Origin of the sequence: Agaribacterium sp. ZY112, from assembly GCF_041346925.1 — a bacterium.
In the GTDB taxonomy this organism is placed as follows: Bacteria; Pseudomonadota; Gammaproteobacteria; order Pseudomonadales; family Cellvibrionaceae; genus Agaribacterium.
The window spans coordinates 3,145,418-3,203,088 of record NZ_CP166840.1 but is presented as its reverse complement, the minus strand read 5'-3'; the positions used below and the strand labels follow the sequence as shown (position 1 = coordinate 3,203,088).

Here is a 57,671-nt window from a genome sequence, read left to right as displayed (position 1 = left end):
CGTATTGAGGCTGCAGGCATAAACCTGAGTTCTATTCAGGCCGAATTTGTTCACTTTGTGGACACCAATGAAGCCTTAAGCAGTGAAGAGCAGGGTATTCTCGGCAAGCTTCTTCAGTACGGCCCCAAAAGTGAAGCCGTTAGCCACGAAGGCCAAAGCCTGACGGTTATTCCTCGTTTTGGCACGATCAGCCCTTGGTCTTCTAAGGCAAGTGATATTGCCCATAACGCCGGCTTAAGCAAGGTGAAGCGTATTGAACGTGGTGTAACCTATTATGTTGATGCCGCTGCCGACATCGAGGCCTTGAGTGCCTTATTACACGACCGCATGGTTGAAACTGTATTAAGCAGTGAGGCGCAAGCCGAGTCTATTTTTAAGGTTGAGCAGCCAAAACCTCATGCCAGCGTTGGTGTTATCGAAGAGGGCCGAGAAGCGCTTGAGCTTGCTAATGTCAATTTAGGCTTAGCACTGGCCGATGATGAAATCGATTATTTGACCGAAAGCTTCAGTGATCTTGGTCGCAACCCGACCGATGTTGAGTTGATGATGTTTGCTCAAGCGAACTCGGAGCACTGTCGTCACAAGATCTTTAATGCCACATGGACTTTAGACGGTGTTGATCAGCCTCGTTCATTGTTCAAAATGATCAAAAATACCTATGAGCAAGGCGGCGAGAACGTACTCTCTGCTTATGCAGATAACGCATCGGTTGTTAGTGGGCCAGTAGCGGGGCGTTTTTATCCTGACCCTGCCACCCAGGGTTATGGCTATGTACAAGAGCCTGTCCACCTATTAATGAAGGTGGAAACACATAATCACCCAACGGCAATTGCGCCATTCCCAGGTGCCGGTACCGGTTCTGGTGGTGAGATTCGCGATGAAGGTGCTGTGGGTAAAGGTTCAAAGCCTAAAGTCGGTATGAATGGTTTTACCGTTAGTAACCTGCAAATTCCTGGCTACCGCCTGCCTTGGGAAAAAGACTACGGCAAACCTGGCCGTATTGTCACTGCCCTAGACATCATGTTGGAAGGCCCGATTGGTGGTGCTGCCTTTAATAATGAATTTGGTCGCCCGAATATTTGCGGTTATTTCCGTACCTTCGAACAAGATTTTAGCGGTGAGCGTCGTGGATACCACAAGCCAATTATGTTGGCCGGTGGTTACGGTAACGTTAAAGAAGAGCATATCGAGCAAAACGAATTTGATGCTGGCCATAAATTGATTGTGCTTGGTGGCCCTGCCATGTTGATTGGCTTGGGTGGAGGCGCTGCCTCATCAATGACTTCTGGCTCATCGTCTGAAGATTTAGATTTTGCCTCTGTGCAACGCCAAAACCCTGAAATGGAGCGTCGCTGTCAAGAGGTTATCGATCAATGCTGGCAGCGTGGTGAAGCGAATCCAATTGCTTTTATCCACGATGTGGGAGCGGGTGGTTTGAGCAATGCCTTCCCTGAGCTTGCTAAAGATGGTGGTTGTGGTGCTCATTTTGAGCTTCGCAATGTGCCCAACGATGAGCCGGGTATGAGCCCGCTTGAAATTTGGTGTAATGAAAGCCAAGAGCGTTATGTGATGGCGGTAGCGCCAGAGATGTTGGCCGAGTTTGAAGCGATCTGTCAGCGTGAACGTTGTCCTTATGCGGTGGTGGGTGAAGCACTTGATGAAGAAGTGCTGGTATTAAACGATACCGAGCTCAATGCCAAGCCGGTTGATTTGCCTATGAGCATTTTGTTTGGCAAACCACCTAAGATGCATCGCACGGCAGAGACGGGTAAGCAAAGCACGGAAGCTTTTGATTACAGCGATATCCCATTGGCCGAAGCGGCAGAGCGTGTGATTCAGCACCCATCGGTTGCCAGTAAAATGTTTTTGATCACCATTGGTGATCGCTCTGTAACGGGCATGGTGGCTCGAGATCAATTGGTGGGTCCGTGGCAGGTGCCGGTGGCTGATAATGCGGTCACCACCGTAGCCTATGACACTTATGCCGGTGAGGCCATGAGTGTTGGTGAACGCACCCCGCTTGCTTTGTTGGATGCCCCAGCTTCTGGTCGTATGGCCATTGGTGAGGCCTTAACAAACATCGCCAGCACCGCTATTGCCGATATAAAAGACATCAAGCTCAGCGCTAACTGGATGTGTGCAGCTGGCCACCCTGGTGAAGATGAAAAGCTTTATCGCACTGTCGAAACCGTAGGTATGGAGCTGTGTCCTGCTCTTGGTTTAACGATTCCTGTTGGTAAAGACTCGATGAGCATGCGTACAGCGTGGCAACAAGATGGTGAGTCAAAAGCGGTAACCGCGCCACTTTCATTGATTATTTCAGCCTTTACCCCAGTAAGTGATGTGCGCCTAAATGTAACGCCAGAGCTGAAAACAAACAAAGGCGATACTCGTCTTGTATTGATTGACATTGCTCGCGGTAAGCAGCGCTTGGGTGCCTCTATCTTTGCACAGTGTTATGAGCAAATGGCCGAGCAGGGCCCAGATCTAGATAGCGCTGAAGAGTTTAAAGGCTTCTTTAATGCAGTTCAGGAGTGCTTACAGAATCAGTTGCTACTTGCCTACCATGATCGATCAGATGGTGGTTTGTTTGCGTCTTTAGTCGAAATGGCCTTTACCGCACGCTGTGGTTTGGATATTGATATTGCCGCTTTAGGTGGTGATGCCCACTCAGCCTTATTAAATGAAGAGTTAGGCGCTGTTGTTCAGGTTAAAGAAAGTGATCTTGCTGCACTTAAAGCAACATTTGAAAAACATGGCTTGGCTGATTTGTTGTTGGATCTTGGTGCTATTACAAGTGATGAAAGCATTAGGTTCCACCATGGTGACGAGGTCGTTTATGTCAGTACTCGTGCAAGTTTGCAGGAGCTGTGGGCGAAAAACAGCTTCCACCTTCAGTCTTTGCGAGACAACCCACTGTGTGCAGAACAAGAATACGATCGTATTCGCCACAATGACCCGGGTTTGAGCGTCTCACTGAGCTTTGATGTTAACGATGATATCAGTGCGCCTTATATACAGAAGTCTGAACGACCTAAGGTTGCGGTATTGAGAGAGCAGGGTGTAAACGGTCATGTAGAAATGGCTGCCGCTTTTGATAAAGCTGGATTTGAAGCTATTGACGTGCATATGAGTGATGTCATTAGTGGTCGTCGCAGCTTAGAGGGCTTCAAAGGGCTCGCAGCTGCAGGTGGTTTCTCTTACGGCGATGTATTGGGCGCTGGTGAAGGTTGGGCTAAGAGTATTCTCTTTAATGGTCGTGCTCGTGATGAGTTTGAAGCCTTTTTCCATCGCACGGATACCTTTAGCTTGGGTGTCTGTAATGGCTGCCAGATGATGAGTAACTTAAAGTCACTTATCCCTGGTGCTGATCACTGGCCTCGCTTTGTACGTAATATCAGTGAACAGTTTGAAGCGCGCTTCTCACTTGTGCGTGTTGATGAAAGCCCATCCGTGCTGTTTAAAGATATGGCTGGTTCTTATATGCCAGTGGCCGTCGCTCATGGTGAAGGCCGTGCGGAATTCCGTGATCAAGCTCACCTAGATGCTTGTGAGGCAAGTGGCACCATTGCTATGCGCTATTTAAATAACGATTTGAGCATTGCTGAAAGCTACCCGGCTAACCCTAATGGTTCGCCTTCAGGTATCACGAGTTTAAGTAGCTTGGATGGCCGTGCGACGATTATGATGCCTCATCCGGAGCGTGTTTTCCGCGCCGTGACCAATTCTTGGCACCCTGAACAGTGGCAAGAAGACTCGGCGTGGATGCGCTTATTCCGTAATGCTCGTGTCTTTACGGATTAATAATGGCTAATTGCCTTCGCTTTCTTGGTGTTGGTGATGCTAGTCAGCAGGGGCTAGGTCATGCCTCTGCCTGTGTCGAGCTGGGCGATCAAAAATTACTGATTGACCTCGGCCCCGGGGTCTTGCAGCAATATTTTGATTTTTATGGCGCCTTGCCAGAGGCGCTGTTTATTACTCATTGCCATCTTGACCATATCGCTGATTTTGAAAAGCTGTTTATTAAAGCATGGTTTTCAAATAAGCGGCCTTTGGTGTTTGTGCCTGCCTCTATTGTGGCCTTGCTGCACAAGCGTATTGGCTCCTACCCAGGTGCTTTGGCTGAAGGCGGCGTTAACTTTTGGCAGGCGTTTCAGCTTATTCCCGTTGCCGACAGCTTTGAATTTGCAGGTGTTGAGTTTCAGGTATTGCCTGTGCGCCATCACCAACCGCAAACGGCTTACGGCTTATATCTTCCTAATAAGTTCTTTTATACAGGCGATACACGCCCAATTCCTGAGGTCTTGCAGCACCAGGTAGATGGCAGTTGTTGTATTTTTCATGATTGCAGTGTGATCGGAAACCCATCGCATACCGGCATTGATGACCTTCGTCGCGAATACAGCGAAGCGCTTATTCAGCGTATGTATTTATATCACTACAATCATGCCGAGCAACGCGCTTTGTTTGAGGCTCAACAATTATGTTGCGTGAGCCCCGGTCAAGCCTTCTCTTTTTAGTTTTATTTTTAAAAACAGCTGCTTAAGAGGCTTTCTTAAAGCTGTTTGTTGAGCTTTTCAAAATGCTCAAATAGATCCATTGGTAGATCAAGTTCATGCAATACCGCTTGCGCTTTTTTGGGTTTTTTGGGGTAGACGCAGACATAGAGTTCGGAAGCTAGGTCAGCCTGATAAAGGGTGTGGCCAAAGGCGCTAACCTCTTCATCTTTTTTGATTTTGCACTGATCCGCCAGTGCGTGAATTAATGCCTCATCCAGTTCCCAGTCTTTGGCGATCCAATAACTTAAGGCGGCACTCATTTTCCGAAGTGGTGGTACAAAGGCGTTATACCCTGGGCCTACTTCTTCTTTATTTAATTTAAATTGCTTGCTGAGTTCACTAAAGAGAGTGATTTTGCCAATGTCGTGGACCAGCCCAAGTAAATAGACTTTATACGGGTCGAGTTTGCGGTGAATGGCTATGCGTTCACAAGCTACTGCGCAGGTTAAGGAATGTTGCCAGATACGCTGACCGCTTTGAGAAAAATAAGCTGATTCTTTTTGTAGAATTGGCTGCATAACCGCAGCGGAAAGCACGCTGCGCAAGCCGCTAATGCCTAGTTTTACAACAGCTTGCTCTATCTCGTTAATGCGGCGGCCAATAGGGTTGAAGTAAGCGCTGTTGGCGAGCTTGAGTACAGAGCTTGCCATCACGGGGTCCTTATCGATGATATCTACATAGTCACGTGCTGAGCTATCGGGGTCTCTTAAGCTTTTCAGTAAGCGAGGAATGACATTGGGGAGGCGGGGTACGGCTTTATTGCGCACCTCTTTCTTTTGCATGTTTTGCAGGCATACATCGACAACCAGCTTTTGGGGGATGCTTAGTTCTTGTTTGTCTTTGGCAAATAAGTAGCGGTAAAACGCCTCGTGACTGAGCTCAATGCTGACATGCATGCTGTCGCTAACATGCAGTTGTGTTTTGTGAGAACCGTGAAATACCTTGGCAAGACTAAAACCCATGTGCCGAAGTCCTTTGTGACTCTTAAGCGGTGTGACTTTAAGTGATTCCTTTTAGTGTAGTTGTTTTTAGCTTGTCTGCTTGTGCGGTTGGGCTTTTGAGGTGGGGGTTTTAGGAGGCTTGAGCTTCAAGTTTGGCGCGGATAAATTGGCTGTGGCCCATATGTATTAAGTCGGCTACGCGTCGAATAATATGCTCTTCGTACTTGTCTAGCTCGCCATCGGCATAGGCGATGCGCCACATATCAACGAGTAAAGAAAACTTTTCGTTGTTATTGAATTGCTCGTTTATATCGCGAGTGAATTGATGCAGGGAGGTCGCGTCGTTGCGCTGTTCTTCGGCTCGTTCACTTAGGCGCTTGCATTCATCATCGCTGAGTTTGAATTGGGCTTGAAGGGCCGTGAGCAGAGCTTGTTGTTCACGCTGGTCAAAGTCGCGATCGATACACGCGACTTCAGCCATTAGAGCGGCGCAGGCGAGATGCTTGGCATGCTCGTCGCTGGGCTCTTCTGCAGCCTCTGGGGCAAATAGTGCTTTTAAGGCTGCTAACATCTTAAGCCTTTTGAGCTTTTAGATAGTTTTCAAGGTTGATCTGGTCTTTCACAAAACCACGAATACCTTCGGCTAGCTTTTCAGTGGCCATTTGGTCTTCGTTGCTAGAGAAGCGGAACTGAGCTTCGGTTTCGATCAGCTTGTCGGTCTTGATAGTGATGTTCTCTGGAGAAAGTACACGCTCAAGGCTGCCGGTGTCAGCTTCTAGCTCGCCAAGAAGCTGAGGGCTGATGGTTAAGCGATCACAACCAGCAAGGGCTTCTAGTTCACCTGTGTTACGGAAGCTTGCGCCCATAACAACGGTGTTGTAGCTGTGTTGCTTGTAGTAGTTGTAGATCTTGGTCACGCTTTGTACGCCTGGATCTTCAAACTTGCTGTACTCTTTGACGTCTGTATTGGCTTTATACCAGTCTAGGATGCGGCCAACAAAAGGCGAGATCAGGTAGGCACCGGCGTCCGCACAGGCAGCAGCTTGGCTAAAAGAGAACAGTAGGGTTAGGTTACAGTTGATGCCTTCTTTCTCAAGAACTTCGGCGGCTTTAATACCTTCCCAAGTAGAAGCAAGCTTGATGAGTACACGCTCTTTGCTGATGCCGGCTTTGTCGTATAGCTCAATCAACTTGTGCGCTTTAGCGATACTGGCTTGAGTGTCAAACGATAAACGCGCATCCACTTCGGTTGAGATGCGGCCTGGTACAACGCTCAGGATTTCAGTACCAATGGCAACGCCAAGTTTGTCTGAAGCGTCTTCAACTGTGTCAGACGTTTTTAGAGCGTCTTGTACTAGAGGGGCGTACTGCTCCATCTGGGCTGCTTTATAAAGCAAAGATGGGTTGGTGGTTGCGTCCATTGGCTTGTAGCGTTTGATAGCTTCGATATCGCCGGTGTCCGCTACGACGCTTGAGATTTGCTTCAGTTGTTCTAGCTTGTTGCTCATGTAAGTCCCCAAGGTGGTGGTGCAGTTAGTGCTGCAAAAGGCGGCTGCGCGAGGCACATCCTAGTTGCCGCCGTAAAAATCGCGCGCATTATAGCAAGTTGTCTTGCATATTTGTTACGCATCAAAAGCTTAATCACGTATTCCTGTTTAGTCTTTGCTCACATAGGCGAGTGCATCGAGCAGTATTTGAGCGGTGGCATCTTTTCTTGGGGCGTTTTCACTTATGTGGCGACGAAACAGTCGGCCGCCGGGCTGCCCAGAAAAAAGCCCAAGTATGTGGCGACTCATATGATGTAAGCGTGTGCCTGAAGCGATCATCTCTTTGCAATATTCTGCGTATTGCTCGGCTATTTCTATACGTGTGGCGACATCTTTATCACTAGCAAACAGCTTTTGGTCAACATGCGCGAGTATATAAGGGTTGCTATAGGCTTCGCGACCAACCATGACACCATCGAGGTCTTTTAGTAGCGTTTGGCTCTGTTCTAGGGTGGTGATGCCGCCATTAATTGCAATGTTGAGCTCGGGGTTACGCTGTTTTAGCTTTACCACCGCTGCGTAATCTAAAGGAGGCACTTCACGGTTTTCTTTAGGGCTTAAGCCTTTTAGCCATGCTTTGCGCGCATGTACGATAAAGGTGCTGCAACCGGCGCTGGCGATGGTTCTTACAAAGTGCTCCATGCTTTCGTAATCTTCCATATCATCGACACCAATGCGGTGTTTGATGGTAACGGGAATAGAGCAGCGGGCTTGCATTTCTTGGTAGCATTGGGCAACAAGCTCGGGCTCTTTCATTAAGATTGCGCCGATCTTGCCTTTTTGTACTCGATCACTAGGGCAGCCACAGTTTAGGTTAACCTCGCTGTAACCCCATTCTTCAGCAATTGCTGAGCATTGCGCCAACTCTTTAGGATCTGAGCCGCCAAGTTGTAAAGCAAGAGGCTGCTCTTGGGCATTAAAACCTAAAAAACGCTGCTTATCGCCGTGTAGTATTGCGCCGGTAACGACCATTTCACTGTATAAGCGAGCATGCTGGCTAAGTAAGCGCCATAAATAACGGCAGTGTCGGTCTGACCAATCCATCATAGGGGCAAGGCAAAAGCGCCACTTTTGGTCAGTAAGATGTTGCTTGGTGTTTAATGCTGGCATGGTAAAAGGCTGATAAAAGGGGCGCCTATGCTATCAGTCTGCCATTAAAAGGCCAATAATTAGCCTGTGGTTACTTCACGCGCCAAGGTTGTTTCCAAACTTTGTCACATTGTTACATTAATTCGCACTTTTTTTCAGATATCAGAACCTTGTCGCAAAGTTGGTCTTATTTGCTTTGTGGGCAGGGTAGTGCTGTGTATAGTCGAACAATAATTATAAAAAAGGCATTTAAATGTCGTTTAGCTATAAGCCAAAAGCGGCTTTTAGCTTCAACTGTGCGACTGTTTTTGCTGTTAAGGCTGTTGTTAATACTTAAGCTTTAAAGCAAAGGTGAGTTGCGAAACATGCTTTGCATGTTTCATCGGAATGTATATCACAAGGCGTGTGAGGCAGTTGCTTAATGTAAAGCTTAAGCAAGCTCGTACTTGCTTGGTTGTTAATAGATTGATTCTTATGCGCGATTTTGGCCTTTGAGGCTAAATGCTAAAGCCCGCGTTAAGCGTGCTTGAAAACGTTTGTTTTTGCGTTTTATTCGATGGATCGTGTCGGTATTAATAAAAATAATGTTCAGGGTTTAGTTATGAAAAAATCACCTCTTTTATTGGCCATGTTAGCCAGCGGTGCGTTTGCGGCCGACTGGGATGGTATTGAAATACCTGCAGATGCTGGTAACGGCAAAGTGTGGGAACTGCATCCTTTATCGGATGATTTTAACTATGAGGCGCCTGCTGTAGGTAAGAGTAACGAGTTCTATAGCCGCTGGCGTGAAGGTTTTATTAATGCATGGCTCGGACCTGGTTACACTGAATTCTACGCACCAAACTCCTCAGTGAGTGGCGGTGAGCTTGTACTTCGAGCTAATCGTAAGCCTGGCACCAGCAATATGGTGCAAACAGGTATTATTCATTCTCCTGAAACCATTCAATATCCTATTTACATGGAGGCTCGTGTAAAAGGCAGTAATGCTACATTAGCAAATGCCTTCTGGATGTTAAGTGCCGATTCAACTCAAGAAATTGACGTGATGGAAGCATATGGTAGTGATCGCCCAGACCAAACTTGGTTTGATCAGCGTATGCACGTAAGCCATCACGTATTCATCCGTAATCCTTTCCAAGATTATCAGCCGAAGGATAGTGGTAGCTGGATTCCAACTGGCGACGGCTCAAGTTGGCGTGACGATTACCATGTCTATGGTACTTATTGGGAAGATCCTTGGACTTTGCATTACTACATCGATGGTGAGCACGTTCGTACAACCTCTGGCGTTGATATGATCGATCCTCTTGGCTATACCGGTGGTCAAGGCCTTAACAAGCCTATGCACGTGATTATCGATATGGAAGATCAAGATTGGCGTTCACATAACGGTGTTGCTGCTACCGATGCCGAATTAGCTGATCCAAACAAAAACAGCTTTAACATCGACTGGGTTCGTTTCTATAAGCCTGTTGCTGGTGGATCCGAGCCTTCTCCAAGCCCAACACCGAGTGTTGCGCCATCTCCTGAGGTAAGCCCTAATCCTGATTCAACGACGGTTGAGTTTGCCCACTTTATTGAAACAGGTAAAAACGGCGCCGCAGTTGCTGGTGATACCGTACTTGGTTTTAACATCAATGGCGATAACATCAACTACAACACTGTTGGTGATTGGGCCGATTACGATGTAAACCTAGTTGAAGCAGGTGAGTACCGCATTGAGCTTGATACAGCTTCGCCAACCTCAGGTTCACTGGGGGCAGACATAAGCATTGATGGTGTTTTTGTTGGTTCTGCGAGCTTAAGCAATACCGGTGCTTGGGAAAGCTATGAGACTCACACTTTAGCTGGCACCGTTAATATTGGCGCCGGTTCACACACTGTACGTATAGAAAGTACAGGTAGTGCCACTTGGCAGTGGAATGGTGATGAAATCCGCTTTGTTAAAGTAGGTGATTTTGAGCCACAGCCTGAGCCTTCTGTAGAACCATCGGTTGAGCCTTCAGTAGAGCCTAGCCCTTCAGTATCACCTGCTCCTGGTGGCGGTGAATTGGTTATGGTTGAAGGTGAAGACTTCAGCAATACTGGCGGTACGCAAGACGGTTTCACCACTCGTACGTTCTGGGGAACCACTACTTTTGCTGACCACATCCTTACCGGTGGTTGGGCTGACTATGAAGTTAACTTTGCAGAAGCTGGTGTATACGACCTAAGTTTTGTTGCTTCTACTAAAGAAAGTGCTGATAGCGCCGCGAGAATTTATATCGACGGTGTTGAAGTAGCTGAAACAGCGATTACTGGCAATAACCTTAATGTGTTCTCTGAGCACGATATTGCAAGCGGTTTAGCTATTAGTGCAGGCCAACACACCGTTCGTGTAGAAGCTGTTGGCTCTTCACTTAAGTGGCACTGGTTCTTCGATAAGATGAGCTTTACTCCTCAGCAGTAAGCTTATTTAGCAAGTACTTTTTGAAGTATCAAAATCCCAGCTTATGCTGGGATTTTTTTTGCCTGTTGTTCTTGGCTTGGACGTAATATCGAGGCATGACTAGATATAGACAGTTAGGTATAGTTCTAGGAAGAAAGGTCTATATCTATACGTGTGTCTAGATGTGACTATTACAGAGAATAATATTGTTAGCTCTCAGGAATTATCGTGGAATTTACCCATAAACTGAACGCAGTAGAAAAAGAGTTTAGCTTAGAGGCTAGAGCATTAAGTGGTGTAAAGTCTTGGGTCAAACACGAAGAATTTGGTGTTAATAAAACAGTATCTGATAAATTTAATTACCACTTTAAGTCTCATAAGTTTTGTTTTAAACATTCAGATTTATCATATGAATATATTGAAACAACGTACGATATTGAGCACATGGGGGAGATTATTGGATACTACTCATTGTTTACTGATCTCAACGGCGAATCCGTAGATGATATACTGGTTATTACCGATGAAGAGTTTAGAAAGAGCTAACAAAACGTTTAAATACGCTCCGGCGCAAGCGCCTGCGCCGGACACAAATTACTGTGGTTCGCTTCGCTCACAATACCACAGCAATTTGTGCCGTTTAACTTGGCGTTAGCACCCTACTTGCGCTCTATCCTGACGAACTTAAAGTAGTGTTTTCTAGCCTATAGCTATTCGGTTTAAGGAGAAGAGAAGTAAGTCGAAAAATGGAGGAGGTATGTTAGAACTTGCTGGATATACTTTGATAGCTCTACTGTGCTTCCCAGTAGTTTTATACTTATCAATGCTTTTCTTTGGAGCGATTTTTCATCCAATCGGTAAGGCTATGGATTACCTTCATCGGCATAAGCTCGGGCGTGTTATTTTGTCTCCAATAATATTTGTTTGTGCTGGCGCTCAAATTATGTGGATATTTCCCAGCCTCATTGCTGGTGCCATATTTGGAGTATTTGCAGTATACGTACTTTTATGGAGTCGTGAGGACAAAAATGATCCCGAATGCTAACAAGGTTGTCAACCACCGCCAGCAAGCTGGCTCGACCTCCGCTGCGTTGCTCGTTTTGTGGTTTCACGCTACGCTACCACAAAACAATCAACCCAGCTCCGGCGGGTTACAACGGCGTTACAAGGCAAGAGAGTAATGAGAATAATCCTACTTCTTTTATGTGTTATTTCTCCATCGGCTATTAGCGGTGTCGATCTTGATCCTTATATAAGCAATGTCGTAACTTTTGGGAAATGGGAAGAAAAAGATAAGTCTGGCCAAATTAGATTTATAACAAAGACCTATGGTTCAGAGCACGTATATAGCAAGCTTTTTATTCAATGGCTTACCTATCACGAAGACGGTGTAGTCGATAGTAAAGTGGTTTCGGAAACTTCGGTAAAGGAGTTAAACGAAAAGTACTATTCATTTGGTAGCCCGGTCTGTGTCGGCGACTGGAAATGCCAATCATTTGAGCTTAGAGCAACAGATGCATTTTCTTATACGAACCACAAATTTATAATTACTTTACAAGGTATTGGGCTATATACCATTGTCGAAAAAGCCTTGTAACAAAGCAATCAAAAATCGCCCGTACCGGGCTGGACCTCCGTTGCGTCGCTTGTTTTGTGCTTTAGTAGCACAAAACAACCAACACAACTCCGGCCTTTTATTGCGGCGTTAGGTGCTAGGGATAGTTATGAATAATATCGAAGAAAGAATGAATCAAGAATGGATTGCATTAAATGCAATACGTGGAATGGTTAAAATTGCTTCTAAAGGTAGTATGACAAAATCTACATATGATAACTCTCTTGATTTAGGTGGAGCATTATACCCAGAGTTATTAGGCCCTGAAGTGAGCGTCCTGAAAAGGGAACGAGAAAGTGACACCACAAAAGAATATCGCCAAAAAGCTGAACTGCAATCAATAAAAAATAACGTCGAAATAAAAGCATTAGATCTTGTTTTAAATGATATCGAAGAATATGAGTCATTAATCTCGATAGCTAAAATTAATAAAGATGATAAAAAGCGCACAGATCAATTAAAAAGAAAATTAGGTCAACTGCAAAAAGCTAAAACAGAATTAGAAGTTAAACCTCACTCTGAAAATCAATTGATTTTTCGTGATGCATATAATGTAGAACGTAATATGCCTGAATTATCTAAAGGTCACGCTCATAAAGACTTTCAACTTCCTGATGGTAATAATTTAAGGTTGCGAGTATTACATCCAGATACGCCTGAGCATATCACCGGTGCAGACATAATATACGAACGACATAATAAGATTACCGATAAAGTAAGTATTGTGGTGGTTCAATACAAAATTTGGGACGAGAAAAAATTATACCTATCAGACTCAAGAATGATGGGGCAAATTGATAAAATGAAAAACTTTACCTGCTCTCAAAATATTTGTTCACAAAATGCGTCTGATAATACTTATCGGTTTCCTTGTTGCTCTGGCTTTTTGAGGCCAACAGACAAATTACAAAATGCAGATCAAAAGTTTATATCCAGTGGTGAACATTTACCTATTTGCAAAATTGAAGAATGCAAATCTATCGGGAAAAAAGGCGGTGAACTTCTAGAGTATGAAAATATGAAAGAAGTCTCACTATCAACAGAGCTTTTTGAAGAATTATTCAACAGAGGCAAAATAGGCTCTAAAGAGCTAACTTTTGATGAATTACAAGAGTTATATGAAGATGCATCTGTTATAGACTCCAATGATACTGTTGTCATTTATGCTCAGGAATTTAGCACCTAACAAGTCACTCAAGCAGGACAAATAACAGTTGGTTTTTGCTCCTTCGTCGCTTATTTTAACCAACTGTTATTTGCCTCTTAGTGAGGCATTAACTTCTTCGAGGCACTATGGATCACCTAGTTGAAATAATTAAAGCTTTAGCTTGGCCTGTAGCTGTTATCTGGATGAGCTTTATTTTTCGGGCTGAAGTTAGAGCGCTACTCGGTCGGGTGTCTAGCTTCAAGTACAAAGGTGTTGAGGCTAGTTTTGGAAAGAGTTTAGAGAAAGCGGAGAGTGACGCCAAAAGTATAGAGTCTCCCGCTCAAAGCCAAATAGAGGAATCAGAAAATTCCCAGGTTGAACAACTACTTAGAATATCGGAAGTATCCCCTAGAGCAGCGGTTGTGGAGGCTTGGACATTAATCGAAACCGCCGCAATGAAACATGGGCTGGTCGCGGGAGCCACGATACAGAGAACGAATCCTAGGATGATTCTAAGTCACCTAGAGGCATCTGGTAAATTTTCTCCTGAAAGCATCCATCTAATTAATGAGCTTCGTCAAATCAGAAATAAAGCATCTCATCTGCCGGATTTCGCGGTTACACAATCAGATGCCGAGCGTTATTTAGAACTCGCAGTAAAAGGTGCAGCGGTAATTTCAGCTACCAAAAGTTAACAAGGCCATCAACCGGAGCTCCACTGCGTCGATTAATATGTGCTTTAATAGCACATATTAATCAACTTCGTTCCGCCCGGTTATGGCAGCGTTAAGTTTCAGGTCAGCTCATGAGCGACGATTACGAACAATATACCAAAGAATCTAGTCAACTCTTATGTGAGCTAGAGGGTACAACTTTAATTTCAGTACTTATCAACGTAATTGATCCAGAATTTAACGTGGTTTATCTTGAAACTGATAAAGGTATATATTCGTTGCAAGGTGAAGTTGGTGGCGAATACCTCGGCGTTCATAAACTTGAAGAGCTACCTGAAATAACTAGTCAAGATGGCTACATTATATGTAAATATCCGCCATTCGAAATTTTCGTTGGTAGGAATATTGTTCAAGCAAGGCAAACCGGCACTGCCTGGAATGGTCACGGATATGAACTTAGCTTTGGCGGTATGTTTACGCAAACAATGATAGTGCAATCGATCTATAGCGGGAGTAAGCCAGGTGACCTGGACGATTGCCTTCGTTTGGGTATTGGTAATTACGAAAACGTGTGGAAAACTTAACAAGCATAGCCAGGTCGACATTTATTCCGGCGCTTGATTTTTATGCCGGTCGCTACGCTGGCATAAAAACAACCACCTGATCTGTTACCACTTTAGTAGACAGTAATTTTACTAGACACTAAAGGGGGTATTTATGGGGAAAACTCATAAAAGAAACTACATTCAGTACACCAGAGAGTTCAAGGCAGCCTTAGTTAGGTTGGCCAGCCATCAGAGCATCCAGGCAGTCGATATTGCCGAGGCATTGGATATCCATCCTGTGTTGATTTATCGTTGGCGAAAAGAAGTTAACGATGGACGATGGCGAGAAGCTCCAGTGACAAAATCAAATAAGCCGGTAGGCCCAACCAAGAACGACCTTCAGAAGAAAGAAGCTGAATTAAAGAAAGCTCAAACCCGCATTAAGAAACTTGAGAAACAGCTTAAAGAACGCGAAGAGGATATCGACATTCTAAAAAAGGCGGAAAGGTTCTTCGAGAAGCACCGAAAGTAATCTTTCAATATATCGCGGAGAACCTACATAAATTCAAAATAAACCGCCTCTGTAATCTGATGGGTGTATCAAGAAGCGGGTTTTATGCGTGGCTCGATAGGCCTGCTTCAAATAAAGCCCTCTATGATGAAGAGTTGAAGCGTGCAATTAAAGAGCTTCATCAGGGGTATAAGCGTTGTTACGGGGCGAGGCGTATATACCATTCGCTCAAGAAGATCGGCTATAGCTGCAGTATTCGTCGAGTTTCACGATTGATGAAAGAGCTTGGTATAAAGGCTTCAACAAGAGGTCTGTACACCTGGAGTCCGGGACTTAATGAGTTTTATGCGGCGACACCTAATCGGCGTCCAGGTCTTCATCCTGCGAGCTCATTCGGTGAGCAGTGGGCAGGTGATTTCACTTATATAAAAACAAAGACCGGTAGCCTTTATCATGCGGTAATTATTGATTTATTTAGTCGTCGGGTTGTTGGTGCGTCGTTTTCAGTTCGTCGTGGCTTAGCTTTAACTTCTTCTGCGCTTAGAAATGCACTCGCTAGACATAAGCCTGAGAAGGGCTGTCTATTCCACTCAGACCAAGGCTCTGAATACGCCGCGTTTGAGTATAGGGAGATGCTCGAATCAAATGGGTTTAATCGCAGTATGAGTAGAAAAGGAACTCCGTTGGATAATGCTGAAGTTGAATCCTACTTCCACACGATGAAAGCTGAGCTTGCTCATCAGGTTGAGTTCGAGAATATTATCGATGCAGTGGCTCAAATTTCTGAGTACATCGCTTTCTACAATAAAGAACGAATTCACTCGTCACTGGGCTACCATTCACCGCAAGAGTATGAAAAACTCTATGCTTAAATGTGTCCACGAAAGTGGTAGCAGATCAACAAGCCAAGAAGGTTATGATTGGATCAACGCTTTTGTAAGCAGGTACTAAAACTAACAAGGCGGTCAATGTTCAGCAGCTAAAGCTGCTAGGACCTCCACTGCGTCGCTTAATTTGTGCTTTAATAGCACAAATTAATCAACTCCGTTGCGGCCCATTACCGCGGCGTTAGCATGTTAAGATTATCGTCAGATTAAAGGAATATTATGGCTGACTTATTACAATTGAAATGCCTATCGGATGTACAGAAATTAATCTCTGAAATAGAGGTTTATCTTGCTAGGCCAGCGATACAGGGCAAACACCCGACGATCTATCCAGACAGGGAGGAAGGAAAATATCGTACTGTAAAGGGTGTTCGAATATGTGACTATCAATTCAGCCCAGATGAGCAGTGGGTTTTACCAAACCCCAGGATGGGCTTGTCTTTTTCTGCCTCTTGGGAAAATCTTAAATTTGTCTATGGCATGTTTAAGAAGCGGTCGAAAAAGAAGCCTGTAGATATATACTGGGTTCTATCTGAGGCTGATATCCCCTCAGGCTTGGCTTTTTCAAAAGATGAAGATAACTCAGGTCATTACTTTCTTTCAGTTGCAGAGCGCATGACAGTTGATCAACTTGTTGAAAAACTAAAATTTGTAGCTTTCAGAATGTCTGTGATGAAAGATGGCGGTACAGTTTTATGATTAAATTTCTACGCTACGATCATGTCAACGATCTAATAAGCTATTACGCGGAACATTTAGATCGTCACGATATTGAAAATATTATTAAAAGTGGTCTTTTATCTCCAGAAAATGCCGAGAATTTCTCAAAATTCATTTGGGATATGGTTGAACAAATTCATCAGGATGAAGAAGATGAGGTAGCAGTATTAGGAAGCACTGATAATACTGAAATGTTGCCAGATATAAGCTATGAAATCACGAGATTGATGAAAGACTCTGGTTACTATTCTATCTGGCAAAAAGTTTCCGATGAAGAAATGGGATAATGCTAACAAAGCTGTGCACTGGAACAGCAGTCCTTCGTTGTTGGTCCTGGCAAGGAGTTCTTCCAAGAACTTAAACAGGGCAACGGTCAGGAGTTCTCAGATAACGATCTATATCTGAGTGTGGGCGAAGGATTTTCAGCTCCAGAAATAACGAATGTAATGGTCACGATTGGTGTAGGTGTTATTACCGGAGTTTCCACGTACTGTATAACCAAGCTAATCGACTCTGTATTTAGTGCTAAGAAAAAGGCAAAAGAAAGTGGCGTAGAAATGAATATAAACATCACTATTAACCAAGGTGACCAATATATTCAAGTTGGCTCTGACCAAGAGCAAGCCAAAAAAATCATTTTAAACAAGTGCGCCGAACTAAATGAGCAGTAAAGTGCTAACAAGCAAAGTCAGCATCGCCCTGCGGGCTGGACTCGCTAACGCTCGCCGCTGCTTTGGGCGTTAGAGGTCCGAGTTACCCACGAAAAGTAGACACCTCATTCCCACCTAATGAGGTTTAACTATGACCAAGAAAACGAAGAACAAATCTGCTGCTTTCGTTTTAGGTATCTTTTATCCTTAGATGCAATGGCTTGCAGCTGCTTGGTCGACTTGAGTGATTCTATAGAAGCTGTCAAAGAATCATAAGCAACTCCGTTCCGACCGGTAATTGTGGTGTTATGCCTCTTTTAAGGAATCGCTCGCTTTTTTCTGAATCATATTAACCAGTGGTTGATATCCTTTTTGGGCAATTAAAGCTCCTACTTGTTGAATGTGGTCGTCAGATCCCATAATCCCGAACCCATCAATAATGCGATTCAGGAAAGCAAAAGTAGAAACGACACAGATCGTTTCCTCTATTCCTTGATCTGACCAACCTGCTGAGCGCATAGCGTCTATATCGATCTCGCTAATTGTTTTGGGTTTTAGTGTGAGCTTATTTGCAAATTTAAACGCGGCACGTAATTTGTCATCTAGGAGATCAGTTGAATTGTTTGCCAGTGAGCGTACAAGTTCATCTTCAGTTTTTAGGTTTGTAAGGACAGAGGAGTGTGAGCGCACACAGTAGTGACACCCATTTAGGCGAGAAGAATAGAGGGCCATCATTTCCTTTTGCGTTTTCGATAGCTCTGACTCTCTGGACATTACACTATCGAGAAGTTGAACAAATGGGAGATATCGTACGGGGTCTCGCAGAAATATATCACCAATACCCTGAAAATCTTTGGAATAACTTAAAAATGACATGAGTTTTTCTCCTTTGGTTTCAATGTGAGCTATCTTAACTTGTGCTAATATGCATGAATATTAGGCGTAAAAGAAAATGGATATTGCATGAACGCACAACCCATGGAATGGAATGACTTACAATTTGTGTTGGCTGTTTGCCGTGAAGGCACGCTGTCTGGGGCTGCCCGCACATTAGGAGTCAATCATTCAACGGTTTTTCGCCGCATCAGCGCGATTGAGAACAAGCTCGGTGTTCGATTATTTGAACGACTTGCTTCAGGTTATGTGATGACTGATGTTGGTGAGGCAATGCTTATGTCGGGGGAGCGCATAGAAAACGAGGTGCTAGGGCTATCGCGTAAGATTATTGGCCGTGATTTACAACTAAGTGGCGCTTTGCGTGTCGCAGTTCCTGACGCATTGCTAGTAAAAGTAATAATGCCGCATCTAGCTGTTTTTTCTCAGCTGTACCCGAAAATACAACTTGAACTCATTATTTCAAATAATTTTCTGAATCTAACCAGAAGAGAGGCAGATATTGCGATTCGGGCAACTCAAACTCCCCCGGAAACAGTTGTGGGTCGTCGTATTTGCACTATGGCATCCACTATTTATGGTTCAATTGAGTATCTTACACATCAAATCGATAATTCTGTGGAGGCTCATACTTGGTTGATGCCCGATGAAAGTCTAGAGCAATTACCAATCACTAAATGGCTAAGCAGGAAATATCCAAAAGCGGTAATAGGACTTCGTTGTAACACGCTACTCGGGCTGTATGAGGCGGCCACTCAAAATATTGGTATTACTGCACTTCCATGTTTTCTTGGTGACTCGGATAATAGGCTCAAACGTATATTTCCTCCTGTTGAAGAATTGTCTACTGAATTATGGTTGCTGACGCACCCTGATTTACGGCGTACAGCTCGTGTCCGGGTATTAATGGACTTTATAGAGGAAGTACTAGGTAAAGAAAAACGTTTAGTTCAAGGTCACTTGCCTGTGTAGTATTGTGTTTATGTTGATTTTTATACTAATCCATAACAAATGGTTCGAGGAAGGCTAGCTACTATGCTAGTCGTTATGCGTAATAAGGGATCTGAGTAATGAAAGTAAGAATAGCAATTGAAAAAGATATCCCTGATATTCTGGCACTAATTCGTGATAAGGCAGAATTTGACGGATGCTTAGAGCAGCTGTGTTCAGGTGAGGAAGATATAAAAAATGCATTTTTTGTGGAGAACCCAAAAGCGAAAGCATTGGTAGTAGAAACGAATGGCAAGGTAATAGGTATTGCCACCTATTATGATATTTATTCAACCTTCATCGCAAAGCCAGGAATCTGGCTAGACGACTTATTTGTTTACGCAGGCTCTCGTCAATCTGGCGCTGGCAAAGCGCTTATCAAGGCGCTTTGCCGGATTGCAAAGGAGCAAGGTTGTGGGCGTATCGATTGGATTGTTGCAAGGGATAATTCTAGTGGTCGCCAGTTCTACGAATCAATCGGTGCTCACATATTCGAAGAAGTCAGGCACTCGAGATTAGACGAAAATGCAATTGATCAACTACTACGAGCATAACTAAAAGTTCAACTTGACCTGGGAACCTAACCGGCAGCCCGGTTTTTGGGGTGAAAGGACACGACCCTCAATCTTTTTAAACTGAGACAAAACAGGCTACATCGATCGTCACATTTCTAACTAAAAACTCTCCTTCAGTATATTTAGTACATCATCGACCGATAATTTAGCGGCTTGTTCATTACCAGAAAGCAGTTTGTCGGCCAAATCTCGCTTGCGCTGGTGTAGCTCAACAATACGCTGTTCGATGGTGTTTTTGGCAATAAGCCGGTAGATGGTTACTGGACGTTTTTGGCCCATGCGATGGGCGCGATCTGAGGCTTGATCCTCTACTGCTGGGTTCCACCACGGATCCATGTGTATAACGTAGTCTGCGGCAGTTAAATTTAGGCCTGAGCCACCGGCTTTTAAGCTGATTAAAAATACCTCACCTTCGCCGCGTTGAAATGCGTTAACTCGGTTTTGACGGGTTTTTTGTGGGGTTGAGCCGTCTAAGTATTGATAGCTAATGCCTCGCTGTTCAAGTTGTTCTTTGATTAACGCTAAGTGGCCAACAAACTGACTAAAGATCAGCGCTTTGTGATGGTTTTGCTGTAACTCATCTAGTAGTGAAATAAGGGCTGTGAGTTTTGAACTTGGTAAGTTTACCTCTGGCGCCACGAGGGCGGGGTGGCAACATGCTTGGCGTAACTTAACCAGCTCGGCAAGCATCTGAATCTGCTGTTCACCTTGGTTGGTGCTTGTGCTTAATTTACTGATGTTCTCAACTGCATTTTGTCGAAGTGCTTCATAAAATGCCTGCTCTGTATCACTGAGCTCTATGGGCATATTAATTTCAGTGCGCGGGGGTAACTCTGTGAGCACTTGAGTTTTTAGACGGCGCAAGATAAAAGGCTGAATCAATGCTTTTAAAGCTAAGTTTGCTAAGCGCGCTGCATGTTTATTTTCTTTTGCGTTTTCGATTGGTTGGGCATAGCGTGTGCCAAAACCTTTAAGGCTGCCAAGTAGGCCTGGTGTAATAAAGCGAAATAGGCTCCACAACTCCGTTAAATTATTTTCTATTGGTGTACCTGTGGTGATAATTTTAAACCTGCCCCTTAAAGCGAATGCAGCCTGGCTGCGTTTAGCGAGTGGGTTTTTAAGTGCTTGAGCTTCATCGGCAACAATAGTGTGCCATTCTACTTGGCTTAGTAGCTTGCTCTCTCGTTGCAATAAACCATAACTGATAACCACGCAGTCAAAAGCAGCCAACTCTGTTAATAGCTGCTGCCGTTGTTCGCTTGTGCTGTAATCGGCAAAGTGACGTATGTTTAAGGTAGGCGCAAATTTGGTGGCTTCTTGTTGCCAATTTAAACACACCGATGTAGGAGCGATAACCAAACCTGGGCCGTCGGCAGCGCGGGATAAAAGCAGCGCTAAGGCCTGCAAGGTTTTACCTAGGCCCATATCATCAGCTAAGCAGGCGCCCGCTTTCCAATGCGCCAAACGAGACATCCAGTCAAAACCTTGTAGCTGATAATCACGTAGTTCCGCTTGCAGGGTAGGGGGTACGGTGGGTGTTATTTTATTGGCCTCGTGCATGAGCTGCGCTTGGTCTTCCCACGCGTGATTTGTTTTCATTCGCATGCCACTGCTTGCTTCGGCAACGTGCACACTGGCCAGTGGGTGAAATTTACCTTTATCGCAGACTTGATTAATGTTATCTAAGCGTTGCCTAAGGTCATTAGACAGGTTTAATATTTTTCCTTGGTCTAGTTCTATAAAGCGTCCACCAGAGCTGCTGACAAGTTCAAGTAAACTGCGAAGATTAATAACTTCGCCTTCATCAACAGTGAGTTCTCCCGACAACTCAAACCACTCGTTTTTTTTGTGTACGGCTAAGCTTAAATGTTCTGATCGAAGGCTTTTTCCCAGCGTTAATTTTTTGCCTTTGGGCCAGCGTAAACTCAGTGCTAGTGGCGGTTTATCACTTGTGATTAGTGTTTCTAATTGCTCTAGGACTTCAAGTGACGTTTGAGTATCATCCACACTTAATACATTGTCGTGCATGGATAAAAATGCGGGGCAATGTTCATCGAGAAGATCTAGTAATACTTGTTCTTTAAGTAAATCTCGTTCGGTAGCGACACGTTTTCCATTAACTTCAGCCGTGAGTTTGGTGTTACCTGTCATAGGTTTGTAAGCAGGGCCTTCGTCGCCAAAGGGCATGATCATGCAAGTAAATTGCAAGCCTTGTCCAGTAGGTTGAATATTAATGACCAGTTGATCGATGCTGTTTATGCTTTCTAACCCTGTATCGAGTTCACTGAGATCAGATTGAATATTTAGCAGTGGTGCAATAGCAGAAACACTTTCGAGAACCTTAGCTTTGGCGGATTTAGGAATAACTAAACCGCCTTCGCCAATAATATCAGCTACTTTAATGTGTGATTCGTTGAATATGATAAAGCTATAGCGACTATCGGATAGCTGCCTCAGGCTGAAGTTTTCTTCGTCCTGAAAATATGGGGGCAGGTCGGAAATACTTAATAAAAGTACGTCTTTTTGTTCACTAATAAGCAGCTCTGGTTCTTGTTGAATAAGTTCGATGCATTGCTCTAAATTATGCTCTAAATATAAATTATCGAGATCTTTAGCTGCGATTAGCGCCTCAATACCACTTAGCTGATAATCTAATGAGCGATAATAATCCCAGCTCTGTTGTATGGTAATTGCAGCACACATAGCTTTGTCTGTCTCAGACAAAAAACCAATGGATTCATGCTCTTTAGCTAGGCGCTTTAAGGCCACCGGCCGGCCTTTACTCCAGCCCGTTTTAGTTTGTTTTTGCTCGCGAGCCTTGAAGTGTACATCACCATACTCCGGCCACATTTCCCATATAAGCCTGCTTGCTTTTGTGTTTTCTTGTATTGGCTTTGCTTTATTTGGGCCTTGGGCTTTAAGTGCAATGAGTTTTTCAAGAGCTAGGTCCCATTCTTCCTTGACGGTTACTAAACTAGGGAAATAAGCCATGCTAGAAGTTACGTTTATGCTCTTTGAAGCATTGGGCTCACTGGATCGACTGTTTTTAGTCTTTTTATGAGCGTCGAGGAGCTGCTCAGCCAGCTCGGAAAATACAATAAGGCCGGTGCCTGAGAAAAACGCTATGCTTTGTTTAAACTGTTTCTTTAATGCTGTGTTTGGCTTTGAGCCTGTCCACGTTAAACCGAGGCCGTGAATCAGAGTTTTTAATTTGAAGAAGTAAGGGGTTTCATCTAGGAGTTCATCGGCCAAGTCATTAGAGTAGCTGTAGTTTTGTCCATCAGCTAGCGTCAAATAAAGGTATTGCAAGCGGTCAAGTATCTGACGAAACTTCGGTTCGGTATTTTTGCTGCGAAGTTCTGCATCAATTTGTTCGTCAAGTTCTGTGTAGTAGTGGCTAGAATCAGAAGCTAAAACAAATAAACACAGTTTATAAAATAGACCTAGACGCCCACCAATAAATTGCCTTTTCCTACGTGAAAATTTGTTTTTTGCTGTTAGAGCTTGCTTGAATAAGGATTCAGATACTTTAAACTCACCTTGTAATAATTGGGCTGAAGCTTGTAGTTGTAAGCTGTAGCACGATTTATCATGCTTGTTAATAACTTGCTGGGCATCGTCAAAACGAAGGGCAAATAAGTACAGCTCGGCGAGCAGAAACTGTAAATTACTGTTATTGGGGCAGAGGGGGCACACTTGCTCGAGTAATGCCTGTAAATACTCGTTGCTGTGGCCTTGCTGGCAATTTAAGCTAAACCAAGTTGCAAAGCTGTGGTACTGAATGCCTTCTGGTAGGGCTAGAAAGTTGTCGAGTTTAAAGGGGTAAAAAAACAGTTCGACCAACACTTGGTTTTTTTCTAGATCTATAATTTGTGGGTTCTTATCAAAGCCCATTATCTGCTCAAGCTGCCTTGGGCCTTCACAGAAATAGATGTCACGAATAAAACAGCGCTCTGCGTCTTTTGGTCTTTGCCATTCGTAGGCAGTACGCATAGGTAGCACAGCTTCAATATGCTTGATAAAACGCAGGTAGTTGTTATCTTCTATACACAGTTGGGTTAGCTTGTTTGAAAGCAGAGGCTGAAGGCGTAAGCCTGATTTATTGTGTTCTAGAAAGCCTTTTTCAACTAATTCATTTTTGTTGGTGCTGCTCAACGCTTTTATTCGTTTACCCGATGGTAGCTGTATTTCTCTACCAAGGCTTGTCAGCACTTTGCCAAGCTTGCTTAAGCCGATAGGGTGGTAGATCACCGCGAGCAGCTTGAGTAGCCACTGCTCGTATTCGTCAAGCCTGAGATAAGCTTGATAAAGTGTTTCAATGGCGTGTTCTGTTTTACAAGAAGGGGGCATTAGTTAGTGAGTCATTTGAATTTAGAGGTTGAGTATTACGTTGAAGCTTACCCCATATGCCAAGCTAAACCTATGGCCATAGGTTGAAAAGCCGATAGGTTTGAATCGTAAGAAAAGAGCCTTTATTGTTGGTTTTGTATTTGTTGCTGGCTGCTTTGCATGGGGGGATCACAGCGTGACACATCGACAGAGACGCTCATAATTGGGTCGTCGCCACCGCCATAAATGACGCCACGCAGTGGCGTCACATCGCTATAGTCTCGCCCCCATGCGGTAATGATATGCTGATCACCCACTAAGCAATTATTGGTCGGGTCAAATTCTACCCAACCAAAACCTGGGCAAAAAACCGATAACCAAGCATGAGTCGCATCAGTGCCTACCAGTTTCTCTTGGCCCGGTAGAGGCAGTGTTTCGATATAACCAGAAATATATTTCGCCGGGATGCCTAAAGATCGCAAGCAGGCAATTTGCAGGTGGGCGAAATCTTGGCAAACGCCTTTTTTAAGTTGCAGAACCTCAGACAAAGGCGTAGCCAGCGTGGTGGCTTCAGGGCAGTAAGTAAATTCTTTATAGATCTTTTGGGTAAGCTCTAACACAGCAAGTAACAGTGGCTTATCTGCTGAGAATAAAATATGGCTAAATTCATTAATTGCCGTGATTGATCCGATCATCGGAGAATCAAGTAAAAACTCTCGTGCTAAGAGGGTATAAGGATCGCGGTTACTGTTAATTAACGCTTGCGATTCGCTTACGCTGGGGCTCTGCTCGATGGGCTTGAGCAGGGTTTGTTTTTGTGTTTCAACGATGCTGGTCGCGGTGAGAGAGAGTTCGTTATGATCGTTTTGAATTTCGAAATGCAGGGCTTTATTACCAAAGTAATCTTCGCGAATCGATTGACTTTGCGCGATGGGAAGTATGTCTACTTGGCTGCTGATGCATGCTTGCCGATTGCTGGTGCGCGGAATGATATGGGCCAAGTTATAGCAGTTGGACACAGGCGCGCTGTATTGATAGCTGGTCGTATGGGTGATTTTATAACGCACAAGTCGTCTCCATTAATTGCGAACTAACTGTTGCGATGTCTTTTTGTGATCGAAATATTTTGCTGATATTTGTGTGCTCACTTCATCCATTGAGTTTGCGATATCTTGGCAAAATACGCTTAAGGCTGCGCGCTGGCCATCAGTACTCTTACTGATTTCGACTAACTGTAATAACTGTGTCTGGGTTTGTGCACGAAGTGCTGTTCGCGCCTCTAGAGGTAATTCATTACGCGGTTTGCGTTGGCCTGGTAACGTAGCGATTTGTTCATTAATAGCTTGCAGCTGAAATAACAGTGAGCGCGGATTGTTGGTGTCTAACAATACAAGGTTGAGACAGGCCGGAATCGCCATGCGATTACGGTAGCGGCGTCGGTAACTGATGAGGTTTTCGACACTTAATAAGAGTGCCTGCACTAAGATGCTTTCTTCGCCTCCTTCGAGCTCTTGGCTGAGTAGTTGTTCAACCAATACGCTGGTCTGGTAGCTTCGTTCTATACGTTTACCAAGCTCCATAAAACGCCAGCCTTCACCACGGATCATGCTTTCTTGGGCAAAACCGGCGAGTGCCATTAGTGCCGTGACAAGTGGCCCCATAGCTTCTTCAGGCGAAGACAGTGGCATGTCGTTGTCGCGTACTTGCTCAAGCATATCGTCGAGCGAGCTCATGGTGTCTGCAATGTCGTTAATCACTCTCAACATATCGGTTGAAAGTAACTCTTTAGATTCGTTGGCGCAGTAGAACAACGCGTTTAAATTGGCGCGCACGCTGCCGGAACGATTACCATCGGCAATCATTTCTATCAGCTCTTGTTCGGGGTTTTCTAGCAGGTTGGCATCGGCATCTTTAAAGCCTGGGAACATGCTTGATACTTCAGATAGGGCCCAAAGTAGGCGCTCGCGGCAGGCGATGGGAATCACTTCTTCATTATTAAACAGAACAAAAATAGTGCGTAATATGCGCAATAAAGATTCAGCACGCTCTGAATAGCGACCAAACCAAAATAAGTTTTCAACCACTCGGCTTGGCAGGCTAATTTGGTTAGCTTCGTCGAGGGCATCTTGAGTTTGAGCATTTAGCAGGTTACTGACAATACGCTGTGGTTCGCTAGCTACCACCCAAGTATCTTTGCTATAAGCCCCTTGCTGATTGCTAATAATGATGGCTTGCTCTTGTGTGCCAACCCGAGTTAATGCACCTGGCATGCATATATAAGCATTGTCACTGGCAAGTGAGAAGGTGCGTAATATAGCGGGGCGAGCTTGCAGTTTGTTATTGACCAATGCGGGTACATGGGAGGGAATCATCAGCGGTTGGGCGACATAGTGTTCGGGCCGCTCTAATACCTGTTTAAGCAATTTCGCTTTGTTGTTTTCATCTTGGCCCTTAGTGGCCACACTGTTTGCAAGGCCTCCACGATAAATGGGTTTGATCACCCAGTTGTCGATGTCTTCGCGTACTCTAGCTAAATCATTCGGTTCGGCTAGCCAGCGGGTTTCGACGGTTTTTAGTCTGAGTTCGCGGCCAAGTAAGGCTTGGCTAATAGCAGGCAGGTATTTTAAGAAAATAGGGTTTTCGAGTACTCCAGAACCCAGCGGGTTGGCAATGATGACACGGCCTGAACGAGCCACTTCAAGTAAGTTCGGCACACCAAGAGTAGAGTCGCCGCGCAGTTCGACGGGGTCACAAAAGCTATCGTCCACTCGGCGGTAAATCACATCCACTCGACTAAGGCCATCGAGAGACTTCATCCAAACATAGCCATCTCGAACCGTTAAATCGCCGCTTTGAACTAAGTGTAGGCCTAGGTAGTTGGCTAAATAGGCGTGTTCAAAATACGCTTCGTTAAGAGGTCCCGGGGTGAGGATAACAACACGTGGGTTATCTTGGTTTGTACATAGGGAAAAAAGTTGACCGCGAAGCTTTTGGAAATACAAAGCCAAGCGGTGTACATGGCTGTCTCTATATAAACTTGGCAGCACACGGGACATAACGGTTCGATTTTCTAACGCGTAACCGGCACCACTTGGGTTTTGGGTACGGTCAGTAAATACGCAGATTTCGCCATCGGCATTACGCACCATATCGGTCGAATGAAAAATAAGCTGATGATCGCCAGGCAGCGAGGTGCCTTGGCAGGGGCGTAAAAAGCCCTGATGTAGAAAAAGTGCTTCGGGTGGGATGACGCCAGTACGAATCAGGTCTTTGGGGCCATAGATATCTTTTAATAAAAGATTAAACAGTTCGGCTCTTTCCAACAGGCCCATCTCAATTTGGCCCCACTCTTCGCTGGAAATAATGCTTGGTACAATGTCTAATTTCCAGCTTTGGTTGGCGCCACCTTTCATGTTATAGACATTGTAAGTGGCACCCGCATCGCGCAGGATACGCTCGGCTTTACGTTGCCTAGATGCAATGGCATCAGTGCCCAAGTGGCTTAGGCTTTTAACAAGGTATTGCCAGTGGGGCTGAACAGAGCCATCTGCTTTAAAGGCTTCTTCATGGAGGCCGTGGGTTGGCAAATAGAGCGGGGTCTGCAATTCAGTCTCCCAAAGTGTATGTACTAAATTTTAGTGAACGTTAAATAGCTGCGCAGTATGCCATAGGCTGCCGCTGAGTGTTGCTTTCAGCGGCGTCTATCAGGCTTTTAAATAAAGCGTGCTGCGCGTCGAAGATCTAGGGTGAATGGATATTCACCGCTGGATTCTTCAGCGGGTGGGCTAAGTGGGCCTTTCATGCCTTCGTATTCTTCGAGTTGGCGTTCCGCCTTGTTGCTGGGTTTAGGAATATAAGCAGGCTGAGGCTGATAAGGGCCTTGGCTATGCTCTTCACGTGAAAAACGATTAACGCGTCGTGACTCAGCTTCAAAGGCGTTAATGGGGTAAGTTTCGTAACTGAGGCCGCCTGGGTGAGAGACATGGTAGGTACAGCCGCCAACGGAGCGTCCATTCCACGTGTCTATTAAGTCAAAGACCAGTGGTACATGGGTGCCAATAGTTGGGTGTAAGGCCGAAGGAGGGGCCCAAGCTCGATAGCGAATACCGGCGATAAATTCATCACCACGCCCTGTCGCATGTAGTGGGACTCGGCGCCCGTTACACGCTAATACATAACGCTCGGGGGTTAGCCCTGTTAGGCGAACTTGCAAGCGCTCGACGGACGAATCCACATAACGGGCAGTGCCAAAACTACCAACTTCTTCGCCGAGCACGTGCCAAGGCTCGATGGCCCAACGCAATTCGATGTCGATATCGTCAAGTTTGACACGGCCATAGTGAGGAAAGCGAAACTCTTCAAAAGGGCGCAACCATTCGGGATCGAATTGAATGCCGTGCTGTTGCAATTGCTCGACCACATCTAATACATCTCGCCAAATAAAGTGGGGTAGCATAAATTTGTCGTGCAAAGCCGTGCCCCAACGAACCAAATTATGCTTATAAGGTTTTTGCCAAAACAGGCTCACTAAAGCTCGAATCAATAAAGCTTGCACTAAGCTCATTTGTGGGTGCGGTGGCATTTCAAAACCACGAAACTCAAGTAGACCTTGACGCCCACTGGTCGTACCAGGTGCATACAGTTTGTCGATGCAGAACTCGGCCCTATGGGTGTTACCGGTAATGTCAATTAATAGGTTGCGCAAGATGCGGTCAATTAGCCAAGGCTGCTGGCTTTCCCCATCTGGTAGTTGTTGAAACGCGATTTCGAGCTCATAAAGCATCTCATCACGGCCTTCATCCATTCGTGGTGCTTGGCTAGTGGGGCCAATAAAGGTGCCTGAAAAAAGATAACTTAAACTTGGGTGGTGCTGCCAGAAAGTGATTAAGCTGCGCAATAAATCGGGGCGTCGTAGAAAGGGGCTGTCGGCGGGTGTTTTACCGCCAAGGGTCATATGGTTACCGCCACCGGTACCCGTATGGCGGCCATCAAGCATAAATTTCTCAGCGCATAAGCGACTTTCACGTGCTGCATGGTAGAGCTCAGTGGTGGTACTGACTAATTCATCCCAGTTACTCGCTGGATGCACGTTAACTTCAATCACGCCGGGGTCGGGTGTCACTAGTAATTGCGTCAAGCGGGCATCTTTAGGTGGTGTATAGCCTTCAAGAACCACAGGGCAGGACAAGGTTTTAGCAACGGATTCAATCGCTTGTATTAGTGCAAGGTAATCGGTTAGTTGTTCAAGCGGCGGTAAAAACACATGCAATTTACCATCGCGGGGCTGAACACACAGAGCGGTGGTAATGAGTTCGCGCCCACTTGCGGGTTTTGGCGCTTGTTCTCTATGCGTTTGACTGGCCGTGTTTGCCGTGTGTATAGGCTCTTGTGGTAATGCTTGTTGAACAGCAAAAGGGTCGGCTTCGGGCAGGACCTTGGGGTCATCCTTATGACTGGACAGTTCGCCTAGTGGTAAGCGTAAGCCCATGGGGGAGTCGCCTGGAATCAAGGTAAGCTTTTCACGGCGAGTAGACCAATGGTTGCTGCACCAGCTTTTTTCATCCAGAGCTCGCTCAAGAGGAATAACAAAACCACTCGCCTGATCTAAACCTTGAGCAAGTACGGCAGCTAGGCGCTGCCTATCAAGGCTGGATTTGGCATTGGCAATCTCTGAATCGATATTTTGGGGGAGTTGTAATTCCTGCATTAAATAATGCAGGGCATCTTCGTAGGCGGGCTGAGCGGACGACGCTTCTAGCTTGAGTATGCGGCATAATTCACTAGCAAAGCTTTGTGCTTTGTTAATGTCTGCCCCGTAATCTTTATCAATACGGGCTAGTAGCTCGGCGTTTTGCCAAAGTGGCTGGCCGTCTTTGAGCCAAAATAGACCTAGGGCCCAGCGCGGCACTTCTTCGCCCGGATACCATTTACCCTGGCCATAATGAAGCAGACCATTTGCTGCAAATTGATCGCGCAGTTTTAAAAGTAGGCCCTTAGCTAGGCTGAGTTTATCGTCACCGAGGGCATCGGTATTCCATTGCGCCGATTCCATATCATCGATGGATACAAAGGTTGGCTCCCCCCCCATGGTTAAGCGCACATCCATTGTTTCTAATTGCTGATCGATATCAGAGCCGAGCTTTAATACTTGTTGCCAAGCTGCTTCGGAATAAGGTTTGGTGACTCGAGGGTCTTCATGAAAGCGGCTGACGTCGTTGCTGTAATTAAACTCGACCTCACATTCGTCTGTTGCTCCTTCAATAGGAGCTGCAGAGCTTGGTGATGGAGTACAAGCTAAAGGGATATGGCCTTCACCGGCAAATAAACCCGAAGTAGGATCGAGCCCAACCCAACCAGCACCCGGTAAAAATACTTCACACCAAGCGTGTAAATCGGTGAAGTCTTTTTCTGTTCCTGACGGGCCGTCAAGGGCTTTTTCATCTGCCGTAAGTTGTACTAGATAGCCTGAAGCAAAGCGTGCAGCAATACCTAGGTGACGCAGTATTTGTACCATCAGCCAAGCGCTGTCCCTGCAAGAGCCCGTTCTTTTTTTTAGCGTGACTTGTGGAGTTTGTACGCCAGGTTCTAGACGAATGCAATAATCTATATCTTTTTGTAAGCACTGATTGATAGAAACGAGAAAGTCAATTGTGCGCACTTTTCTTGTTGGCAGTGCAGCCCTTAGTGCGGCCTTAGTGTAGTTGATAAATGGTTTGCCACAGGCAATGGTTTCTAGGTAGGGCTGTAGTTCTTTTTTTAGTGCACTTGGGTATTTAAAGGGAAAGTGCTCGGCGTATTCTTCGAGGAAAAAGTCAAAAGGATTGATGACGATCATATCCGCTAAGACTTCAACTTCTATAGATAGATGATCGGATTTTTCCGGAAAAACAATGGAGGCTAAAAAGTTACCAAATGCATCTTGTTGCCAGTTAATAAAATGATTTTCAGGTTTTATTTTCAGGCTGTAACTGTGAATGGGCGTCCTGCAGTGTGGGGCGGGGCGCAGGCGTACAACGTGTTTACTTAATTCAACTGCGCGATCAAAGTTGTAATAAGTATTATGATTAAGTGCTACGCGAATGGTCATGAAAAGCCCTTGGTCTATGTTTAGATGCAGAAAACTATGAGTTCTACAAAATACAAATGTAGGTTTAACGGTCAGTTAATAAAGCGATTAATCCCATGCAGGAAACCAATTGGCATAGATTTTTTGGTGCATATTAATGATGCGAAGTTGCAGTTCGTTGACGTAGTCGCGCAAGGGTTGGCCCTTAAGGTCTGAGTGATATTCAGCAGTGATACTGTTTTGAATGTCAGTGAGCTCCTGAGTAATGTCATCTGACTTGGGCAAAAGAGAGCATGTATGCACAAGATTACTCAAGCAACGGGTCACAGACTTCGGGAAATCCTTATTACAAATAAGGTAATCAACTACGTCCGCACCATTAATAGATGCTCGTACGGCACGACGGAAATAATGATCGGCATTGAGCGAACGCAATAGGTTGAGCCAAATAATTTGTCGGCTATTGATGGCTTCATCCATATCTTCGATTTCAAGAATGGCTGCAACGGCGGCATCGATATTTCTAGATGTTGTATCGGCACGTTCTAAATTTTTACCTAAGCGAAAAAAACACCAAGATTCATCATGAGGCATATCGCTGTGCAAAACGCCCAATATTTGTTGGCAGCCACGAATGACTGTGTTTAAAAAATCGTGGCGTTGTTTGCGTGTTATGCCTTGATTGGCATTATCGATAATGTAGTGGTTGAGCTCGTTGATGAGATACCAAACGTCTGAAGGGAAAACATCTCGAGTCGTACGAACATTTTCACGCGCCGCTTGTATCGACGAGACCATAGACGAAGGGTTATTTCTATCGTTGATCAAAAAGCGCATTACATTACGTTCGTCTGGTTTTGAGTAATGTTCATTAAACGCGTGATCTAACTTGTTAATTGACACCAAGTTGTACCAGCTAAGTTTTATGCTGCGAGGTAAATCAAACAGTAGTTTATCGTAGATGCTAATGAGTCGAGCGGTACTTTGTACTCGCTCAAGGTATCGGCCGGCCCAGTAGGCTCGTTCTGCAACTCGGGATAAAAGCATAATTAAGCCTCCTTTTTACTTGTATCGGATACAGATGAGTCGGTATCGACAATCCAGGTGTCTTTACTGCCTCCTCCTTGTGATGAGTTGACCACCAGTGAGCCTTTTTTCATGGCAACACGGGTGAGGCCCCCAGTGGTGACATAGGTATCTTTAGCTTGAAGAACAAATGGACGTAAATCTAAGTGCCGAGGCTCGGGTGTGTGTTTACCGATAATGGTTGGTGCCGTTGATAGGGCCAGTGTGGGCTGCGCAATATAATTGCGGGGGTTGTCTTTGATGAGGTCGGCAAAAGTTTCGCGTTCCTTTTTGGTTGAATGAGGGCCGACCAGCATGCCGTAACCCCCTGATTCATTAGCGGGTTTAACGACCAGTTTATCTAAGTTGTCGAGCACGTATTTTCGCTCGTTGTCTTTGTAGCAAAGAAAGGTTTCAACGTTAGCGATAAGAGGCTCTTGATCAAGGTAGTATTTAATAACTTGAGGGACATAGGCATAAACAACTTTATCGTCAGCTACCCCAGCCCCAGGGGCGTTGGCCAATGCGACATTGCCTTTTTTCCAAGCACGCATTAAGCCAGGTACTCCTAGCATAGAGCTTTTATCAAACACTTCCGGGTCTAAAAATAAATCATCTATGCGGCGATAAATAACATCAACACGTGTTAGCCCTGCGATGGTTTTCATATAAACAATATCGTCTTCGACAACTAAATCACTGCCTTCTACAAGTTCAACACCCATTTGTTGGGCGAGAAAGGCATGCTCAAAATAAGCCGAATTAAAAATACCCGGTGTCAGAACGGCAATAACAGGCTTGCATTCTTTACGGGGGGATAAAGCCGATAAGGTTTCAAAAAGTCGCGTTGGGTAGTCACCTATTGGTGCAACATTAACTTGTTCAAATACCTCGGGCATGACTCGTTTCATTATGGAACGGTTTTCTAGCATGTAGGAAACACCGGAAGGTACTCGTAAATTATCTTCCAGTACATAAAACTGACCGTCATCAGCACGCACCAGATCAGTGCCGCATATGTGAGCCCAGGTTCCAAATGCGGGCGAAACACCTTCGCACTCAGTGCGGTAATTCTTTGATTGTTTGAGTACAAACTCAGGAATAATTCCGTCTTTGATTATTTTTTGATCGTGATAGAGGTCATCGATAAAAAGATTAAGCGCTTGTAAGCGTTGCTCTAAGCCTGCTGAGGCGCTTGTCCATTGCTTTTTACTGATCACACGCGGGATGATATCCAGCGGCCAAGCCCGATCAATATTCCCCTCATCGGTATAGACCGTAAAGGATATCCCCATGGCTTTAATTGACGCATCCGTCGCTTTGCTAATGGCCTCTATGTCTGATGGCGCGAGGGTTTTCAGGTATTTAAGTAGTTTTTTTCCAGCCAGCCTAGCGTTACCCGGTGAGCTAATAAGCTCGTCGTAAAATTCGCCGGGTTGGTAGTTCTTCCAGTCATCAATGGTGTTTGGCATTCCACGGGGCTCGTTTGTGTTTTTATTCACGCTGATCGCCTTTGCGCACTCATTTCTGAGGCGCTTATTTACTTGTGCTAACAAAGGCTCTCAGCACTAACACTACTACTAGCATCAAACAGACCAGTTCAATCCTTTTTGCAAAAAAAAAATTTATTTACGCTAAGAATTTACTGAACTGTGTATCAGCAGTGACCGAGGCCAATATTATAGTGCTTGAATGCTGTAACACTTTGATGAACTTTTTGTGGCTGCTGCTTTGGTTGTTAAGAAAAGCGCAGATGGGAAGGGCCTTACTATGTTGCCATGTTACGTTGTGATACTGGTTCGAACTAATCCTTTTAGCCAATGTAGAGCTTATCGCTTATAGGGGCATGTCATAATGACTTACAAGTTCAGCCACGATATTACGCATAAATGGATTGTTTATATGATGTATTTTGAAATGCTTTGTCAGGCAATTGGAGAAGTCTCAAAATAAAAGACACAGATGGGGTGGGGGAAAAGGACGGGATAGAAGGCTATTTTAAAGAATATGCTGAAGCACATGAATTTCAAACTTATAAGCCTAATTTAGGTCGCATTGATGACCTTATTTAGTCTCAAGTAATAGGACTAGCTATCACGTTAATTTCACTCAAGATGCAAGCTATACACTTACAATTAATGAACAAGCCAAGCTCAGTGTTTTGGCTTGGCTTGTCCTTGATGACTCTGTTTATTTTAAGAGTCTTGCGAGTAAGTTTCTGTTGTGCCATCAAACTCTAGTGAGTAGCTAGAGCAGTTTAAAAAGGTGATGGTCATTGCAGGTGCTTCATCTTGTTCGCTGATATCGATGCTGCCACTTTCGAAATTACCGTTCTCGCATTCAAGCAGATCGTTACCGCTGATCTCCAGATTTGAAATATCACCAACTGAGATGGTGGCTGAGATGTCGGAGCCATTGCTTCCGCTACTTGCATTAAAGTCACTTAGGCTAAATTGATTTTCACCATCGTTATAGCTTACTTCGTTAAGAGTGAACGAGCAGCTTTCTAAATAGTTATCACAGCTTAATTGCGCATCAACGCTGACGGTTTCTGTTCCACCTTCAAAACCCTCTGAGCTAGTTGTTATGTCAATAAGCATATCAAGTGTCTGGGGTTCGCCGGTACTCTGATCAAAACCAGACCAAGAAATACTGAAGCTACCATCTATGCTGTCATTAAACTCATCGACACATTCGTCATAGATCATATCCATAGAGCCCGATGTAGAGTTTTCATCCATGCCATCAGGCACGTTGATCTCTATTGAGCCGCCACTAGGGCACTCCTCGCTTAGAATGCTTTTCTGGGCAATAGGATTCAGCTGCTTACCATTACTTGAAGCATTGGCTCCGCCTAAATCGACAAGATCTAAAAAGTTATCTCCTTCAAGGCTGGAGCTGACATCGAGTACTTGAATAGCGCTTCGAGAGATATTTTCTTTATTTTCGTTGGTAAAGGCCGACTTTGCTTCTGGGGCGGGGCTATTAGTACCGTTAGGACTAATAAGGCTATCGCCATCACTACTGCTACCGCCACAGGCGCTTAGTAGGCTTGTGGCAAGTACGATACTGCAGCTAAGTTGTAGTTTTTTCATGTAAAACGTCCAAATGTTTAGGTTGAAATACTGGTATATGTATTTTTATTGGGTTTAGGATGATCAATTTGGCGCGAGTTTACCATGCTTTAGTATGATTGTTATGACGTTTTAGTTTTAATTATCGGTTTTTACAGCTAAGTAATTAGAGCTGTAATTTAAGTCTGTACACATAGGGGCGAGGTGTGAGCTATTTGCTCTAGCTGGGTTCGATCGTAGTAGATTTTCTACAATGCCATTAACGAGGCCAGAGCTTATTCTCTACGGAAGTGTTTTCCTTCTCGTGGGGCTTATTCTTCTGTGAACAGGCGGTATTTGTTTGTTATCAATGATCTAAAAAGGGGTCAACATTGACTCAAATAGCTAATAAGTTAAAAAATGTGCTGTCGATTTTGGCTTCGGTTCGGAGCTGCCACTTATGCACAGAATTAGCTCTGGGCCCTAAGCCCATTTTACAGTTAGGCTCCAGTGCCAAAATACTGATCGCGGGGCAGGCACCGGGAAGAAAAACGCATCATAAGGGCATTCCTTTTGATGATGCCTCGGGTGAGCGTTTGCGCGAATGGATGGGGGTCACAAGGGAGGTATTTTATGATGAGTCTAAAATTGCTATTTTACCAATGGCCTTTTGTTACCCCGGAACAGGGGCTAATGGAGATGTAGCCCCACCCTTAATATGCGCCCAGCACTGGCGAGAGCAATTGCTTAACTTACTTTCAGATGTCGAACTCACATTGATTCTTGGTCAGCACGCATTTAATTATCATCTAGCTGACAAACAATATAAAAACCTAACAGAAACGGTGAAGCACTGGCAGCAGTATTGGCCTGAGTTTCTGCCTATGCCGCATCCCAGCCCACGTAATAATCGCTGGTTAAAGAATAATACTTGGTTCTTTAAGGAGGTACTGCCCGAGCTTAAAAAGAAAGTGGCCTCTCTTGTATAGTTTTAGCTATAGGCGGGTTTGCGAGCTCGCTACAATATTGTTCTGGTGAGGAGTGAGAGCTGGAGTCAACTAGAACCCTTAGCTCAAACAGGGCTGAATTAGTACTGCAACCCTGGTTGAGTAAAGGGCTGTGGTTATTATTGATCTCGATATTCTTCTTGCATGGCTTTTCTGTTTTTATACTTGGCGACAGAGTGGATAACGTGGTCACCTTCAAAATAGACGGTGAAGTAGGGGTATTCCCAGTAGTAGATAGGGGGCTCGCCTGAAGGGCCGTGGCGGCTTTCGGGGGAGCCGTATTGGGCTTCAACCGAGGCTTTTGTCATTGATTTACTGGGTTTGTTGATATCAGCGGCGTCGCTTGGGGTATCGCTTGGCATGCTTAGCTCGTCTGCAAGTGCTGGCATGCTACATAATAGGCCTGTCATCAATAGGGCGGGTAGTAATTTCATTTAGCTTTTCCTTAGTTTGCAGAGCTGGCGGCTTTTTTTGCGGCTATTTGTGAGCGCATTACTTGGCGCACGATGGTTTGCCTGTCTTTATCGTAAATTTGATGGAACTTTGCTGCAACCTGATATTTCTCATCTTTTTGTACGCATCGCAAAATTTGCGCATAGGTGGATACTACCGCGTAGTTTGGCAGGAAAATAAGCCGCATGGCAATGTAGCTGCCCTTGTAAAGAGAGCGATCACAGATAAAACCGATACCATCTTCACTTAAGCTCACACGAGTTTTGGGCCGGCTGTTAAGGCTGTCACTTGAATTGAGCAGTATTTGCCGGCTAAGTAGTTCTACTTTTTTATTAAGGTTGCTTAAAAAATCGCCAAGCAGGTGGTTTTTTTCACTAATCAGTCCAAGTGCTTTTAAGCCGCGCTCATCGAGCTGATTAAATTGATTGATAAGTCCAAGTGCATCGTCGTCTTCGAAAACGTCATTAACATGAATATCTTCAATGGAGCTACTTGATGCCAATTTGAATTCAAAGTGTACATCTTCGTCTATTCGAAATGAGTCTCGGCGTTCGGCGCCTTTTTTATTGTCGTTGGGCATGGCTATAACCAAGGTGACTATCCACTTATAACTATGGTCTTAGTTGTCGATTCTGCAAGCCTAGCCTGCGCAGGCTAAGGAAATAAGGTAGACTCTCGGCCTTTTCTTAATGTCCTATTTAGTATGAATTCGGCAGCAGCTTTTATTGGCTTGCGTTATACGCGAAGCAAGCGATCATCCGGCTTTTTATCTTTTGTCAGCCTCTTTGCGACAGGGGGGATGGCACTGGGTGTGTTTGCGCTGATTGTGGTTTTGTCGGTGATGAATGGTTTTGACTATGAGTTAAAGCAGCGTTTATTGCGTGTATTGCCGCACAGTCATGTTGAAGGTGCCGAAAAGCTAAGTGATTGGGCGGCTTTACAAGCCCAGTTAGATGCTCGTGAGCAGATTGTAGCTAGCTCACCTTATATTCGTTCAAATGTGTTGATCGCTTCTGGGCGAGTAGTTAAAGGTATTGAACTTGAGGCGGTTGAGCCAGAGCTTGAGCAGCATGTTAGCCCTATGGCTGACTTCTTTGTGCGTGGGCAAATGCAAGACCTTCAAGCTGGTGAATATGGTATCGCTCTTGGTCGTTTGCTGGCGTACTCGCTTGGCGTGCAAGTAGGTGACAAGGTACGTATTACTTTACCTAAACTGTCTATTACTTTTGCGGGTGTGTTTCCGCGCAGTCGACAATTTACAGTCAGGGCTTTATTTGAAGCGGGCGCCAGTGTGGATCAAAATTTAGCTCTTATTCATTTACGTGATGCTCAGCGTTTATTTGCCTATGGCGATAATATTGACGGCATGCGCTTGCGCTATCACGATTTATATCAGGCTCCGGCCGATTCCGCCGCACTTGCTCAAACCTTGGGGGCTAAGTTTCAAGTGCGAGACTGGAGTCAGAGTCAAGGTAGTTTGTTTAGGGCGGTCAAGCTTGAGAAAACCGTCACGGGCTTATTGCTTGGTATTATTATCGCGGTGGCGGCTTTTAACATTATTACCAGCTTGATTATGATGGTGAATGAGAAAAAATCCGATATCGCTGTGTTGCGTACTATGGGCCTGCGCCGTATGCAAGTTGTGCAAGTGTTTGTAACTCAGGGAGCTGCTACTGGTTTTTTAGGTGTCGCGATGGGGGTCGGTGTTGGCGTACCTGTAGCGATTTATTTACCTGATATTGTTGATTTCATTGAGCGTACTTTGGGTTTACAGGTGTTTGACCCAAGCGTTTATTTTGTAACCAGTATTCCTTCATTATGGCAACTAAGCGATACGCTCTGGGTGACCGGCATGGCTGTGCTCAGTACCTTACTTGCTACTTTATTTCCCGCTTGGAAGGCTTCGTTAATCGAGCCTGCCGAAGCAATGCGATACGACAGTTAAATCATGAGCAATATCATTCTTGAATGTCAGGATCTACATAAATCCTACAGCGAAGTTGGCCAAACTCTAGCGGTTCTGCGCGGCATTAACTTGAAAGTTCATCGCTCGGAGCGCATCGCTGTGATTGGTGCTTCAGGCAGCGGTAAGTCAACATTGTTAAATGTTTTGGGGGGCTTAGATCAGCCAAGTGAGGGCACGGTGCTTATAAATGGCCAGCGCTTTTCTGAACTTGGCGATAACCAGCGCGGGCGCATTCGCAATCAGAGCCTGGGTTTTGTATATCAGTTTCATCACCTATTACCTGAGTTTACGGCGTTAGAAAATGTCAGCATGCCTTTGCGTATTGGCGGCGTTGGCGCACGTGAACGCGATCAAAAGGCGCAGGATTTATTGACGCGTGTGGGTTTAGCTGAGCGCATGGCTCATAAACCCTCACAGCTCAGTGGCGGTGAGCGCCAGCGTGCTGCGATAGCTCGAGCATTGGCGACTCAGCCTGGTTGTGTGTTGTTGGATGAGCCAACAGGTAATTTGGATAAGAAAAACGCGGCCAATATTCATAGCCTGATTGATGAGCTGAGCGAAGAGCTAGGCACGGCTTTTATTGTTGTTACCCATGATGAACACCTAGCTCAGCGTTTAGACCGGCAGTTGTTATTAGAAGACGGCATCTTAGTCGAGCAGTGCGCAGCATGAGTGCTTGGCCAGTTAGCGTTGCTTGGCGCTATACACGTAACGCCGGCAGTACTAAAAAAAGCGGTATGTTGTCTTTTTTATCGGCTATTTCTATGGCCGGTCTTGTTGTCGGCATCAGCTTGTTGGTGTTGGTTTTGTCGGTTATGAATGGTTTTGAGCGAGAGCTTAAAGATCGCATTTTGGGGTTTTTACCTCAAGCTTCGGTGTTTGAAGTTGGCGGCATTGAAAACTGGCAAGAAAAAGTGGCCGAAGTTGAAGGTCTAGAAGGTGTTAAAGCGGTTGCGCCGTTTGTACGTGTTCAGGCCTTGTTAAGTTCACGTGGTGAGGTTGAACCGGCATTAATTTTTGGCGTGGATTTAGAACGTGAACTGCAACTTTCTCGCCTGAGTGACTTTGCCTCTGAGGAGGCACTTGAGGCATTAAAACCAGGTTCTCAATCCATAGTGCTTGGCGCGGCCTTAGCAAAAAAATTAGATGCTCAACCAGGCTCGGAGCTAATGCTGGTATCGCCCGGTAAAAATGCAGGGCGCACAGCCAAAATCAGTTATTTAACGATGGCAGCGGTACTAGAGACACACTCTGAATTGGACGAGTCTTTAGTTTTAGCGCCTGTTGATGCTTTAGATGGTCTACGTGGCGCGAGCTTAACTGGGCGCATGGATGGCTTGCGTTTGCAGTTTGATGATCTAAATGATGCCCCGTGGCTGGCTATGCGAGTAGCAAATCACTTAGGGCCTACTTGGTACCAGACTAATTGGCAGCGAACTCATGGCAACTTGTATCACGCTATTCAAATGAGCAAGCGCATGGTGGCCTTATTGATGTCCTTAATTGTGGCTTTGGCGGCGTTTAATGTGGTGTCGACTCTGACTCTTGTTGTGCTTGAAAAGCAAGCCAGTATTGCGATTTTACGAACCCTCGGCGCAAGCTCTTTTGATATTCTTAAGCTCTTTATTTGCCAGGGTTTAGTTATTGGCTTGTTGGGTGTTGCTTTAGGTTTGGGGCTGGGCTTGTTGATGGTGCTGGCGCTTGAACCTGTTGTGACGTTATTGCAACAGGGTTTAGGCTTGCAGTTTATGCATTCTGACGTCTACCCACTAACGGAATTACCGGTAGAAGTTCGCCTAGAGGATATGGTGCAAGTGGCTTCGGTGTCGATGGTGTTAGTGTTGATGGCGACTATCTATCCCGCATGGCAGGCCTCTCGTTTACAGCCGGCGGATGTATTGCGCTACGAATAGGCTCTTGCCGCGTTTCACGGTATGGGCCATTCAACACCACTTACAGGCAAACCTTAATTGCTTTGTTGCTGATATTCTTTGTATCTCGGAGCCAACAAGGGCAGTCTATTGATGCATATACGCATGCTTGAGTGGGGCGTGCTATTAAGCTTGGTTTTTCTTGCGTGCTTGGCGTTGTTTCCATCGGTCGACGACATGCCAGCGCCAAAACCACTGTATTGACAAGTAGCCGACACAGCCAAAAAACACGCTGCAAATAAATGAGCCCAACAGCAGTGGTTGCCAAATACTAGGGAAGACCGTTTTAAACCACTGCCAGCTAAAATCGAAACTGAACTCTGCGCCTGTTTGCATCAAAATACCACTGCCAAGTTTGTACTCTAGATAAAAAATAATAGGCATGGTCAGTGGGTTGCTGATCCAAACAAGGATAACCGCCAAGGGCAGGTTGCAACGTAATCTCAAGGCCGCCAGTGCAGCTAAGGGAATTTGCCCTGGGATGGGCATAAAAGCGATAAACAAGCCTACAAAGCAGGCAACAGAAACGCTGTGGCGATTTAAATGAAAGAGGTTGGGGTCATGCAGCATAGTGCCCAAAAATTTCAGGGCAGGGTTGCCATGAATATCCTTCGGGTCGGGAGTCCATCTTTTTAACAGCTTACGGGGCATTAGGGCTCAGCTACATAAATTGAGGCGGTATTATGCCGACTTCGTTTGGCAGTGGCTAGATTGAGCAGTGATCTGTCTCAATATAGTCGAGTCTTCAGTTCTTCAGTCTGTTAAATAGTAGTCGTTTGGCTTAAGTTTTGATCAGCTTGAAATAAGCTTAGTCGACTACTTTACTTTAATTGCTGGTATATAGGATTTTGCCACTGCCTTGTGGTTTATAAAACAAGAAATTGATTATTTCGAGACATGGACAAGGACGCCCGTGAGTCTACGAAGCTATTTATGCATTTTTATTGCAGCTATATTTATATCTGTTTATGGCTCGGCTGAATCTAGCCAGTACGTCATTTCTTGCCTGCTTCGCCTTGCCTGGCTGATGGCTCTGTTTTACTTGGTATTTGTTGCTCTTTGTGGAAACCAACAACCTCAATCATTAAGGAGCTTAGTTAAGCCAGCTTTTTATCTCAGCGAATACAATTACAGAGTGCCTTATAAGGACTGTTTTAGGCATAAGATAGGCACAGTTTTGCTTCTTTTTAGCAGTACTTGTGCTTTATTCATACTGGCTGAATCACAAGTACAAAAGCAAATAAGTCAGCAGTTACACGCCGAGTTAGAAGGCAGGTCGATACTTGTACGTGGGCAATTACAAAGTCGATTAGAGCAAACTGCGGATACAGCACGTTTTGAGTTTTTTATTGAAGATGCTCAACTTGTACAACTTCAGGACGATATCCGTGGTCAAGTTAGCAAGCTAGGGCGCGACCAAGCGCTTGACCAAGCTATCGATAAGTTAAGAGGCCACTCCATTCGCTTAAGTTGGCGTACAAGAAGAGCACTTGCTCTTGGTCAGCGCTGGCAGTTTTATGTGCGCTTAAAAGCACCCAGATCCTTGGTGAATCATCGGGGGTTTGATTATCAAGCTTGGCTTTTAAGTAAACATAGCGTGGCTACCGGTTATGTTTTTTATTTTAAAGAGAGTGGTGTTCCACGTTTACTTTCAGATAAAAAAACGGTACTTGCCCAGTTAAGAACACATATAGAGCATTTATTACAACCTTGGTCTGAGCGTGCGATTTTGAAAGCGCTGGTTCTGGGGGATAGGTCGGAGTTAACGAGCGTTGATTGGCGAATGTTTCGCGACACTGGAACCGTTCACTTGATGGCGATATCAGGGCTTCATGTAGGTTTGGTGGCTGCACTTTGCCTGTGTTCCTTACGCTGGTTATTACGGCCTTTATTGCTCTTACTAAGCTTGTCTGTTTATCGTTTTATATATTTATCGTGCACCTGTTATATCGCTTGGCTCTATGCGTATTTGGCAGGCTTGGCTTCGCCTACTTTAAGGGCCTTTCTTGCTCTTGTATTACTTCAACTTTGTTTTCTATTGGGGCGCCATGTTAAAGCACTTGATATCTTGGTGATTATTGCTGCGTTGATGTTATTTATAAATCCTATGGCTGCGACTCAGCCGGGTTTTGTGCTTAGCTTCTCTGCGGCATTAAGCTTGTTGCTGGTTTTTTCTTTTAGAGAAAATAAGCCACTTAATGCTGATGGCTCTACTGCTGACGCCTCTGCTGCTCTGTCTGTTTCTGTTGATTCAACTTTTTATAAGCCTGCTTCGTCTAATACAGAGACTAAGCGCCTGTCTATAAGAGAGCAAGAAAACAAAGCTGTTTTAACACATTTACTAAAAAACACCCTAAACAAGATCTTTAATACCAAAACAGTAAGTGAACCTTCGGCGCTAAATAAAGGTAATAAATATATACGTTATTTGTTGGATTTACTTACGGCTCAAATGCTGCTGTGGCTTGTCTTGTTGCCACTGTTGTTGTTTTTCTTTTTACCTGTGAGCTTCTTTGCGCCTATAGCCAATTTTATTGTTGTTCCTTTTATGGCTTTAATTATTATGCCTTTGATTTTTGGGGCAGTGCTTGTTTCGGTTTTTTCAGTTGATTTTGCTATGTATGTTTTGGCCGCTGCCAATCAGTGTGTATACGCTCAGCAGCGTCTCCTGCAGTGGGTATCTCACTATACAAATCCGTTTTTTATTCCAGACGCGTTTTACTCTTTTATAGCTTGTTCCGCGTTTGTATGTGCTCTAATTGTATTGGTTCTATCGTTTAAACCACGTATGTATGTTATGCGGCTGACTTTAGTTTGTTCGTTGCTGTTTATGGGGCTTATTAGCCTTGCATGCGCTGTGGTTAAATCACCGCTGTGGCCTGACTCTAAAGCGATTGAGCTGGAAGTGTTGGATGCAGGCCAAGGCTTGTCTGTTTTTTTGAATTTAGAAAATAACCACTGGGTTTACGACTTAGGGGCGCGTTTTTCAGATTCTTTTTCAATTGCAATGTCGGTTTTATATCCGATGTTAGAACGTAAGCAAGTGGTGCGCTTAAATAACTTACTTATTAGCCATGCTGATGCCGATCATGCGGGTGCTTTTACAGAATTTGTCCAAACTTTAGAGGTCGACCAGATTTTAAGTGGCGAGGCAGCCGTGTTGGCAGAGCGCTTAGAACAAACACAGTTTAAAAGAGCTCAGCTTTGGCAGGCTTCACAAACCGAATTTATAAACATGGCTCAGGGTAGAGCGCCTAAGTCATTAGAAAAGCTTAAGCTCTCTTCGTGTTTAGCCGGCATGTTAGTTGATACGGCGCGCTGGCGTATGGATGTGCTTTGGCCAAACACAACAGGGCATATAGCCCAGGCTAACGATCGTAGCTGTGTGCTTTTGTTAACGCTTAAACACACACCTAGTGGTTCACCAAAACATAGGCTTAGCGTGCTTGATACTCTTGGTTTTGATGCGGAGATCGATATAAATATGGATACCAAGGCCAATATTATTAGGCAAACTGATAAAGAGTTAATGCCTGCTAGCCGTATTCTTTTTATGGGGGACGTCAGCTCTAAGGTTGAAGAGCAGTTACTTGCGTCTGAGCATTTGAGCCAGGGGGTTGATATTTTGATCGCTGGCCATCATGGCAGTGCAAGCTCTTCTTCCATTCGTTTTTTAGCTCATCTGCAACCTAAGCATCTTATTATTAGTTCTGGCTTTCGTAACCGTTATGGGCATCCAAGCGAAAAGGTACTGAACAGAGCGCAGGCTTTGGGTATTAAGGTATGGAATACTGCTTGGCACGGTGCTTTGAATGTCGTGGTTAAAGAAGGGGCGATTAGCTTAATTTCTAGGCGCTGTAGCCAGTGGCGGCGATGGTATCGTGACGAAGGTTTCTGCCCTTGAGTTATTTTTATGTATCATAGCCCCCTTAATTGGTTTTAGTGTTTTACTAGAGCCCCTCGGCCTTGTGGTCAATTGAAGATTTATATCGATTAGGAGTGTTCCTAGGTGTTTCAAATTATCACCTCCGGCGGTTGGCTGATGCTGCCTATTATCTTATGTTCGATCGCAGTGATCGGTATCTCAGTAGAGCGTTTTTGGACACTTAATCCAAAGAAGATTGCTCCTAAGCACCAGTTAGGTCAGGTGTGGAGTTGGATTCAAGATAAAGAATTAGATGTTGCTAAGTTAAAGCGTTTGCGTGGCTCCTCATCATTGGGCCGTATTTTGGCTGCAGGCTTAAGCAACAGTCGCCACGGACGCGATGTTATGAAAGACTCGATTGAAGAAGCTGCCAGCGAAGTGGTGCATGACCTTGAACGCTACCTTGGCGCTTTGGGCACGATTGCTGCCATTGCGCCGTTGTTGGGCTTGTTGGGTACGGTTATTGGTATGATTAAAGTCTTTACCGCTCTTAACTTAATGGGTGCGGGAAATGCTCAAGTGCTGGCAGGTGGTATTTCTGAAGCCCTTATTACCACTGCTGCGGGTTTAACGGTTGCGATTCCTGCAATGATTGCCCATCGCTTTTTTGTTCGTCGTGTCGATAGCCTCGTTGTATTGATGGAGCAAGAATCCGTCAAACTTGTTGATGCTTTACACAGCGAACGCCGTGTTGATTTAAAGGACGCCTAGAACATGAAGTTCAAACGTCAGGTCAGCGCAGAAGAGGGCGTTAATTTAACGCCTCTTATTGACGTTGTGTTTCTGCTATTGATTTTCTTTATGGTGTCGACCACGTTCACCAAAGAAAGCCACTTAGAGATTGATCTTCCTGAGGCCAGTGGCGATAAGCGCCCAGTTGAAGCCAAAGAGATTGAAGTTGTGGTTGATCAGCAGGGTTCACTTACCGTCAATGGTAAGGTTTTAGTCGACAGCCGTCCGGCGACTTTACAGGTTGCTTTAGAAGGCATTAGCCAAGGCGATACGTCTATCCCGTTTGTTATTACCGGAGATGCCAACGCCAGTTATCAAAGTATTGTGTCGGTGATGGATTTAGCCGGCCAGCTGGGTTTTGTTAATTTAAGTATGACAACACGCAGTCCGGAGAAAGACTGATTTATGTCTTTGGCGGCTTTTTTTGAAAAGCACTGGTACGCCGAAAGCCCGGGGCCACTTTCCTGCCTTTACCCTCTAGAGCTGCTGTTTAAGCAGCTCAGTAGCAAGCGACGAGAAAAACTGCTAGCTCAACACCATAAGCTCAATGAGCAAAGCAATAAGCGCTTGCCGCTGGTCGTGGTAGGTAATATCAGTGTTGGCGGCACCGGTAAAACGCCGTTTATCATCGCTTTGGTACGTCGCTTACAGCAGCAAAACTACAAGGTAGCGGTGGTGTCTCGCGGTTATGGTCGCGACACCGAGGACTGTCTAAAAGTAGAAGCAGAGAGTAAAGCCGAAGAGGTGGGTGACGAGCCCTTAGAGGTATTCCTTGCAACCGCTTGTGAACTTTGGGTTGCGGCCGAGCGCAATAAAGCGGTCGCGGCTGTTATAGCTCATGGCGACGCGGATGTGATTCTCAGTGACGACGGCTTACAGCATTACGCTATGGCTCGTGACATCGAAATTGCTATTGTGGGCTCCCAAGGTTTAGGTAATGGCCACTTATTACCAGTAGGGCCTTTACGAGAACCCGCTTCGCGCTTAGACAGTGTTGATTTTGTTTTTAACCGCAGCGCTAAGGCTTTACATACAACGACACCTAGCTATGCCTATCAAAGCCATCTGGCTTCTTGGGTGCATGTTCACACAGCAGAGCGGCGCTCTTTAGCTGAAGGCATTGATAGCGACGATGGCCGCGAGCACAATTACATAGCGTATGCAGGCATTGCTCAGCCTGAACGTTTTTTCTCAGAGCTTACGGCTTTGGGCTTGCAGTTTGAAGCGCGGCCAAAAGCCGATCATTACCGTTATAAAGCCTGCGAATTTACAGCGGGATCGACCTATATTGTTACCGCTAAAGATGCGGTGAAGTGTCGAGAATTTAGTGAAGCCGATATTTGGTATTTAGAATTACAAGTCGAGCTTTCTGATGCGTTTTATAACGCGTTTACCGATAAATTAAGTGCCCTTAATCATGAAATTTAGCATTATTATCCCTGCCCGTTATGCCTCTACACGCCTGCCTGGTAAGCCTTTACAAGATATCGCTGGCAAGCCGATGATTCAGCGTGTTTGGGAGCAAGCCAAGCTCAGCTCTGCCGAGCGCGTTGTCATAGCTACAGATCACCATGAGATCGACGCTACTGCTCAGGCTTTTGGTGCGCAGGTGTGTATGACCCGCGCCGACCATGAAAGTGGCACCGATAGGCTGGCCGAAGTGGTGAGCAAACTCGGCTTAGCTGATGATGAGATCGTTGTTAATGTTCAGGGAGATGAGCCATTAATTCCCCCTGCGGTGATTGATCAAGTAGCAGCTAATTTAGCGGCTAATGGCAAGGCCAGCTGCGCGACTATCAGTGAAGCTATTAAGGATGCAGGGCTGTACCTAAACCCAAATGCGGTGAAAGTGGTAAGTGATCAACAGGGCTTGGCTTTGTATTTCTCACGTGCGCCTATGCCGTGGAATAGAGATGTACTGGCCGAGGGGGTTGAAGCGACGCAGGCCTTGCAGGCTTTTTTAGCCGAGCAGCCAGCCTACAAACACGTTGGTATTTATGCCTACCGTGTAAAACTACTTAAGGATTTTGTGCAGTGGCCTCAAAGCCCGCTGGAGCATATAGAAAAGCTCGAGCAATTACGTATTTTGCATCAGGGCCATCGCATTCATGTGGCCGAAGCTTGTGAAGATGTACCAGGTGGTATTGATACGCAAGCTGACTTAGAGGCGGTGCGTTTGTTATTACAAGGAGAGTCGTCGTGATACGAGTCCTTTTTGTTTGTTTAGGTAATATTTGTCGCTCACCAACAGCCGAAGCGGTGTTTCGTGCAGAGGTTGAAAAGGCAGGTTTAAGCAAGCTTATAGATATAGACAGTGCCGGAACCTCTAATTGGCATGTGGGTAAAGCGCCAGACCCCAGAGCGATTCAAGCGGGTAAATCACGCCACTATGACCTTTCTGCTTTACGTGGGCGCCAAGCAATTAGTGACGACTTTGAAGCCTTTGATTATGTATTAGCAATGGATCAGAGCAATTTTGATGATCTAGCCGCTATAGCGCCTTCGCAGTATCTCTCTCGCTTGCATCTGTTTTTAGATTTCTCCAAGCAGGATGCCTACCGCGAAGTACCAGACCCATATTACGGTGGTGATCAGGGGTTTGCCTTGGTTTTGGATTTAATTGAAGATGCCTCGCAGGGCTTATTGCTGGATATTCAAAAGCGGCTTAAGGCTGGCTCTTAATGCCCTGTATTGAACAAAACGTATCTTTGCAGCCCTATAGCTGCTTAGCGCTGCCATCCACAGCCGCTTATTTTTGTCGCTGCCAGACTGAACAAGATGTACTTGATGCACTTGCTTGGGCTAAAGAGCGGGGCATTGAAGTGTCTCTGCTAGGTGGTGGTAGCAATGCTCTGCTTGAAGATCATATCGATGCTTTAGTGATTAAGCTCGAGTTGCAAGGGCGCAAGCTGCTTGATGAAAATGAGCAAGGCAAGTTAATACGTGCAGCCGCTGGTGAGTCTTGGCATGAGTTTGTTTTATGGACCTTGGAGCAAGGTTGGCCGGGTTTAGAAAATTTGAGCTTAATCCCCGGAACCGTTGGCGCTGCGCCGATTCAAAACATTGGCGCTTATGGTGTTGAGGTGGGGGATCTGATTTCGAGCGTTCACGGTTTTGATCTGCTTGATGGTTCCCGCTTTGAGCTAAGCGCTAAACAGTGCGCTTTTGACTATCGTGACAGCGTATTTAAACAGCAAGATCAGGCGCGTTATCTTATTAGCGCCGTCGATTTTTTTCTGCCGAACACACACAGCTTAAGCCTGCATTATCCAGCCTTGGCTGACTATCTTGCCCCTCTTAAAGAAAGTGGGGCCGATATAAGTGCAACCGATATTGCTCATGCGGTAATAGCTGTGCGCAACTCTAAGCTACCAGCCCCTGAAATGATTCCCAACTTGGGCAGTTTTTTTAAAAACCCTGTTGTTGATGCAAAAACTCAGCAGCGTCTTATCAATAAATGGCCCGATTTGGTCAGTTATGCCTTAGAAGATGGCAGGTTTAAGCTTGCAGCTGGCTGGTTGATTGATAAAGCAGGTTGGAAAGGTCGTGAATACGGTGGTGTACGTATGCATGATCAACAAGCCTTGGTACTAAGTAACCCCAAGCGGCAAACCTTAGCGGCGGTGCTTGCCTGTGCCACCCAAGTGAGTACGGATATTCAGGCGATGTTTGACGTTGAGTTAGAGCGTGAGCCTCAGCTTCTGAAGCGGATCAAACTCTAATGCTAAGAAGTACTTTTTGGCTTTGGGCTATCTAGCCGTCAAAGCTTCAAAATGATACATTGGCGCCTTCACTAGCTGTTTTGCAAGGATGGCAAAGGCGCGCAGTCGAAGCGCGAAGCTGGTCTAGTATAAAAAAAACAGCGAGAAGGTAATGCCAACTACGATAGTCGTTGCAGACGATCATGACCTCGTGCGCATGGGGATTGTGCGCATGCTAGAAGATGTTGATAATTTCGAAGTGGTTGCCGAAGCCAAGACTGGCGAAGAAGCCATACAGGCAGTGCGCGACTTTTCTCCCTCCGTGGTATTAATGGATGTGAAAATGCCCGGTATCGGTGGTTTAGAAGCCACTCGACGCATTCTCTCTATTCAAGAGCGAACTAAAGTTATTGCTGTAACTGGCGTGCAAGATGACATGTATGCAGATCGCCTATTTAAAGCGGGTGCCGCAGGTTATGTCACCAAAGAAGCAGGCTTCAATGACATTGTTTTAGGCATTCAAAAAGTGTTGCAAGGTGGCCGCTATATGAGCGGCGATGTGGCGCAGATGCTGGCTTTAAAAAGTTACGGTGCCGGTGATGAAAACCCCTTTGCTGAGCTTTCTGAGCGTGAACTGCAAACCGCAGTGATGATTTCCAGTGGGCAAAAAGTAGGTGATATTGCTGACTCGTTTTGTATCAGCCCCAAAACAGTGAATAGCTATCGTTACCGTATTTTTGAAAAGCTCGAGATCAATTCCGACGTGGAGTTGGCTCTGTTAGCGATTAAATACAAGCTGCTTGACCCGAATTAACACTCCGCTTTGTTTGCTCTTACAGCGTAGCCCATTCGTTAAAGCACAATAAATTTAGGAATAGTTTGATTGTATGTCGGCAGAAACGCCTCGTTTTGATTATCAAAACTTTCTCAAAACACTGACCGTTCAGCCCGGTGTTTACCAAATGTACGACACTGATGCTTCTATTCTGTATGTTGGAAAGGCAAAAAATCTAAAAAAACGTGTTAGTAGCTACTTTCAAAAGAAAGGCCTGCCGCCTAAAACTCAAGCCTTAGTTAAACGCATAGCCAGCATTCAAATTACAGTTGCACCAAGCGAAGCTGAAGCCTTAGTGCTTGAGCATAATTTGATTAAGTCGCAGAAGCCGCCATTTAACATTCTACTTAGAGATGACAAAAGCTACCCATACATCTTTATAAGCAGTGGTGAAGCATTTCCACGCTTGGCCTATCACCGAGGAGCAAAGAAGCGTAAAGGTCAGTACTTTGGGCCTTTCCCCAATGCCTCGGCAGTGCGTGAAAGCCTAAATTTTCTGCAAAAAACTTTTAAGGTTAGACAGTGTGAAGATGCTACTTATCGCAACCGTTCACGCCCATGTTTGATGTATCAGATTAATCGCTGTTCTGGCCCCTGTGTGAATATGGTCGATAAAGAACAGTATGACGATGACCTGAACGAAACTCGGTTGTTTCTTGAAGGCAAGAACGATCAACTTAAACAGTTGCTTAGCGACAAAATGCACGAAGCCGCTACGCACTTTGAATACGAACAGGCGGCCGAGTTTCGAGATAGGCTTTCGGCGCTGCAGCAGATTCAAGCTGAATCGAGTATTGAAGCCGGTATGGGCAATATGGATGTTGTTGCGTGCTGGCGTGAAAACGCCGTCAGCTGTGTGCACGTGATTTATGTTCGCAGCGGCCGAATTATTGGCAGCCGCAGTTATTACCCAAGCGACAAACTCGACTGTGATGAAGCTGAGGTGATGGATAGCTTTTTAAGCCATAAATACCTCAGTGAAAACAGCTTGGATATTCCTCACGAATTGGTGTTGAGCCATGAGCTAGATGCGCCAGAGGCATTAATAGAAGCCATCGCCAAAGTGCGTGGTGCCAATATTAAATTCAGCACAACGGTTCGCACCTATAAAGCAAAATGGCTGGCAATGGCTTTGGAGGCGGCAAAGCAGAACTTAAGACAAAAACTCAGTAGCCAGATGACCTTGAGCAAACGTTACCAAGCACTGGTTGATGCCTTAGGCTTGGATGAGCCGCCTCAGCGCATGGAGTGCTTTGATATCAGCCATAGCTCGGGGGAATCGACTACCGCTTCGTGTGTGGTCTTTGATGCTCAAGGCCCGCGTAAAAGTGACTATCGTCGTTTCAGCATCGAAGGCATTCAAGCAGGCGATGACTACGCCGCAATGCAACAAGCGTTAACGCGCCGTTATAGCCGCTTGCAGAAAGAAGACAAACAGATGCCCGACATCCTCTTTATCGATGGTGGTAAAGGGCAGTTAAGCCAAGCACGAGATGTACTCGCCGAGCTGGGTATTAGCAGCATACTGCTAGTCGGGGTAGCCAAAGGCCCTTCACGTAAAGCAGGTTTGGAAATTTTACACTTTATTGATGGGCGCGAGTTGGATTTACCCGGTGACCATGCAGGCCTTCATCTTGTGCAGCATATACGTGATGAAGCTCATCGCTTTGCTGTGAGTAGCCATGTTCAGGCCCGTGATAAAAAACGCCGTCGTTCCCGCTTAGAAGATATCTCAGGAGTAGGGGCTTCACGGCGAAAAGCACTGCTGGTTCATTTTGGTGGTTTAAGCGAAGTTCTTAAAGCCAGTCAAGTTGAATTGGCAAAGGTGCCCGGGATCAGCAAAAAATTGGCCGAGGAGGTTTACAGCGCACTACACAGCGAGTAGGGTGCAGACCTCGTTTTCCTAGATGTTCTCGTTATGCTTTTAACTGTACCGAATCAGCTCACCATGTTTAGGGTATTAGTCATCCCTTTACTTGTTTTGGTGTTTTATACCGATCTACAGTGGCGCCACCTTATATGTGCGGCCCTATTTGGTTTGGCTGGTATTACCGATGCACTAGATGGCTATTACGCCAGAAAATACAACCAGAGCACGCCTTTTGGTGCCTTCTTAGACCCAGTCGCCGATAAACTTATTGTTGCTGTTGCACTGGCATTGTTAATAGAACAAAACGGCAATATCTGGTTTACCTTGCCTGCCGTGGTCATTATTAGTCGTGAAATTGTCATTAGCGCCTTAAGAGAGTGGATGGCCGAGCTAGGTGCTCGTGGTGCAGTGGCTGTTTCTTTTATAGGCAAATTAAAAACCACCTTACAAATTATTGCGATTTTAGTGCTCTTAGCGTTTCCTGATGGCAGCCCTTATTATTTGCATGAAATTGGCTTAATTACTGTTTATGGTGCTGCAGTGCTCACTCTTTGGTCAATGATTGTTTATTTAAAAGCCGCTTGGCCTAGCTTAAGCGGAAAAACTGCAAAAACTGCAAAAGAGGACTAGGCAGAGCCCCTCAACTTGGCTAGAATGCGCAGCCTTTCAAGCATGTCTTGAAATAAGCCTGAAAGGGCGATACGGCAAAGGTGAAGGCCTTCAGAACAAACCGCTTAGCTGTTAGTTTGTTCTAGATAGTTGACCTAGCCCCGAAGGGATTTATCTTCAAAAAATTAGGTGTAATGCAGGTAGTATTAGCAAAGCGCCGAGCCCGAAAGGGCGAACCCGCCGAAGGCGGAAAGGTAGAGAGCCACTGCTAACGTTGTTATCGGCTTTCGAGTGATAAGTTCACAAGCTAGGCTTGAACGGTGTATTAGCAAAGCGCCGAGCCCGATAGGGCGACTGCCGCGAAGCGGCAAAGGTAAAGAGTGCACTGAATTGCAATTTGCAATCCAGCACGGCGGACTCCGCTAGAACTCCTAACTTGATTTGCTAACAGATTAGGCGCGATAGCAAAGCGGTTATGCACTGGATTGCAAATCCACGTAGGCCGGTTCGACTCCGGCTCGCGCCTCCACTTTTGATTCAATCGCAAATGCGGTAAAATCAAAAACACGAAGAGCTACAAAGCTGCTTCCGTGAGCTACCAAGGTTCACGTTAAAAAAATACTTCTCGTTATGCCCGGGTGGTGGAATTGGTAGACACAGGAGACTTAAAATCTCCCGATAGCAATATCGTGCCGGTTCAAGTCCGGCCCCGGGCACCATCACTTCTTATAGAATCCCCCTTATTTCAAGTACCGCTGATTACAAATAGAATCCGCTTAGGACTTGAACCGGAGGTTCACTAATTGCGGCAATAGAAGTAATTAGAAACGAGCGTAGCGAAGCCCTGAAGGGGTTAAAGCAGCCCAAAGGCTGGTTTAATTTACCAAGGCCCCGGGCACCACTATTCTCTCCCTGTCAGTAAGTCTATTCGCTCGCTATAAGTCCAATTTAAGCTCCGTAGGCTTGAACCAGAGGTTCACTCATTGCATCCAAAGAAGTATTAGCAATGAGTGTAGTGATACCCGCGGGGGAACGGGCGCTCATAGGGTTCAGGCAGTCTTAGTGGTTTGAATTCACCAAGGCCTCATTACACGCATTTTAGTGCGCCTCTCATTATTTCAGCGAGTTGCTCCGAAGCCAGGCCACATCTAGCCTCCAGGTTAGGCGGGGTAATGACAACACATTGTCGAAAATTATATGCGCGTAAGGTTCGCTCCAAAAATGGTAGCGCTTTTAACGTTCCAGAAAATGTAGAATCTTCGCGAGCAAAGCGTCGAAATTAAGAACTAAAATGCCAGGTGCCAACTTTTCGGTTTGTTATCTTTTGAGTTATTCGGGAAGATTCATAATACCAATATATAAGTATTTTCTCTCTTTATTCTGGTCAAATACCAATATAATGGTATTTTTATTCGTTCTGTGCTATCTTCTTTTGGCTCCTTTGATGACGTGAATGGCCGATAGAATGCTCCCTGAACTTGGTAATAAACTCAGAAAAGCTAGGAAAAGCGTATTCCCCAAAGACGACATGTACGCATTTGCTGTGCGTTTGGGGGTAAGCCGCGCAACGCTGCAAAAAATGGAAAAAGGGGACTTGTCTGTATCTTTGGAGAAGTACTATCGCGCAGCTCAGTTGTTAGGTGTCGAAAGTAGTTTTGACGGTCTTTTCGATATGGAAGAGGACTTCTTTCAATGAGTGAAGTCAGAAAGCGTTTTGACCTCTACTTAAATACCAGCTTGGTTCATGAGCAGAAAGTCGCTGAAGCGGTGATTATCGAAGATCAGGGGCATGTTGATAAGGTGGCTTTTCGCTATGTTCAAAGCTACCTGGATTCCCCTCATTTTCACTCTTTAGATCCTGTTGCGCTGCCTAAATCAGACCAGCCCGTTGTGCTTAAGTGTAAAGGCGCTTATCCAGGCATACTCGATGATTATCTACCTGATGATTGGGGCAGGAAGGTTATAACTCAATTAGCCTTCTTGCGTGACCACGCTCGTATCAGCGCTCATAGTGCATTAGACAGCCTCCAGTATGTCGGTAACAGTCGGATCGGGGCTTTACAGTGGGTTGAAGAGGGGGAAAAGCCAAACTATGAATCCGGCTCGCATATTGAAAATCTACATAAAGCGGAGGAGGCTGCACAGCGCTTGGACTCACCTGAGCTCAGCTCTGAACAAATAGATGAAATTCACTTGCTATACCTTGCCAATGCAGGAACGGGTGTTGGTGGCGCGCGGCCCAAAGCATTGCTCTATGATGATACGGGTAAGTACTTAGCGAAATTCAACCGACTAAATAAAGATATCTATAACAATGCGCGTATTGAACTCGCTTGCTTGAAGATGGCGAAAGCTGCCGGATTGAATGTGGGCTCCGGAACAATAATAGAGGGGATAAAAGGCAGGGAGGTTTTGCTTTTAGAGCGCTTTGATATTGATCCTCAGGGAAGGAGAAAGCATCTTATAACGGTGAATGCGCTATTAAAAGAGGCGGGCACCCAGCGCGATAGTGGTGAGCATTTTCGATATAACGACATCCATCAACTTATTCAGCGCTACTCGGTCAACGTGGTAGAGGATTTAAAATCCCTTTTAAGAATGATGCTGTTTAATCGTGCGATTAATAATACCGATGACCATCAACGTAATTTCAGCATGATATTAACTGATGACGGTTACGCCCTGGCACCAGCATATGACATGGTTCCATCCGTACAGACTGGAGCTTACCACTGTGCCGGATTTAATTATTCAGGATATCCTCCACTGCTTAAAGAGGCTGAAAAACAAGGGAAAATATTCGGTCTGGAGAAAACAACAATAAGAAATATTGTTGACGAAATTCGCAATGCTGTAGAAGCGTGGGAAGGGTTCGCGGAAGAGGCTGGTGTATGTGAAAAAGACATGTCGATTGTTAAGGCCTATATTAAATCGGAATGATCTTTTTATAAGGTGTCAGCTGAACTAAAGCCACTTGTTTACGATGTGAATTAGGTTGTCACATTGAAGCTGGCACTTAGGTTTTGTTTTGAAACAAAGCGGGTGTCCTTATATTTTTTCTCTGGATTGTCTCAGAGCGAAAGACTATGTTGAGTTAGACGTCTTAGTATAATCAGCACGCAAAATCAGTGAAATAGAGGGGGGAGCGTTAACGCCGGCTCTGTTCGTTCCTCTATGATTCGGCAAACAGGGCTTGAACAGGCGGAGTTTGTTAGTCTTAAGGTACACGACAAACAGAGTCTATAGTGCAATTGCTGCTTGAGGCAGCTAAAGCTTGATAAGAGTTTGTAGCTACGCTTTATTTTTTTGAGATAACAAAGCTTTCTAATATTAGAGCTGTATCATCTTGTATGCGCTGAGTGATAAGCTCGCGAAGCTTGTCGTCGTTTACCGATATATGGTGAGAAATGATAATAGAGACTGCATAGTGTTGGCTTAATGGCAAAATATAGTATCTGCTCGGAGCTCCTTTGACTTCATTTGATAGCCAGGTGAGCATTCGTGAGGTATTTATATCAAGCCATTCAAAACTCTTTGGTGGGCTGATCAAAACGTGGGCTAGGTTGTCTTCTGAGTAGCTAGGATAGTGGCTTCGTATTTCTTTGTTTTCTGCTTCAATATGGCTTAAAAAGGAATCTTTAATATCTCTCTTTATTTCAGCCTCGGTAAAGCCTTTTAAATTCACTTTGTTGAGTAGCAGGGTTAGATTCAGCCATGCTAACTCTCCGGAAAGCCCTTTATTCTTTGGCCCTAAGTATTCCCATCGTCCCGCATCAATGAATTTTTTATCTAGCCATTTAGTCTGTTCAAAGTCATCCTCTTGAAGGCTGCTTAAGTCGATGTATTTAGTTCTTGCTTCTTGCTCACGAGCACTATCAAAACCAAATTGCTTACTGATACCACCTGGCAAGGTATATTCAATTTGCACTGTTTTATCGATATGAATAACGGTCTTTTTTCCACTTTTATGGTTTGGTCCGTTGATATCTACAGCTTGGTCTGTACACGAAAATAGAGCGCTTAAGAATGACATAGTGCCTACTAAGAGAATTGTTTTTGTTGACATATTAGCTAGTTAAAACTTTTCATATACTTTTTGACTTTAGCTGCTGATCTTGAGTCTCCTGCTAGCGTCAAAAAACGGTGGTAGGCTTCTAAACTTAAGAAGGGCAGGGTGTGTGGGCTTTCAACCCTAGTCCCACTTATAGATTTTCCGGCTACCTTAGGGAGAAATGATAAACTTCGTTTAATACTGGCGGTGCTCAAATCGTTTCGTCCTGCAATATTGGGCACTAGATCGAAGGGGTTATCCCTATCTGGAGCCGCTCTCTTAATGCCCGTCTTGTTCATTAATCGACTGGTTTCATTTTTATTGTTACCACCTGCATGAAATACCACCATATTTTTATTTAACGAGATATCTGGGTAGTTACGTGCATGGTATTTTAGGGCCTGTTTGAAAATTATACCGCCCTGACTATGCACAATCCACTTGGTTTTGCTGCCATTTAACTGGATATCTTTTAACACTGCTGCAAGTGCTTTAGCATTTTCTGTCATCCCTCCAAATATACTGTCAACAGCAGATTCATATAAATCTAAGCCTCCGCCCTCCGTAGGGTTGTGAAATAGTGTGTATTCTGTAGCTAGGTCTTTGGGGTAAGCGGTATCTAAGTGAGTGCCCATTAGCCATCTTGCTTTATCGAGATCATTTAGCATTCCGTTTACTGCAGCATGGCGAGTCGTAACGCTTGTCACTGGAATGGGTTTGCCCCACGCGCTAGTTAAGTTGTTTACTTCTTCTAATGACATCTTTTCCTTAAAGGGCTTTGGTTCGCCAAACCGCTTTATCTTGTACAAACATGTCCTTTCGTTTTTTGTCTTTGCTTGTGAGCCTAAAAGAGCTAGATTAAGCTCTATGGCACTAATTATTGCACTTTCGGAGGTGAGTTGATATTTGAGGATGAAATTACTTTTGAATCCTTTGGCTTTGAAAAAAGCTGGTCGCAGCTTTTGAACCCAGCCATCTTGGGGGGATGGGATGCTCGCTATTGTTTCTATTTCTTTGGCTACTTGTATTTGGTCGTAATCATTGAGGCCGTTGAAAAATGTGATGGCCTCTGGCTCTATATAGATTTTTCTGCCTGAGCTAGTAAAAATACTGCCTTTTCCTCGAATGAATCTAACGGCCGACCCAACTTTATCTTCTTCATTTAACTGCAGTTTCATTGTTAAAATCCTTTTAACATGTTCTCCAGGAAAGCTGTCCTTAGCTTCAGCGAGTACTATGAAAGTTAAACAGAATACTCTCTTGTCCAAGCATAGCAGTTAATATCTGTTTCTACGACAAAGCGCCT

General features: G+C 45.0%; 49 protein-coding genes and 2 tRNA genes (1 of these 51 cut by a window edge). 34 read left to right on the top strand and 17 right to left on the bottom strand.

The genetic code is table 11. The features are described from left to right. Both purL and AB1S55_RS13855 read left to right on the top strand, forming a co-directional pair. Positions 1-3,804: the 3' portion of a phosphoribosylformylglycinamidine synthase gene (purL, locus tag AB1S55_RS13860; protein WP_370978773.1), read on the top strand. The gene continues 60 nt to the left of window position 1, outside the view; the window shows 3,804 of its 3,864 coding nt (coding positions 61-3,864); its start codon lies off the left edge, out of view; it ends in the stop codon at positions 3,802-3,804. Between the two features lie 2 nt (positions 3,805-3,806). Beyond that, entirely contained in the window at positions 3,807-4,520 is a 714-nt protein-coding gene (locus AB1S55_RS13855; RefSeq protein WP_370978772.1) for an MBL fold metallo-hydrolase, read from the top strand. Between the two features lie 35 nt (positions 4,521-4,555). Here the strand turns inward: AB1S55_RS13855 and AB1S55_RS13850 are convergent, their stop codons facing one another. The 4 genes from AB1S55_RS13850 to dusA all read right to left on the bottom strand — a co-directional run bounded on the left by AB1S55_RS13850 (position 4,556) and on the right by dusA (position 8,157). Next, entirely contained in the window at positions 4,556-5,521 is a 966-nt protein-coding gene (locus AB1S55_RS13850) for an HDOD domain-containing protein (RefSeq protein WP_370978771.1), read from the bottom strand. Between the two features lie 109 nt (positions 5,522-5,630). Continuing rightward, positions 5,631-6,071, bottom strand: a complete 441-nt coding sequence (locus AB1S55_RS13845) for a TerB family tellurite resistance protein (RefSeq protein ID WP_370978770.1) — start codon at positions 6,069-6,071, stop codon at positions 5,631-5,633. Between the two features lies 1 nt (position 6,072). Then, positions 6,073-7,008, bottom strand: a complete 936-nt coding sequence (gene tal / locus AB1S55_RS13840) for a transaldolase (protein ID WP_370978769.1) — start codon at positions 7,006-7,008, stop codon at positions 6,073-6,075. 147 nt (positions 7,009-7,155) lie between these two features. Further along, positions 7,156-8,157 (bottom strand): tRNA dihydrouridine(20/20a) synthase DusA, encoded by a 1,002-nt coding sequence (gene dusA, locus AB1S55_RS13835; protein ID WP_370978768.1) that lies wholly within the window; start codon positions 8,155-8,157, stop codon positions 7,156-7,158. A gap of 580 nt (positions 8,158-8,737) precedes the next feature. On the opposite strand from dusA, the gene AB1S55_RS13830 reads away from it, so the two are divergent. The 12 genes from AB1S55_RS13830 to AB1S55_RS13775 all read left to right on the top strand — a co-directional run bounded on the left by AB1S55_RS13830 (position 8,738) and on the right by AB1S55_RS13775 (position 17,334). Then, complete coding sequence (locus AB1S55_RS13830) at positions 8,738-10,585, top strand: carbohydrate-binding protein (RefSeq protein ID WP_370978767.1); 1,848 nt, start codon at positions 8,738-8,740, stop codon at positions 10,583-10,585. 207 nt (positions 10,586-10,792) lie between these two features. After that, the gene (locus tag AB1S55_RS13825; protein ID WP_370978766.1) at positions 10,793-11,110 is read left to right on the top strand and encodes a hypothetical protein; all 318 of its coding nucleotides are present in this window, start codon (positions 10,793-10,795) and stop codon (positions 11,108-11,110) included. Between the two features lie 211 nt (positions 11,111-11,321). Continuing rightward, on the top strand, positions 11,322-11,609 hold the full coding sequence (locus tag AB1S55_RS13820; RefSeq protein ID WP_370978765.1) for a hypothetical protein: 288 nt from the start codon (positions 11,322-11,324) through the stop codon (positions 11,607-11,609). Between the two features lie 135 nt (positions 11,610-11,744). Next, entirely contained in the window at positions 11,745-12,161 is a 417-nt protein-coding gene (locus tag AB1S55_RS13815) for a hypothetical protein (protein ID WP_370978764.1), read from the top strand. Between the two features lie 127 nt (positions 12,162-12,288). Then, on the top strand, positions 12,289-13,365 hold the full coding sequence (locus tag AB1S55_RS13810; protein ID WP_370978763.1) for a hypothetical protein: 1,077 nt from the start codon (positions 12,289-12,291) through the stop codon (positions 13,363-13,365). Between the two features lie 107 nt (positions 13,366-13,472). Continuing rightward, positions 13,473-14,021, top strand: coding sequence for a hypothetical protein (locus AB1S55_RS13805; protein WP_370978762.1), 549 nt, complete (start codon positions 13,473-13,475; stop codon positions 14,019-14,021). A 110-nt stretch (positions 14,022-14,131) separates the two neighbouring features. Continuing rightward, the gene (locus AB1S55_RS13800) at positions 14,132-14,584 is read left to right on the top strand and encodes a hypothetical protein (protein WP_370978761.1); all 453 of its coding nucleotides are present in this window, start codon (positions 14,132-14,134) and stop codon (positions 14,582-14,584) included. A 133-nt stretch (positions 14,585-14,717) separates the two neighbouring features. Continuing rightward, positions 14,718-15,077 carry a transposase gene (locus AB1S55_RS13795; RefSeq protein WP_370978421.1) on the top strand — a complete coding sequence of 120 codons (360 nt, stop codon included), beginning with the start codon at positions 14,718-14,720 and terminating at the stop codon, positions 15,075-15,077. Next, entirely contained in the window at positions 15,077-15,928 is an 852-nt protein-coding gene (locus tag AB1S55_RS13790) for an IS3 family transposase (RefSeq protein ID WP_370981600.1), read from the top strand. Before AB1S55_RS13795 ends, AB1S55_RS13790 begins: the two co-directional genes overlap by 1 nt. Before the next feature lie 234 nt (positions 15,929-16,162). After that, on the top strand, positions 16,163-16,642 hold the full coding sequence (locus tag AB1S55_RS13785) for a hypothetical protein (RefSeq protein ID WP_370978760.1): 480 nt from the start codon (positions 16,163-16,165) through the stop codon (positions 16,640-16,642). Next, positions 16,639-16,950 (top strand): hypothetical protein, encoded by a 312-nt coding sequence (locus AB1S55_RS13780; RefSeq protein WP_370978759.1) that lies wholly within the window; start codon positions 16,639-16,641, stop codon positions 16,948-16,950. The genes AB1S55_RS13785 and AB1S55_RS13780 overlap by 4 nt, the downstream gene beginning before the upstream one ends. Positions 16,951-17,109: 159 nt before the next feature. Further along, a complete protein-coding gene (locus AB1S55_RS13775; protein WP_370978758.1) occupies positions 17,110-17,334 on the top strand; it encodes a hypothetical protein in 225 nt (74 codons plus the stop codon). 285 nt (positions 17,335-17,619) lie between these two features. On the opposite strand, the gene AB1S55_RS13770 is transcribed toward AB1S55_RS13775, so the two are convergent. Next, the gene (locus AB1S55_RS13770) at positions 17,620-18,189 is read right to left on the bottom strand and encodes a carboxymuconolactone decarboxylase family protein (protein WP_370978757.1); all 570 of its coding nucleotides are present in this window, start codon (positions 18,187-18,189) and stop codon (positions 17,620-17,622) included. An 87-nt stretch (positions 18,190-18,276) separates the two neighbouring features. Here AB1S55_RS13770 and AB1S55_RS13765 point away from each other — a divergent pair, with 87 nt between their 5' ends. Further along, on the top strand, positions 18,277-19,179 hold the full coding sequence (locus AB1S55_RS13765; RefSeq protein ID WP_370978756.1) for a LysR family transcriptional regulator: 903 nt from the start codon (positions 18,277-18,279) through the stop codon (positions 19,177-19,179). A 98-nt stretch (positions 19,180-19,277) separates the two neighbouring features. Next, a complete protein-coding gene (locus tag AB1S55_RS13760; RefSeq protein ID WP_370978755.1) occupies positions 19,278-19,751 on the top strand; it encodes an N-acetyltransferase family protein in 474 nt (157 codons plus the stop codon). 120 nt (positions 19,752-19,871) lie between these two features. Here the strand turns inward: AB1S55_RS13760 and AB1S55_RS13755 are convergent, their stop codons facing one another. From AB1S55_RS13755 to AB1S55_RS13725, 7 genes are all read right to left on the bottom strand, one after another. Next, on the bottom strand, positions 19,872-24,122 hold the full coding sequence (locus tag AB1S55_RS13755) for a DEAD/DEAH box helicase (RefSeq protein ID WP_370978754.1): 4,251 nt from the start codon (positions 24,120-24,122) through the stop codon (positions 19,872-19,874). A 122-nt stretch (positions 24,123-24,244) separates the two neighbouring features. Continuing rightward, positions 24,245-25,168 (bottom strand): transglutaminase N-terminal domain-containing protein, encoded by a 924-nt coding sequence (locus tag AB1S55_RS13750; RefSeq protein WP_370978753.1) that lies wholly within the window; start codon positions 25,166-25,168, stop codon positions 24,245-24,247. Between the two features lie 12 nt (positions 25,169-25,180). Continuing rightward, entirely contained in the window at positions 25,181-27,706 is a 2,526-nt protein-coding gene (locus AB1S55_RS13745; RefSeq protein ID WP_370978752.1) for a circularly permuted type 2 ATP-grasp protein, read from the bottom strand. Between the two features lie 107 nt (positions 27,707-27,813). Then, entirely contained in the window at positions 27,814-31,188 is a 3,375-nt protein-coding gene (locus AB1S55_RS13740) for a DUF2126 domain-containing protein (protein WP_370978751.1), read from the bottom strand. Positions 31,189-31,275: 87 nt separating this feature from the next. Then, positions 31,276-32,214 (bottom strand): alpha-E domain-containing protein, encoded by a 939-nt coding sequence (locus tag AB1S55_RS13735; protein WP_370978750.1) that lies wholly within the window; start codon positions 32,212-32,214, stop codon positions 31,276-31,278. Between the two features lie 2 nt (positions 32,215-32,216). Continuing rightward, entirely contained in the window at positions 32,217-33,704 is a 1,488-nt protein-coding gene (locus AB1S55_RS13730) for a circularly permuted type 2 ATP-grasp protein (RefSeq protein WP_370981599.1), read from the bottom strand. A 723-nt stretch (positions 33,705-34,427) separates the two neighbouring features. Further along, the gene (locus tag AB1S55_RS13725; protein WP_370978749.1) at positions 34,428-35,327 is read right to left on the bottom strand and encodes a hypothetical protein; all 900 of its coding nucleotides are present in this window, start codon (positions 35,325-35,327) and stop codon (positions 34,428-34,430) included. Between the two features lie 350 nt (positions 35,328-35,677). On the opposite strand from AB1S55_RS13725, the gene AB1S55_RS13720 reads away from it, so the two are divergent. After that, positions 35,678-36,274 (top strand): uracil-DNA glycosylase family protein, encoded by a 597-nt coding sequence (locus AB1S55_RS13720; protein WP_370978748.1) that lies wholly within the window; start codon positions 35,678-35,680, stop codon positions 36,272-36,274. Positions 36,275-36,411: 137 nt separating this feature from the next. Here AB1S55_RS13720 and AB1S55_RS13715 read toward each other — a convergent pair whose 3' ends face one another. Continuing rightward, entirely contained in the window at positions 36,412-36,726 is a 315-nt protein-coding gene (locus tag AB1S55_RS13715) for a hypothetical protein (RefSeq protein ID WP_370978747.1), read from the bottom strand. Between the two features lie 11 nt (positions 36,727-36,737). Beyond that, on the bottom strand, positions 36,738-37,325 hold the full coding sequence (locus AB1S55_RS13710) for a PilZ domain-containing protein (RefSeq protein ID WP_370978746.1): 588 nt from the start codon (positions 37,323-37,325) through the stop codon (positions 36,738-36,740). Positions 37,326-37,448: 123 nt separating this feature from the next. On the opposite strand from AB1S55_RS13710, the gene AB1S55_RS13705 reads away from it, so the two are divergent. From AB1S55_RS13705 to AB1S55_RS13695, 3 genes are read left to right on the top strand one after another with little or no spacing between them, the layout of a single operon-like run. Next, on the top strand, positions 37,449-38,690 hold the full coding sequence (locus AB1S55_RS13705; protein WP_370978745.1) for a lipoprotein-releasing ABC transporter permease subunit: 1,242 nt from the start codon (positions 37,449-37,451) through the stop codon (positions 38,688-38,690). 3 nt (positions 38,691-38,693) lie between these two features. Further along, positions 38,694-39,383, top strand: a complete 690-nt coding sequence (gene lolD, locus AB1S55_RS13700) for a lipoprotein-releasing ABC transporter ATP-binding protein LolD (protein WP_370978744.1) — start codon at positions 38,694-38,696, stop codon at positions 39,381-39,383. Beyond that, positions 39,380-40,624 carry a lipoprotein-releasing ABC transporter permease subunit gene (locus AB1S55_RS13695; protein ID WP_370978743.1) on the top strand — a complete coding sequence of 415 codons (1,245 nt, stop codon included), beginning with the start codon at positions 39,380-39,382 and terminating at the stop codon, positions 40,622-40,624. Before lolD ends, AB1S55_RS13695 begins: the two co-directional genes overlap by 4 nt. Positions 40,625-40,768: 144 nt before the next feature. Here AB1S55_RS13695 and AB1S55_RS13690 read toward each other — a convergent pair whose 3' ends face one another. Next, positions 40,769-41,293: a DUF2062 domain-containing protein gene (locus AB1S55_RS13690; RefSeq protein WP_370978742.1), complete on the bottom strand. Its 525-nt coding sequence runs from the start codon at positions 41,291-41,293 to the stop codon at positions 40,769-40,771. A 376-nt stretch (positions 41,294-41,669) separates the two neighbouring features. On the opposite strand from AB1S55_RS13690, the gene AB1S55_RS13685 reads away from it, so the two are divergent. The 14 genes from AB1S55_RS13685 (at position 41,670) to AB1S55_RS13620 (ending at position 55,254) form a co-directional block, all read left to right on the top strand. Then, a complete protein-coding gene (locus AB1S55_RS13685; RefSeq protein WP_370981598.1) occupies positions 41,670-44,546 on the top strand; it encodes a ComEC/Rec2 family competence protein in 2,877 nt (958 codons plus the stop codon). Between the two features lie 105 nt (positions 44,547-44,651). After that, positions 44,652-45,278, top strand: coding sequence for a MotA/TolQ/ExbB proton channel family protein (locus tag AB1S55_RS13680; protein ID WP_370978741.1), 627 nt, complete (start codon positions 44,652-44,654; stop codon positions 45,276-45,278). A 3-nt stretch (positions 45,279-45,281) separates the two neighbouring features. Then, positions 45,282-45,701, top strand: a complete 420-nt coding sequence (locus AB1S55_RS13675) for an ExbD/TolR family protein (protein ID WP_370978740.1) — start codon at positions 45,282-45,284, stop codon at positions 45,699-45,701. A gap of 3 nt (positions 45,702-45,704) precedes the next feature. After that, positions 45,705-46,727 carry a tetraacyldisaccharide 4'-kinase gene (lpxK, locus tag AB1S55_RS13670; protein ID WP_370978739.1) on the top strand — a complete coding sequence of 341 codons (1,023 nt, stop codon included), beginning with the start codon at positions 45,705-45,707 and terminating at the stop codon, positions 46,725-46,727. After that, positions 46,717-47,502 (top strand): 3-deoxy-manno-octulosonate cytidylyltransferase, encoded by a 786-nt coding sequence (gene kdsB, locus AB1S55_RS13665; RefSeq protein ID WP_370978738.1) that lies wholly within the window; start codon positions 46,717-46,719, stop codon positions 47,500-47,502. The genes lpxK and kdsB overlap by 11 nt, the downstream gene beginning before the upstream one ends. Beyond that, a complete protein-coding gene (locus AB1S55_RS13660) occupies positions 47,499-47,981 on the top strand; it encodes a low molecular weight protein-tyrosine-phosphatase (RefSeq protein ID WP_370978737.1) in 483 nt (160 codons plus the stop codon). Before kdsB ends, AB1S55_RS13660 begins: the two co-directional genes overlap by 4 nt. Further along, on the top strand, positions 47,981-49,021 hold the full coding sequence (gene murB / locus AB1S55_RS13655) for a UDP-N-acetylmuramate dehydrogenase (RefSeq protein WP_370978736.1): 1,041 nt from the start codon (positions 47,981-47,983) through the stop codon (positions 49,019-49,021). Before AB1S55_RS13660 ends, murB begins: the two co-directional genes overlap by 1 nt. Before the next feature lie 151 nt (positions 49,022-49,172). Further along, positions 49,173-49,814 (top strand): response regulator, encoded by a 642-nt coding sequence (locus AB1S55_RS13650; protein WP_370978735.1) that lies wholly within the window; start codon positions 49,173-49,175, stop codon positions 49,812-49,814. A 73-nt stretch (positions 49,815-49,887) separates the two neighbouring features. Beyond that, the gene (uvrC, locus tag AB1S55_RS13645; RefSeq protein ID WP_370978734.1) at positions 49,888-51,720 is read left to right on the top strand and encodes an excinuclease ABC subunit UvrC; all 1,833 of its coding nucleotides are present in this window, start codon (positions 49,888-49,890) and stop codon (positions 51,718-51,720) included. 33 nt (positions 51,721-51,753) lie between these two features. Further along, entirely contained in the window at positions 51,754-52,335 is a 582-nt protein-coding gene (gene pgsA / locus AB1S55_RS13640; protein WP_370978733.1) for a CDP-diacylglycerol--glycerol-3-phosphate 3-phosphatidyltransferase, read from the top strand. A 434-nt stretch (positions 52,336-52,769) separates the two neighbouring features. Continuing rightward, positions 52,770-52,843: transfer RNA gene (locus AB1S55_RS13635), tRNA-Cys, on the top strand. A 103-nt stretch (positions 52,844-52,946) separates the two neighbouring features. Beyond that, positions 52,947-53,033, top strand: a tRNA-Leu gene (locus AB1S55_RS13630). 746 nt (positions 53,034-53,779) lie between these two features. Then, positions 53,780-54,010: a helix-turn-helix transcriptional regulator gene (locus AB1S55_RS13625; RefSeq protein WP_370978732.1), complete on the top strand. Its 231-nt coding sequence runs from the start codon at positions 53,780-53,782 to the stop codon at positions 54,008-54,010. Then, complete coding sequence (locus AB1S55_RS13620; protein ID WP_370978731.1) at positions 54,007-55,254, top strand: type II toxin-antitoxin system HipA family toxin; 1,248 nt, start codon at positions 54,007-54,009, stop codon at positions 55,252-55,254. Before AB1S55_RS13625 ends, AB1S55_RS13620 begins: the two co-directional genes overlap by 4 nt. A gap of 358 nt (positions 55,255-55,612) precedes the next feature. On the opposite strand, the gene AB1S55_RS13615 is transcribed toward AB1S55_RS13620, so the two are convergent. Further along, a complete protein-coding gene (locus tag AB1S55_RS13615) occupies positions 55,613-56,347 on the bottom strand; it encodes a hypothetical protein (protein WP_370978730.1) in 735 nt (244 codons plus the stop codon). A 38-nt stretch (positions 56,348-56,385) separates the two neighbouring features. Then, positions 56,386-57,543 carry a hypothetical protein gene (locus AB1S55_RS13610; RefSeq protein WP_370978729.1) on the bottom strand — a complete coding sequence of 386 codons (1,158 nt, stop codon included), beginning with the start codon at positions 57,541-57,543 and terminating at the stop codon, positions 56,386-56,388. Positions 57,544-57,671: the final 128 nt, after the last annotated feature.

Excerpts from the sequence above, each read along its gene's own strand:
- AB1S55_RS13850 (WP_370978771.1), bottom strand. The coding sequence starts at position 5,521 with ATGGGTTTTAGTCTTGCCAAGGTATTTCACGGTTCTCACAAAACACAA.
- AB1S55_RS13815 (WP_370978764.1), top strand. The coding sequence starts at position 11,745 with ATGAGAATAATCCTACTTCTTTTATGTGTTATTTCTCCATCGGCTATT.
- murB (WP_370978736.1), top strand. The coding sequence starts at position 47,981 with ATGCCCTGTATTGAACAAAACGTATCTTTGCAGCCCTATAGCTGCTTA.
- dusA (WP_370978768.1), bottom strand. The coding sequence starts at position 8,157 with ATGCCAGCATTAAACACCAAGCAACATCTTACTGACCAAAAGTGGCGC.
- AB1S55_RS13710 (WP_370978746.1), bottom strand. The coding sequence starts at position 37,325 with ATGCCCAACGACAATAAAAAAGGCGCCGAACGCCGAGACTCATTTCGA.
- lolD (WP_370978744.1), top strand. The coding sequence starts at position 38,694 with ATGAGCAATATCATTCTTGAATGTCAGGATCTACATAAATCCTACAGC.
- AB1S55_RS13730 (WP_370981599.1), bottom strand. The coding sequence starts at position 33,704 with ATGCCAAACACCATTGATGACTGGAAGAACTACCAACCCGGCGAATTT.
- AB1S55_RS13620 (WP_370978731.1), top strand. The coding sequence starts at position 54,007 with ATGAGTGAAGTCAGAAAGCGTTTTGACCTCTACTTAAATACCAGCTTG.
- AB1S55_RS13740 (WP_370978751.1), bottom strand. The coding sequence starts at position 31,188 with ATGACCATTCGCGTAGCACTTAATCATAATACTTATTACAACTTTGAT.
- kdsB (WP_370978738.1), top strand. The coding sequence starts at position 46,717 with ATGAAATTTAGCATTATTATCCCTGCCCGTTATGCCTCTACACGCCTG.
- AB1S55_RS13755 (WP_370978754.1), bottom strand. The coding sequence starts at position 24,122 with ATGCCCCCTTCTTGTAAAACAGAACACGCCATTGAAACACTTTATCAA.
- AB1S55_RS13690 (WP_370978742.1), bottom strand. The coding sequence starts at position 41,293 with ATGCCCCGTAAGCTGTTAAAAAGATGGACTCCCGACCCGAAGGATATT.
- AB1S55_RS13800 (WP_370978761.1), top strand. The coding sequence starts at position 14,132 with ATGAGCGACGATTACGAACAATATACCAAAGAATCTAGTCAACTCTTA.
- AB1S55_RS13810 (WP_370978763.1), top strand. The coding sequence starts at position 12,289 with ATGAATAATATCGAAGAAAGAATGAATCAAGAATGGATTGCATTAAAT.
- AB1S55_RS13770 (WP_370978757.1), bottom strand. The coding sequence starts at position 18,189 with ATGTCATTTTTAAGTTATTCCAAAGATTTTCAGGGTATTGGTGATATA.
- AB1S55_RS13735 (WP_370978750.1), bottom strand. The coding sequence starts at position 32,214 with ATGCTTTTATCCCGAGTTGCAGAACGAGCCTACTGGGCCGGCCGATAC.
- AB1S55_RS13820 (WP_370978765.1), top strand. The coding sequence starts at position 11,322 with ATGTTAGAACTTGCTGGATATACTTTGATAGCTCTACTGTGCTTCCCA.
- AB1S55_RS13650 (WP_370978735.1), top strand. The coding sequence starts at position 49,173 with ATGCCAACTACGATAGTCGTTGCAGACGATCATGACCTCGTGCGCATG.
- AB1S55_RS13845 (WP_370978770.1), bottom strand. The coding sequence starts at position 6,071 with ATGTTAGCAGCCTTAAAAGCACTATTTGCCCCAGAGGCTGCAGAAGAG.
- AB1S55_RS13675 (WP_370978740.1), top strand. The coding sequence starts at position 45,282 with ATGAAGTTCAAACGTCAGGTCAGCGCAGAAGAGGGCGTTAATTTAACG.
- pgsA (WP_370978733.1), top strand. The coding sequence starts at position 51,754 with ATGCTTTTAACTGTACCGAATCAGCTCACCATGTTTAGGGTATTAGTC.
- AB1S55_RS13805 (WP_370978762.1), top strand. The coding sequence starts at position 13,473 with ATGGATCACCTAGTTGAAATAATTAAAGCTTTAGCTTGGCCTGTAGCT.
- AB1S55_RS13760 (WP_370978755.1), top strand. The coding sequence starts at position 19,278 with ATGAAAGTAAGAATAGCAATTGAAAAAGATATCCCTGATATTCTGGCA.
- AB1S55_RS13705 (WP_370978745.1), top strand. The coding sequence starts at position 37,449 with ATGAATTCGGCAGCAGCTTTTATTGGCTTGCGTTATACGCGAAGCAAG.
- AB1S55_RS13855 (WP_370978772.1), top strand. The coding sequence starts at position 3,807 with ATGGCTAATTGCCTTCGCTTTCTTGGTGTTGGTGATGCTAGTCAGCAG.
- lpxK (WP_370978739.1), top strand. The coding sequence starts at position 45,705 with ATGTCTTTGGCGGCTTTTTTTGAAAAGCACTGGTACGCCGAAAGCCCG.
- uvrC (WP_370978734.1), top strand. The coding sequence starts at position 49,888 with ATGTCGGCAGAAACGCCTCGTTTTGATTATCAAAACTTTCTCAAAACA.
- AB1S55_RS13795 (WP_370978421.1), top strand. The coding sequence starts at position 14,718 with ATGGGGAAAACTCATAAAAGAAACTACATTCAGTACACCAGAGAGTTC.
- AB1S55_RS13830 (WP_370978767.1), top strand. The coding sequence starts at position 8,738 with ATGAAAAAATCACCTCTTTTATTGGCCATGTTAGCCAGCGGTGCGTTT.
- AB1S55_RS13615 (WP_370978730.1), bottom strand. The coding sequence starts at position 56,347 with ATGTCATTCTTAAGCGCTCTATTTTCGTGTACAGACCAAGCTGTAGAT.
- AB1S55_RS13775 (WP_370978758.1), top strand. The coding sequence starts at position 17,110 with ATGGTCACGATTGGTGTAGGTGTTATTACCGGAGTTTCCACGTACTGT.
- tal (WP_370978769.1), bottom strand. The coding sequence starts at position 7,008 with ATGAGCAACAAGCTAGAACAACTGAAGCAAATCTCAAGCGTCGTAGCG.
- AB1S55_RS13780 (WP_370978759.1), top strand. The coding sequence starts at position 16,639 with ATGATTAAATTTCTACGCTACGATCATGTCAACGATCTAATAAGCTAT.
- AB1S55_RS13695 (WP_370978743.1), top strand. The coding sequence starts at position 39,380 with ATGAGTGCTTGGCCAGTTAGCGTTGCTTGGCGCTATACACGTAACGCC.
- AB1S55_RS13725 (WP_370978749.1), bottom strand. The coding sequence starts at position 35,327 with ATGAAAAAACTACAACTTAGCTGCAGTATCGTACTTGCCACAAGCCTA.
- AB1S55_RS13610 (WP_370978729.1), bottom strand. The coding sequence starts at position 57,543 with ATGAAACTGCAGTTAAATGAAGAAGATAAAGTTGGGTCGGCCGTTAGA.
- AB1S55_RS13765 (WP_370978756.1), top strand. The coding sequence starts at position 18,277 with ATGAACGCACAACCCATGGAATGGAATGACTTACAATTTGTGTTGGCT.
- AB1S55_RS13715 (WP_370978747.1), bottom strand. The coding sequence starts at position 36,726 with ATGAAATTACTACCCGCCCTATTGATGACAGGCCTATTATGTAGCATG.
- AB1S55_RS13625 (WP_370978732.1), top strand. The coding sequence starts at position 53,780 with ATGCTCCCTGAACTTGGTAATAAACTCAGAAAAGCTAGGAAAAGCGTA.
- AB1S55_RS13685 (WP_370981598.1), top strand. The coding sequence starts at position 41,670 with ATGGCTCTGTTTTACTTGGTATTTGTTGCTCTTTGTGGAAACCAACAA.
- AB1S55_RS13785 (WP_370978760.1), top strand. The coding sequence starts at position 16,163 with ATGGCTGACTTATTACAATTGAAATGCCTATCGGATGTACAGAAATTA.